This is a genomic window from Pseudomonas sp. NPDC087697 (assembly GCF_044743155.1).
GTDB lineage: Bacteria > Pseudomonadota > Gammaproteobacteria > Pseudomonadales > Pseudomonadaceae > Aquipseudomonas.
On record NZ_JBIUVW010000021.1, the window covers coordinates 1 to 54,116 of the forward strand.

General features: G+C 59.5%; 60 protein-coding genes (1 of these 60 running past the window's edge). 33 read left to right on the forward strand and 27 right to left on the reverse strand.

Going from position 1 to position 54,116, the window contains the following annotated elements:
* Positions 1-91 precede the first annotated feature (91 nt).
* The 3 genes from ACIPIN_RS15930 (at position 92) to ACIPIN_RS15940 (ending at position 1,949) form a co-directional block, all read left to right on the forward strand.
* Complete coding sequence (locus tag ACIPIN_RS15930; RefSeq protein WP_401120086.1) at positions 92-655, forward strand: DNA-3-methyladenine glycosylase I; 564 nt, start codon at positions 92-94, stop codon at positions 653-655.
* A 51-nt stretch (positions 656-706) separates the two neighbouring features.
* The gene (locus tag ACIPIN_RS15935; protein ID WP_401120088.1) at positions 707-1,594 is read left to right on the forward strand and encodes a lysophospholipid acyltransferase; all 888 of its coding nucleotides are present in this window, start codon (positions 707-709) and stop codon (positions 1,592-1,594) included.
* A 115-nt stretch (positions 1,595-1,709) separates the two neighbouring features.
* Positions 1,710-1,949, forward strand: coding sequence for a PilZ domain-containing protein (locus ACIPIN_RS15940; protein WP_054594888.1), 240 nt, complete (start codon positions 1,710-1,712; stop codon positions 1,947-1,949).
* Between the two features lie 16 nt (positions 1,950-1,965).
* Here the strand turns inward: ACIPIN_RS15940 and ACIPIN_RS15945 are convergent, their stop codons facing one another.
* The 5 genes from ACIPIN_RS15945 to def form a co-directional block, all read right to left on the reverse strand.
* Positions 1,966-2,280, reverse strand: coding sequence for a tetratricopeptide repeat protein (locus ACIPIN_RS15945; protein WP_401120090.1), 315 nt, complete (start codon positions 2,278-2,280; stop codon positions 1,966-1,968).
* A gap of 139 nt (positions 2,281-2,419) precedes the next feature.
* The gene (trkA, locus tag ACIPIN_RS15950) at positions 2,420-3,793 is read right to left on the reverse strand and encodes a Trk system potassium transporter TrkA (protein ID WP_401120091.1); all 1,374 of its coding nucleotides are present in this window, start codon (positions 3,791-3,793) and stop codon (positions 2,420-2,422) included.
* A 23-nt stretch (positions 3,794-3,816) separates the two neighbouring features.
* Positions 3,817-5,127 carry a 16S rRNA (cytosine(967)-C(5))-methyltransferase RsmB gene (rsmB, locus tag ACIPIN_RS15955; protein WP_401120092.1) on the reverse strand — a complete coding sequence of 437 codons (1,311 nt, stop codon included), beginning with the start codon at positions 5,125-5,127 and terminating at the stop codon, positions 3,817-3,819.
* Positions 5,124-6,083: a methionyl-tRNA formyltransferase gene (fmt, locus tag ACIPIN_RS15960; RefSeq protein ID WP_401120094.1), complete on the reverse strand. Its 960-nt coding sequence runs from the start codon at positions 6,081-6,083 to the stop codon at positions 5,124-5,126. The genes rsmB and fmt overlap by 4 nt, the downstream gene beginning before the upstream one ends.
* A 66-nt stretch (positions 6,084-6,149) precedes the next feature.
* Positions 6,150-6,656 carry a peptide deformylase gene (gene def / locus ACIPIN_RS15965; protein WP_401120096.1) on the reverse strand — a complete coding sequence of 169 codons (507 nt, stop codon included), beginning with the start codon at positions 6,654-6,656 and terminating at the stop codon, positions 6,150-6,152.
* A 171-nt stretch (positions 6,657-6,827) separates the two neighbouring features.
* Between def and ACIPIN_RS15970 the strand changes: the two genes are divergently transcribed.
* The 3 genes from ACIPIN_RS15970 to ACIPIN_RS15980 all read left to right on the forward strand — a co-directional run bounded on the left by ACIPIN_RS15970 (position 6,828) and on the right by ACIPIN_RS15980 (position 9,662).
* On the forward strand, positions 6,828-7,853 hold the full coding sequence (locus tag ACIPIN_RS15970) for a LysM peptidoglycan-binding domain-containing protein (RefSeq protein WP_401120097.1): 1,026 nt from the start codon (positions 6,828-6,830) through the stop codon (positions 7,851-7,853).
* Positions 7,854-7,933: 80 nt separating this feature from the next.
* The gene (gene dprA, locus ACIPIN_RS15975; protein ID WP_401120098.1) at positions 7,934-9,037 is read left to right on the forward strand and encodes a DNA-processing protein DprA; all 1,104 of its coding nucleotides are present in this window, start codon (positions 7,934-7,936) and stop codon (positions 9,035-9,037) included.
* A 67-nt stretch (positions 9,038-9,104) separates the two neighbouring features.
* A complete protein-coding gene (locus ACIPIN_RS15980; RefSeq protein WP_401120100.1) occupies positions 9,105-9,662 on the forward strand; it encodes an L-threonylcarbamoyladenylate synthase in 558 nt (185 codons plus the stop codon).
* Between the two features lie 112 nt (positions 9,663-9,774).
* Here the strand turns inward: ACIPIN_RS15980 and ACIPIN_RS15985 are convergent, their stop codons facing one another.
* The gene (locus ACIPIN_RS15985) at positions 9,775-10,752 is read right to left on the reverse strand and encodes an NADPH:quinone reductase (protein ID WP_401120101.1); all 978 of its coding nucleotides are present in this window, start codon (positions 10,750-10,752) and stop codon (positions 9,775-9,777) included.
* Between the two features lie 179 nt (positions 10,753-10,931).
* Here ACIPIN_RS15985 and hemF point away from each other — a divergent pair, with 179 nt between their 5' ends.
* Both hemF and aroE read left to right on the forward strand, forming a co-directional pair.
* Positions 10,932-11,840 (forward strand): oxygen-dependent coproporphyrinogen oxidase, encoded by a 909-nt coding sequence (gene hemF, locus ACIPIN_RS15990; RefSeq protein ID WP_123427047.1) that lies wholly within the window; start codon positions 10,932-10,934, stop codon positions 11,838-11,840.
* A gap of 104 nt (positions 11,841-11,944) precedes the next feature.
* A complete protein-coding gene (gene aroE, locus ACIPIN_RS15995) occupies positions 11,945-12,766 on the forward strand; it encodes a shikimate dehydrogenase (protein WP_401120102.1) in 822 nt (273 codons plus the stop codon).
* Between the two features lie 122 nt (positions 12,767-12,888).
* Here aroE and ACIPIN_RS16000 read toward each other — a convergent pair whose 3' ends face one another.
* From ACIPIN_RS16000 to betC, 3 genes are all read right to left on the reverse strand, one after another.
* Positions 12,889-14,457, reverse strand: coding sequence for a SulP family inorganic anion transporter (locus tag ACIPIN_RS16000; RefSeq protein WP_401120103.1), 1,569 nt, complete (start codon positions 14,455-14,457; stop codon positions 12,889-12,891).
* A gap of 144 nt (positions 14,458-14,601) precedes the next feature.
* The gene (choX, locus tag ACIPIN_RS16005) at positions 14,602-15,534 is read right to left on the reverse strand and encodes a choline ABC transporter substrate-binding protein (protein WP_401120104.1); all 933 of its coding nucleotides are present in this window, start codon (positions 15,532-15,534) and stop codon (positions 14,602-14,604) included.
* Between the two features lie 15 nt (positions 15,535-15,549).
* The gene (gene betC, locus ACIPIN_RS16010) at positions 15,550-17,064 is read right to left on the reverse strand and encodes a choline-sulfatase (protein WP_401120105.1); all 1,515 of its coding nucleotides are present in this window, start codon (positions 17,062-17,064) and stop codon (positions 15,550-15,552) included.
* A gap of 114 nt (positions 17,065-17,178) precedes the next feature.
* On the opposite strand from betC, the gene ACIPIN_RS16015 reads away from it, so the two are divergent.
* Positions 17,179-18,129 carry a choline sulfate utilization transcriptional regulator gene (locus ACIPIN_RS16015; protein WP_401120106.1) on the forward strand — a complete coding sequence of 317 codons (951 nt, stop codon included), beginning with the start codon at positions 17,179-17,181 and terminating at the stop codon, positions 18,127-18,129.
* 40 nt (positions 18,130-18,169) lie between these two features.
* Positions 18,170-18,496: a DOPA 4,5-dioxygenase family protein gene (locus ACIPIN_RS16020; protein WP_401120108.1), complete on the forward strand. Its 327-nt coding sequence runs from the start codon at positions 18,170-18,172 to the stop codon at positions 18,494-18,496.
* A 167-nt stretch (positions 18,497-18,663) separates the two neighbouring features.
* Here ACIPIN_RS16020 and ACIPIN_RS16025 read toward each other — a convergent pair whose 3' ends face one another.
* From ACIPIN_RS16025 to trpB, 3 genes are all read right to left on the reverse strand, one after another.
* Positions 18,664-19,101 carry an anti-virulence regulator CigR family protein gene (locus ACIPIN_RS16025; protein ID WP_401120109.1) on the reverse strand — a complete coding sequence of 146 codons (438 nt, stop codon included), beginning with the start codon at positions 19,099-19,101 and terminating at the stop codon, positions 18,664-18,666.
* A 123-nt stretch (positions 19,102-19,224) separates the two neighbouring features.
* A complete protein-coding gene (gene trpA / locus ACIPIN_RS16030) occupies positions 19,225-20,037 on the reverse strand; it encodes a tryptophan synthase subunit alpha (protein WP_401120110.1) in 813 nt (270 codons plus the stop codon).
* A complete protein-coding gene (trpB, locus tag ACIPIN_RS16035; RefSeq protein WP_401120111.1) occupies positions 20,037-21,272 on the reverse strand; it encodes a tryptophan synthase subunit beta in 1,236 nt (411 codons plus the stop codon). The genes trpA and trpB overlap by 1 nt, the downstream gene beginning before the upstream one ends.
* A 112-nt stretch (positions 21,273-21,384) precedes the next feature.
* Between trpB and ACIPIN_RS16040 the strand changes: the two genes are divergently transcribed.
* A complete protein-coding gene (locus tag ACIPIN_RS16040; RefSeq protein ID WP_401120113.1) occupies positions 21,385-22,278 on the forward strand; it encodes a LysR family transcriptional regulator in 894 nt (297 codons plus the stop codon).
* On the opposite strand, the gene ACIPIN_RS16045 is transcribed toward ACIPIN_RS16040, so the two are convergent.
* Positions 22,275-22,601, reverse strand: a complete 327-nt coding sequence (locus tag ACIPIN_RS16045) for a YqjD family protein (protein ID WP_401120114.1) — start codon at positions 22,599-22,601, stop codon at positions 22,275-22,277. The genes ACIPIN_RS16040 and ACIPIN_RS16045 overlap by 4 nt on opposite strands.
* 154 nt (positions 22,602-22,755) lie before the next feature.
* On the opposite strand from ACIPIN_RS16045, the gene ACIPIN_RS16050 reads away from it, so the two are divergent.
* The gene (locus tag ACIPIN_RS16050) at positions 22,756-22,971 is read left to right on the forward strand and encodes a dodecin (RefSeq protein ID WP_123427033.1); all 216 of its coding nucleotides are present in this window, start codon (positions 22,756-22,758) and stop codon (positions 22,969-22,971) included.
* A gap of 132 nt (positions 22,972-23,103) precedes the next feature.
* A complete protein-coding gene (locus ACIPIN_RS16055) occupies positions 23,104-23,325 on the forward strand; it encodes a DUF1161 domain-containing protein (protein WP_054594911.1) in 222 nt (73 codons plus the stop codon).
* A gap of 68 nt (positions 23,326-23,393) precedes the next feature.
* Here ACIPIN_RS16055 and ACIPIN_RS16060 read toward each other — a convergent pair whose 3' ends face one another.
* A complete protein-coding gene (locus tag ACIPIN_RS16060) occupies positions 23,394-24,395 on the reverse strand; it encodes an LLM class flavin-dependent oxidoreductase (RefSeq protein WP_401120116.1) in 1,002 nt (333 codons plus the stop codon).
* Between the two features lie 241 nt (positions 24,396-24,636).
* On the opposite strand from ACIPIN_RS16060, the gene ACIPIN_RS16065 reads away from it, so the two are divergent.
* Together ACIPIN_RS16065 and ACIPIN_RS16070 are read left to right on the forward strand one after the other, a co-directional pair.
* Complete coding sequence (locus ACIPIN_RS16065; protein ID WP_401120207.1) at positions 24,637-25,068, forward strand: OsmC family protein; 432 nt, start codon at positions 24,637-24,639, stop codon at positions 25,066-25,068.
* Positions 25,069-25,195: 127 nt separating this feature from the next.
* Positions 25,196-25,429: a DUF1161 domain-containing protein gene (locus ACIPIN_RS16070; protein ID WP_401120118.1), complete on the forward strand. Its 234-nt coding sequence runs from the start codon at positions 25,196-25,198 to the stop codon at positions 25,427-25,429.
* A 6-nt stretch (positions 25,430-25,435) separates the two neighbouring features.
* Here ACIPIN_RS16070 and ACIPIN_RS16075 read toward each other — a convergent pair whose 3' ends face one another.
* Positions 25,436-25,855, reverse strand: a complete 420-nt coding sequence (locus tag ACIPIN_RS16075; RefSeq protein ID WP_401120119.1) for a hypothetical protein — start codon at positions 25,853-25,855, stop codon at positions 25,436-25,438.
* Positions 25,856-25,895: 40 nt separating this feature from the next.
* A complete protein-coding gene (locus ACIPIN_RS16080; RefSeq protein ID WP_401120120.1) occupies positions 25,896-26,312 on the reverse strand; it encodes a hypothetical protein in 417 nt (138 codons plus the stop codon).
* A 59-nt stretch (positions 26,313-26,371) separates the two neighbouring features.
* Here ACIPIN_RS16080 and ACIPIN_RS16085 point away from each other — a divergent pair, with 59 nt between their 5' ends.
* A complete protein-coding gene (locus tag ACIPIN_RS16085) occupies positions 26,372-27,448 on the forward strand; it encodes an aminopeptidase (protein ID WP_401120121.1) in 1,077 nt (358 codons plus the stop codon).
* A 142-nt stretch (positions 27,449-27,590) separates the two neighbouring features.
* Here the strand turns inward: ACIPIN_RS16085 and ACIPIN_RS16090 are convergent, their stop codons facing one another.
* The 3 genes from ACIPIN_RS16090 to ACIPIN_RS16100 form a co-directional block, all read right to left on the reverse strand.
* Positions 27,591-28,049, reverse strand: a complete 459-nt coding sequence (locus ACIPIN_RS16090) for an REP-associated tyrosine transposase (protein ID WP_401120122.1) — start codon at positions 28,047-28,049, stop codon at positions 27,591-27,593.
* 198 nt (positions 28,050-28,247) lie between these two features.
* Positions 28,248-28,898 (reverse strand): HAD family hydrolase, encoded by a 651-nt coding sequence (locus ACIPIN_RS16095; protein WP_401120124.1) that lies wholly within the window; start codon positions 28,896-28,898, stop codon positions 28,248-28,250.
* A gap of 27 nt (positions 28,899-28,925) precedes the next feature.
* Positions 28,926-29,471 (reverse strand): gamma carbonic anhydrase family protein, encoded by a 546-nt coding sequence (locus ACIPIN_RS16100; RefSeq protein WP_401120125.1) that lies wholly within the window; start codon positions 29,469-29,471, stop codon positions 28,926-28,928.
* A 76-nt stretch (positions 29,472-29,547) separates the two neighbouring features.
* On the opposite strand from ACIPIN_RS16100, the gene prlC reads away from it, so the two are divergent.
* Positions 29,548-31,626: an oligopeptidase A gene (gene prlC, locus ACIPIN_RS16105; protein ID WP_401120126.1), complete on the forward strand. Its 2,079-nt coding sequence runs from the start codon at positions 29,548-29,550 to the stop codon at positions 31,624-31,626.
* Positions 31,623-31,913 (forward strand): YheV family putative zinc ribbon protein, encoded by a 291-nt coding sequence (locus ACIPIN_RS16110; protein WP_401120127.1) that lies wholly within the window; start codon positions 31,623-31,625, stop codon positions 31,911-31,913. The genes prlC and ACIPIN_RS16110 overlap by 4 nt, the downstream gene beginning before the upstream one ends.
* Before the next feature lie 133 nt (positions 31,914-32,046).
* Here ACIPIN_RS16110 and ACIPIN_RS16115 read toward each other — a convergent pair whose 3' ends face one another.
* Entirely contained in the window at positions 32,047-32,703 is a 657-nt protein-coding gene (locus tag ACIPIN_RS16115; protein ID WP_401120128.1) for a protein tyrosine phosphatase, read from the reverse strand.
* Between the two features lie 307 nt (positions 32,704-33,010).
* Between ACIPIN_RS16115 and ACIPIN_RS16120 the strand changes: the two genes are divergently transcribed.
* Genes ACIPIN_RS16120 through ACIPIN_RS16130 form a run of 3 tightly spaced genes read left to right on the forward strand, consistent with a single transcriptional unit; the run spans position 33,011 to position 36,858 of the window.
* Positions 33,011-33,751: a gluconate 2-dehydrogenase subunit 3 family protein gene (locus ACIPIN_RS16120; protein WP_401120130.1), complete on the forward strand. Its 741-nt coding sequence runs from the start codon at positions 33,011-33,013 to the stop codon at positions 33,749-33,751.
* A 2-nt stretch (positions 33,752-33,753) separates the two neighbouring features.
* The gene (locus ACIPIN_RS16125) at positions 33,754-35,538 is read left to right on the forward strand and encodes a GMC family oxidoreductase (protein WP_401120132.1); all 1,785 of its coding nucleotides are present in this window, start codon (positions 33,754-33,756) and stop codon (positions 35,536-35,538) included.
* A gap of 12 nt (positions 35,539-35,550) precedes the next feature.
* Positions 35,551-36,858 carry a c-type cytochrome gene (locus ACIPIN_RS16130; RefSeq protein ID WP_401120134.1) on the forward strand — a complete coding sequence of 436 codons (1,308 nt, stop codon included), beginning with the start codon at positions 35,551-35,553 and terminating at the stop codon, positions 36,856-36,858.
* A gap of 99 nt (positions 36,859-36,957) precedes the next feature.
* On the opposite strand, the gene ACIPIN_RS16135 is transcribed toward ACIPIN_RS16130, so the two are convergent.
* Positions 36,958-37,260: a hypothetical protein gene (locus ACIPIN_RS16135; RefSeq protein ID WP_401120135.1), complete on the reverse strand. Its 303-nt coding sequence runs from the start codon at positions 37,258-37,260 to the stop codon at positions 36,958-36,960.
* Positions 37,261-37,503: 243 nt separating this feature from the next.
* On the opposite strand from ACIPIN_RS16135, the gene ACIPIN_RS16140 reads away from it, so the two are divergent.
* The 3 genes from ACIPIN_RS16140 (at position 37,504) to ACIPIN_RS16150 (ending at position 41,169) form a co-directional block, all read left to right on the forward strand.
* Positions 37,504-38,562 carry a PA0069 family radical SAM protein gene (locus tag ACIPIN_RS16140; protein ID WP_401120136.1) on the forward strand — a complete coding sequence of 353 codons (1,059 nt, stop codon included), beginning with the start codon at positions 37,504-37,506 and terminating at the stop codon, positions 38,560-38,562.
* A gap of 244 nt (positions 38,563-38,806) precedes the next feature.
* On the forward strand, positions 38,807-39,538 hold the full coding sequence (locus tag ACIPIN_RS16145) for a carbonic anhydrase (protein WP_401120138.1): 732 nt from the start codon (positions 38,807-38,809) through the stop codon (positions 39,536-39,538).
* An 89-nt stretch (positions 39,539-39,627) separates the two neighbouring features.
* Positions 39,628-41,169, forward strand: coding sequence for a SulP family inorganic anion transporter (locus ACIPIN_RS16150; RefSeq protein WP_401120139.1), 1,542 nt, complete (start codon positions 39,628-39,630; stop codon positions 41,167-41,169).
* Between the two features lie 91 nt (positions 41,170-41,260).
* On the opposite strand, the gene ACIPIN_RS16155 is transcribed toward ACIPIN_RS16150, so the two are convergent.
* Complete coding sequence (locus ACIPIN_RS16155) at positions 41,261-41,911, reverse strand: hypothetical protein (RefSeq protein WP_401120141.1); 651 nt, start codon at positions 41,909-41,911, stop codon at positions 41,261-41,263.
* 373 nt (positions 41,912-42,284) lie between these two features.
* Between ACIPIN_RS16155 and coxB the strand changes: the two genes are divergently transcribed.
* The 4 genes from coxB (at position 42,285) to ACIPIN_RS16175 (ending at position 46,711) form a co-directional block, all read left to right on the forward strand.
* Positions 42,285-43,412: a cytochrome c oxidase subunit II gene (gene coxB, locus ACIPIN_RS16160; protein ID WP_401120143.1), complete on the forward strand. Its 1,128-nt coding sequence runs from the start codon at positions 42,285-42,287 to the stop codon at positions 43,410-43,412.
* An 82-nt stretch (positions 43,413-43,494) separates the two neighbouring features.
* Positions 43,495-45,090: a cytochrome c oxidase subunit I gene (gene ctaD / locus ACIPIN_RS16165; RefSeq protein ID WP_401120144.1), complete on the forward strand. Its 1,596-nt coding sequence runs from the start codon at positions 43,495-43,497 to the stop codon at positions 45,088-45,090.
* A gap of 141 nt (positions 45,091-45,231) precedes the next feature.
* Complete coding sequence (locus ACIPIN_RS16170; RefSeq protein WP_401120146.1) at positions 45,232-45,789, forward strand: cytochrome c oxidase assembly protein; 558 nt, start codon at positions 45,232-45,234, stop codon at positions 45,787-45,789.
* Positions 45,790-45,823: 34 nt separating this feature from the next.
* Positions 45,824-46,711 carry a cytochrome c oxidase subunit 3 gene (locus ACIPIN_RS16175; RefSeq protein WP_401120147.1) on the forward strand — a complete coding sequence of 296 codons (888 nt, stop codon included), beginning with the start codon at positions 45,824-45,826 and terminating at the stop codon, positions 46,709-46,711.
* 8 nt (positions 46,712-46,719) lie between these two features.
* On the opposite strand, the gene ACIPIN_RS16180 is transcribed toward ACIPIN_RS16175, so the two are convergent.
* Complete coding sequence (locus ACIPIN_RS16180; protein ID WP_262111511.1) at positions 46,720-46,923, reverse strand: twin transmembrane helix small protein; 204 nt, start codon at positions 46,921-46,923, stop codon at positions 46,720-46,722.
* Positions 46,924-46,993: 70 nt separating this feature from the next.
* On the opposite strand from ACIPIN_RS16180, the gene ACIPIN_RS16185 reads away from it, so the two are divergent.
* From ACIPIN_RS16185 to ACIPIN_RS16205, 5 genes are read left to right on the forward strand one after another with little or no spacing between them, the layout of a single operon-like run.
* Positions 46,994-47,740 carry an SURF1 family protein gene (locus tag ACIPIN_RS16185; RefSeq protein WP_401120148.1) on the forward strand — a complete coding sequence of 249 codons (747 nt, stop codon included), beginning with the start codon at positions 46,994-46,996 and terminating at the stop codon, positions 47,738-47,740.
* Positions 47,706-48,299: a hypothetical protein gene (locus ACIPIN_RS16190; protein WP_401120149.1), complete on the forward strand. Its 594-nt coding sequence runs from the start codon at positions 47,706-47,708 to the stop codon at positions 48,297-48,299. Before ACIPIN_RS16185 ends, ACIPIN_RS16190 begins: the two co-directional genes overlap by 35 nt.
* A gap of 10 nt (positions 48,300-48,309) precedes the next feature.
* A complete protein-coding gene (locus ACIPIN_RS16195) occupies positions 48,310-49,383 on the forward strand; it encodes a heme A synthase (RefSeq protein ID WP_401120151.1) in 1,074 nt (357 codons plus the stop codon).
* Positions 49,377-50,276, forward strand: a complete 900-nt coding sequence (cyoE, locus tag ACIPIN_RS16200; RefSeq protein ID WP_401120153.1) for a heme o synthase — start codon at positions 49,377-49,379, stop codon at positions 50,274-50,276. The genes ACIPIN_RS16195 and cyoE overlap by 7 nt, the downstream gene beginning before the upstream one ends.
* A complete protein-coding gene (locus ACIPIN_RS16205; RefSeq protein WP_401120154.1) occupies positions 50,273-50,908 on the forward strand; it encodes an SCO family protein in 636 nt (211 codons plus the stop codon). Before cyoE ends, ACIPIN_RS16205 begins: the two co-directional genes overlap by 4 nt.
* A 130-nt stretch (positions 50,909-51,038) precedes the next feature.
* Here the strand turns inward: ACIPIN_RS16205 and ACIPIN_RS16210 are convergent, their stop codons facing one another.
* The 4 genes from ACIPIN_RS16210 to ACIPIN_RS16225 form a co-directional block, all read right to left on the reverse strand.
* Positions 51,039-51,812, reverse strand: coding sequence for a MetQ/NlpA family ABC transporter substrate-binding protein (locus tag ACIPIN_RS16210; protein ID WP_401120156.1), 774 nt, complete (start codon positions 51,810-51,812; stop codon positions 51,039-51,041).
* Between the two features lie 58 nt (positions 51,813-51,870).
* Entirely contained in the window at positions 51,871-52,545 is a 675-nt protein-coding gene (locus ACIPIN_RS16215) for a methionine ABC transporter permease (RefSeq protein WP_401120157.1), read from the reverse strand.
* Positions 52,545-53,552, reverse strand: a complete 1,008-nt coding sequence (locus ACIPIN_RS16220) for a methionine ABC transporter ATP-binding protein (RefSeq protein WP_401120159.1) — start codon at positions 53,550-53,552, stop codon at positions 52,545-52,547. The genes ACIPIN_RS16215 and ACIPIN_RS16220 overlap by 1 nt, the downstream gene beginning before the upstream one ends.
* A 209-nt stretch (positions 53,553-53,761) precedes the next feature.
* Positions 53,762-54,116 carry the final stretch of a PA5502 family lipoprotein gene (locus ACIPIN_RS16225; protein WP_401120161.1) on the reverse strand. The gene runs 359 nt beyond the window's last position, so 355 of the gene's 714 nt are visible here — the last part of the coding sequence; its start codon lies off the right edge, out of view; the stop codon is at positions 53,762-53,764.

Sequence of the window (54,116 nt, forward strand, 5' to 3'; positions counted from 1 at the left end):
GCTGGCTCACGAAATTCACCTGTTTCTTGGGCTGCGATTTAAAGAGCGGGAGTATACCCGATTCGTTCGTCCGCACGCCCCCTGGAGCCTTATGCCACGCTGCTTTTGGTGTTCCGAAGATCCGCTGTACATGGCTTATCACGATCAAGAGTGGGGCGTACCGCTACGCGATGCGCAGCGTTTGTTCGAGTTGCTTTTGCTCGAAGGGTTCCAGGCCGGTCTGTCATGGATCACCGTGCTGAGGAAACGCGAACGCTACCGTGAGGTGCTGTTCGGCTTCGATGTGCAGCGCGTGGCACAGATGAGCGACGCCGAAATCGACGATTTGATGCTCGATCCGGGGATCATCCGCAACCGTCTCAAACTCAATGCCGCCCGGCGCAATGCCCAAGCCTGGATGGCGCTGGAGGACCCGGTGGCGCTGCTCTGGTCGTTTGTCGGCGGCGTCCCGAAGATCAATCATTTCAAGGATCGCAGCGAAGTGCCGGCCGTGACGCCGGTCGCCGTGGAAATGAGCAAAGCTCTGAAAAAAGCCGGCTTCACCTTTGTCGGCCCAACCATTTGCTATGCCCTGATGCAGGCCTCGGGGATGGTCATGGATCACACCACCGATTGCGATCGCTACGCCATCTTGCGCAGTGGGCGGTTAGAATAGCCGGCTCGTGATACGGATCATGACGTCGGATTAGAAGATCAGGAGTGACCTGTGGATAAGTTTAAAGGCGCCTTGCTGGTAGGCGCTCTGCGGTTGTTTGCCCTGCTTCCGTGGCGGGCGGTGCAAACCGTAGGCGCGGCGATTGGCTGGGTCATGTGGAAAACCCCCAACCGTTCCCGCGACGTGGTGCGCATCAACCTCGCCAAGTGTTTCCCGGAAATGGACGCCGCCGAGCGCGAGCGTTTAGTGGGACAGAGCCTGATGGACATCGGCAAATCATTGACCGAAAGCGCCTGCGCCTGGATCTGGCCGGCCCAGCGCTCCATCGATCTGGTGCGTGAAGTCGAAGGCCTCGATGTGCTCAAGGACGCCCTCGCCTCCGGCAAAGGCGTGGTCGGCATCACCAGTCACCTGGGCAACTGGGAAGTGTTGAACCACTTCTATTGCAGCCAGTGCAAACCGATCATTTTCTACCGTCCGCCCAAGCTCAAAGCCGTGGATGAACTGTTGCGCAAACAGCGGGTGCAATTGGGCAACCGCGTGGCAGCTTCTACCAAGGAAGGCATCCTCAGCGTCATCAAGGAAGTGCGCAAAGGTGGTGCAGTGGGTATTCCGGCTGACCCGGAACCGGCCGAATCCGCCGGGATCTTCGTGCCCTTCTTCGCTACCCAGGCACTGACCAGCAAGTTTGTGCCGAACATGCTCGCGGGCGGTAAAGCGGTCGGCGTCTTCCTGCACGCCCTGCGCCTGCCGGACGGTTCAGGCTACAAAGTGATCCTGGAAGCCGCGCCCGAGGCTATGTACAGCACCGATACCGAGACGTCCTGCGCGGCCATGAGCCAGATCGTCGAGAAGTACGTGCGGGCTTACCCGAGCCAATATATGTGGAGCATGAAGCGCTTCAAGAAACGCCCGCCAGGCGAAGAACGCTGGTATTGATTCACTTGGCATGATCTGTGGATAACCCTGCGTAGGAGCTGCCGTAGGCTGCGATCTTTTGATCCTGCCTTGGTTCGTAAAGTTATCCACAACCGTTCACGTAAGGACGCAGAAGATGTCCGAACACCGTAAGTCATTTCGAATCAAGATCCAGCACGAGAGCTTCGGCGAGTGCCTGGGCCAGACTCGCAACCTTTCCGCCAGCGGCGTCTACGTGAAGCATCCGACGCTCGCGGCGTTGGCCAAGGGCGCGGTGGTCTATGGTCAGGTGCAGGGTTTGCCGTGCGGTGCGCCGCGAGTACGCATGGAAGTGGTGCAGGTCGACGCTGAAGGTATTGGCCTGCGTTACCTTTGAATTGAGCGTTTTTTGATCAGTTACCCAACCGGTCAAGCTTCTTCAGAAACACCGTCATTTCCTTTTCAGCCTGCTTGTCGCCGTGCGCGCGGGCGGCTTCCAGGCCCTGCTCCCAGGCCTGGCGGGCGGCTGCATGGTCCGCCAGTGCCAAATGAGCCTTGCCCAACAGCTTCCAGGCCGCCGAATACTTCGGATCGAACGCCACGCACCGGCTGAAATGCTCGACCGCCTTGGCGTTTTCGCCCAGATCCAGGTAACCCTTGCCCAGACCGAAGCGCAGCAACGAGTTATCCACACCCTTGGCGAGCATTTTTTCGAGGGATTCGATCATGGGCGGCACCTTGAGTTGTGTGTGGTTATCGAGATCGCCATCGCGGGCAAGCCTTGCTCCTACAAGAGCAGAACGCACATCTTCTGTAGGAGCAAGGCTTGCCCGCGATGAGGCCAGTCTGGCCAACTCAGATCCAGGATCAGAAAAAGCTCAACCCCACGTGGAACAACTTCTCCACATCGCGAATATGCTTTTTATCCACAAGGAACAGAATCACATGGTCGCCGGCTTCGATCACCGTGTCGTCGTGGGCGATCAACACTTCTTCGTCGCGAATGATCGCACCAATGGTAGTCCCTGGCGGCAGGACGATGTTTTCGATGGCTTTGCCAATCACCTTGCTCGACTTCGCATCACCGTGGGCAATCGCCTCGATGGCTTCTGCCGCACCGCGGCGCAGTGAGTGCACGCTGACGATATCGCCCCGGCGCACGTGGGCCAGCAAGGTGCCGATGGTCGCCAGTTGCGGGCTGATGGCGATGTCGATGTCTCCGCCCTGGATCAGGTCGACGTAGGCCGGGTTGTTGATGATGGTCATCACTTTCTTGGCGCCCAGGCGTTTGGCCAACAGTGACGACATGATGTTGGCTTCGTCGTCGTTGGTCAGCGCCAGGAAGAGATCGGCGTCGGCGATGTTCTCTTCCAGCAGCAAATCGCGGTCCGAGGCGCTGCCCTGCAACACCACGGTGCTGTCGAGGGTGTCCGAGAGGTGGCGGCAGCGCGCGGGGTTCATCTCGATGATCTTCACCTGATAGCGGCTTTCGATAGCCTCGGCCAGCCGTTCGCCGATCTGCCCGCCGCCGGCGATGACAATGCGTTTGTAGCTTTCATCGAGCCGACGCATTTCGCTCATCACTGCGCGAATGTTCGCTTTGGCGGCGATGAAAAATACTTCGTCGTCGGCTTCGATCACCGTATCGCCTTGCGGCAGGATCGGTCGGTCACGACGGAAAATCGCCGCCACGCGGGTGTCGACGTTCGGCATGTGTTCGCGCAACTGACGCAGTTGCTGTCCCACCAGCGGCCCGCCGTAGTAAGCCTTGACCGCCACCAGTTGGGCTTTGCCCTCGGCGAAGTCGATGACCTGCAAGGCGCCGGGGTGTTCGATCAGGCGCTTGATGTAGTGGGTCACCACTTGTTCCGGGCTGATCAACACGTCGACCGGAATCGCGTCATTGTCGAACAGGCCGGCGCGGGTCAGGTACGCAGCTTCGCGGACCCGGGCGATTTTGGTCGGCGTGTGGAACAGGGTATGCGCGACCTGGCAGGCGACCATGTTGGTCTCGTCGCTGTTGGTCACCGCCACCAGCATGTCGGCGTCGTCGGCGCCGGCCTGGCGTAACACCGTCGGGAGCGAGCCGCGACCTTGCACGGTACGGATATCGAGGCGGTCACCGAGGTCACGCAGGCGTTCGCCGTCGGTGTCGACCACGGTGATGTCGTTCGCTTCGCTGGCCAAGTGTTCCGCCAGCGTACCGCCGACCTGCCCGGCGCCGAGGATGATGATCTTCATCCGGTCACTCCCTTGAAATCCGCTTAACCGCGCGCGGCGGCAATCTTGATCAGCTTGGCGTAATAGAACCCGTCGTGACCGCCCTCTTGCGCCAGCAACTGGCGGCCATGCGGTTGCTTGATACCGGCCTGGCTGGCGATGTCGAGTTCGCGAGCGCCCGATGTGCGAGCGAGAAAGGCTTCGATGACTTCGGTGTTTTCAGTCGGCAAGGTCGAGCAGGTGGCGTACAGCAGAATGCCGCCGACTTCGAGGGTCGGCCACATCGCGTCCAGCAACTCACCTTGAAGCACCGCGAGCGCAGCGATGTCATCCGGCTGGCGGGTCAATTTGATGTCCGGGTGCCGGCGAATTACGCCGGTCGCCGAGCACGGTGCGTCGAGCAGGATCCGCTGGAACGGCTTGCCGTCCCACCACGCCTGAGTGTCGCGGCCGTCGGCGGCGATCAACTCGGCGCTGAGGCCCAGCCGCTCAAGGTTTTCCCGCACGCGCACCAGGCGCTTGGCTTCCAGGTCCACGGCCACCACGCCGGCCAGTTTTGGCTCGACTTCGAGGATATGGCAGGTCTTGCCGCCTGGTGCGCAGCACGCGTCGAGCACCCGTTGGCCCGGCGCCAGGTCCAGCAGATCCGCCGCCAGTTGCGCGGCTTCGTCCTGCACGCTGATCCAGCCTTCGGCGAAACCTGGCAACTGGCGCACATCGCCCGGCGTGTCGAGCACGATGCCGTCCTGGCTAAATACACACGGCTTGGCCGCGACACCGGCATCGCTCAGCAAGGCGAGGTAGGCATCGCGGGAATGATGACGACGGTTGACCCGCAGGATCATCGGCGGGTGCGCGTTGTTCGCGGCGCAAATGGCTTCCCACTGCTCGGGCCAGAAGGCCTTGAGGGATTTTTGCAGCCAGCGTGGGTGGGAGGTGCGCACCACCGGATCGTGCTCAAGCTCGGCCAGCAGTGCTTCGCTTTCACGTTGGGCGCGGCGCAGCACGGCGTTGAGCAAGGCTTTGGCCCAAGGCTTTTTCAGTTTGTCGGCGCAACCCACGGTTTCACCGATGGCGGCGTGGGCCGGGACGCGGGTGTACAGCAACTGGTAAAGGCCGACCAACAACAGCGCTTCGACATCGGCATCAGCGGCTTTGAAGGGTTTTTGCAGCAGCTTGGCCGCCAGCGCCGACAAACGTGGCTGCCAGCGCGCAGTGCCGAAGGCCAGGTCCTGGGTGAAGCCGCGATCGCGGTCTTCGACCTTGTCCAGTTGCGTCGGCAGCGAACTGTTCAGCGAAGCCTTGCCGTTAAGGACGGCGGCAAGTGCCTTGGCGGCGGCCAGACGCGGGTTCATTGGGCGTCCACCGCAAGGCCCAAGACAGTGCCAACGGCAAATTTCTCACGACGGCTGTTGAACAAGTCGCTGAAGTTCAGTGCCTTGCCACCGGGCAATTGCAGACGCGTCAGGCACAGCGCCTGTTCACCGCAGGCGACGATCAAGCCGTCCTTGCTGGCGCTGAGGACTTCGCCCGGTGCGCCCTGGCCTTCGGCGAGGCTGGCAGCGAGGACTTTCAAGGCTTCGCCATTGAGCGTGCTGTGGCAGATCGGCCACGGATTGAACGCGCGAACCAGACGCTCCAACTCGACCGCTGGACGGTTCCAGTCGATGCGCGCTTCGTCTTTGTTCAATTTGTGAGCATAAGTAGCGAGGCTGTCGTCCTGCACTTCGCCCTCCAGCGTGCCGGCGGTCAGACCGGCAATCGCCTGAATCACTGCTGGCGGACCCATCTCGGCGAGACGGTCGTGCAGGCTGCCGCCGGTGTCATCGCAGCTGATTGGTGTGGTGACCTTGAGCAGCATCGGCCCGGTGTCGAGGCCTGCCTCCATGCGCATCACGGTCACGCCGCTTTCAGCGTCGCCCGCTTCAACAGCGCGCTGGATCGGCGCCGCACCGCGCCAGCGTGGCAGCAACGAAGCGTGGCTGTTGATGCAGCCCAGACGCGGAATATCCAGCACCACTTGCGGCAGAATCAGGCCATAGGCGACGACGACCATAAGGTCCGGCTTGAGCGCGGCCAGTTCAGCCTGGGCGTCGGCGTTGCGCAGGGTTGGCGGCTGCAACACCTGGATGTTGTGCTCCAGAGCCAACTGCTTGACCGGGCTCGGCATCAGCTTTTGCCCACGGCCCGCCGGACGGTCCGGTTGGGTGTAGACCGCAACGATCTCGTAAGGGCTGTCGAGCAGGGCCTTGAGGTGTTCGGCGGCAAATTCGGGGGTGCCGGCAAAGACGATGCGCAGTGGCTCAGTCATGGGAATTCTCGGTTGAAAACACGCGGAAAAGAAAAAGGCTTGCCGCAGCAAGCCTTTGGAGGGGCATCAAGCGTTCTGGCGATGGAGCTTTTCCAGTTTCTTCTTGATGCGGTCGCGTTTGAGCGTGGACAGGTAATCGACGAACAATTTGCCGTTGAGGTGGTCGCATTCGTGCTGAATGCACACCGCCAGCAGGTCTTCGGCGATCAGTTCAAATGGCTTGCCGTCACGGTCCAGGGCGTTGATCTTGACCTTTTGCGGGCGGTCGACGTTTTCGTAGAAGCCCGGTACCGAAAGGCAGCCTTCCTGGTACTGACCCATCTCGTCGGTCAGGACTTCGAACTCGGGGTTGATGAACACCCGGGGTTCGCTGCGGTCTTCGGAAAGGTCCATGACCACGATGCGTTTGTGCACGTTGACCTGGGTCGCCGCGAGGCCGATGCCGGGTGCTTCATACATTGTTTCAAACATGTCATCGACCAACTGCCGCACTTCGTCGTCCACTACGGCCACTGGTTTGGCGATAGTACGCAGGCGCGGGTCGGGAAATTCGAGGATGTTCAAAATAGCCATAAGCGTAATTGCTGCACGTGTGAAGTAAAGTCTGGGCCGATTGCCTGGCGGGTCCGAAGATGCAGGCTACCGTTGTAAAACGTAGCTCCCTTCTTTTCATTAGCAAGGGGGGAGCGAGCCACGAGGGCTCTGGCGTTCTACGCGAATGCACATAATAAAGGGATTCACCGCATGAGGAAATCACTACTCGCCTTGCTGCTTCTGGCCTCGGCCGGTTTCGCACACGGGCAAGTGCAACTCAAGGAAGGTTTTCCACAGCATTACACGGTGGTGGCGGGTGACACTCTTTGGGACATCTCTGGGAAATTCCTCCGCGAACCCTGGAAATGGCCCGAACTCTGGCAGGCCAACCCGCAAATCGAAAACCCCAACCTGATCTATCCCGGCGACTCGCTGTCGCTGGTCTATATCAACGGCCAACCGCGTCTGACCCTCAATCGCGGGGCTTCACGGGGCACCCTCAAGCTCTCGCCACAAGTGCGCAGCGCGCCGATGGCCGACGCCATTCCGAGTATTCCGCTGCGATCCATCAACAGCTTCCTGTTGAGCAACCGCATCATCGACAACGTCGAAGACTTCAACAAGGCGCCGTACATCGTTGCCGGCGACGCCGAACGGGTGCTCAGCGGCATGGGCGATCGCATCTACGCACGCGGCAGGTTCGACCCGGCGCAGTCGGTGTACGGCATCTTCCGCCAGGGCAAGGTCTACAGCGACCCGCAAAGCAAAGAGTTCCTGGGGATCAACGCCGATGACATCGGCGGCGGCGAGATCATCGCCACCGAAGGTGATGTCGCGACCCTCGCCTTGCAACGTACGACCCAGGAGGTTCGTCTCGGCGACCGCTTGTTCAGTGGCGAAGAACGGGCAATCAACTCGACCTTCATGCCCAGCGCACCAAAAACCGATATTCACGGCTTGATCATCGACGTGCCACGAGGCGTTACACAGATCGGCGTGCTCGACGTGGTGACCCTGAACAAGGGGCAGCGCGACGGTTTGGCCGAAGGCAACGTGCTGGTGGTGATGAAAACCGGTGAAACCGTGCGTGACCGGGTGACGGGCGAGCAAGTGAAAATCCCGGATGAGCGCGCCGGTTTGCTGATGATCTTCCGCACCTACGAAAAGCTCAGTTATGGCTTGGTGCTCAACGCTTCGCGCTCCCTGGCGGTGATGGATAAAGTGCGTAATCCGTAAAAGACTCAACAAGTTACCAACAGACTTATCCACAGCTTGTTCCTGATTCAACACGACCAATAACGATCAAGGATGATCTTATGCCACTGTTCGCACCTACGCAGGTTTCACCGGCGGAACTGGAAGCGCGTTTGCGTTTGCATCGTCTCCCGGAGCTCGGTCCACGACGTTTTCAAAAGCTCCTCGAAGCCTTTGGCTCGGCCTCAAAAGCCATCAGCGCACCGGCCAGTGCCTGGCGCGCGTTGGGGTTGCCGGCGACGTGTGCAGAAGCCCGACGCAGCCCCGAAATTCGCGATGGCGCCTACCATGCACTGGCCTGGCTTGAGCGTGAGGGCCAGTATTTACTGATGTTTGACCAACCGGGCTACCCGGCGCTGCTGGCAGAAATCAGTGATCCGCCGCCGCTGCTGTTTGTCGCGGGCGATCCGGGCATTCTGGAAAAACCGCAGCTGGCGATGGTCGGCAGCCGACGCGCATCGAGGCCGGGAATGGACACCGCAGCGGCATTTTCCCGCAGCCTTGCAGGTGCCGGTTTTGTCATCACCAGCGGCTTGGCGCTGGGCATCGATGCGGCGGCGCATCAGGCCGCGCTGGACGTGGGCGGGCAGACCGTCGGGGTGCTCGGCACTGGCCTGGAAAATTTTTATCCACAGCGCAATCGACGCATTGCCGACGCGATGATTGCCCAAGGCAGCGCGGTGGTTTCCGAGTTCCCGCTGGACGCCGGACCGCAGGCCAGCAACTTTCCGCGCCGCAACCGGATTATCAGTGGTTTGTCCCTCGGCGTGCTGGTGGTTGAGGCCAGCGTCGCCAGTGGCTCGTTGATCACCGCAAGGCTGGCGGCGGAACAAGGGCGTGAGGTGTATGCGATTCCCGGCTCCATCCATCATCCCGGCGCCCGTGGTTGTCACCAGTTGATCCGCGATGGCGCGGTGTTGGTGGAAACCATCGAACATATCCTCGAAGGTCTGCGCGGTTGGCAGAATCTGCCGTTATCCACAGAAGCTTCGGTGCCCATCGATCATCCGTTGCTGTGCCTGCTGTTTGCCGCTCCGCATACCAGCGAGGCGTTGGCAGACGCGGCTGGCTGGGCGTTGCCGAAGGTATTGGCAGCGCTCACGGAGCTTGAAATGGACGGCCGGGCGGTGTCTGAAGGCGGGCGCTGGTTTGCGCGCCTAAGCTAGGTTCATACGCTGGGTTTTATAAGGAAGATCGGTAAACTGCGCACAGCCTTATTTTGGAGAGTCGGTAATGGTCAACAGTTGGCGTGTGCAACAAGCCGCACGAGAAATTCGCGCAGGGGCGGTGATTGCCTATCCAACCGAAGCCGTCTGGGGCCTGGGTTGCGACCCGTGGGACGAAGAGGCGGTGTATCGCTTGCTGGCGATCAAGGGCCGTTCGGTGGAAAAGGGCTTGATCCTGATTGCCGACAACATTCGCCAGTTCGACTTCCTGTTCGAAGACTTCCCGGAACTGTGGATGGATCGCATGGCCAGCACCTGGCCGGGGCCGAACACCTGGCTGGTGCCCCATCAAAACATGCTGCCGCAATGGATCACCGGGGTGCACGAGACCGTGGCGCTGCGGGTCAGCGATCACCCGCTAGTGCGGGACTTGTGTACGTTGGTCGGGCCGTTGGTGTCGACTTCAGCCAACCCGCAAGGCCGGCCGGCGGCGCGCACACGGATTCGCGTCGAGCAGTATTTCCGTGGGCAAATCGACCTGGTGCTGGGCGGTAACCTGGGTGGGCGCAAAAATCCGAGTCTGATTCGCGATCTGGCGACCGGCAAGGTTGTGCGCCCGGCGTGAGACCGCGTCATCGTTCATCGCGGGCAAGCCTTGCTCCTACAGTTTGTATCGACCCGCGATGATGCGAACGACACATGACCTGTAGGAGCAAGGCTTGCCCGCGATGGCGATCTTAAGGCAATAACACCGTCGAGCCAGTGGTACGCCGTGCCGACAGCTCAATGTGTGCCTTCGCCGCTTCAGCCAGTGGATAACGCTGGCTGATGTCCACTTTGAGCTTGCCGCTGATGATCATCCCGAACAGCTCATCGGCCATGGTTTGCAGATTCTCGGCATTGTTGGCGTAAGTCCCCAGGGTTGGCCGGGTCACGTACAGCGAGCCCTTCGCGGCGAGAATCCCCAGGTTCACCCCGTCCACCGCCCCCGACGCGTTGCCAAAGCTCACCACCAGCCCGCGTGGCGCCACGCTGTCGAGCGAGGTCAGCCAGGTGTCTTTGCCGACGCCGTCATAGACCACCGAGCACTTTTTGCCGTCAGTCAGTTCCAGCACGCGCTGTGCGACGTTTTCCTTGCTGTAGTCGATGGTTGCCCAGGCGCCGAGGGATTTTGCCAGCGCGGCTTTCTCCGGCGAGCTGACAGTGCCGATCAACTTCACGCCCAAGGCTTTGGCCCACTGGCAGGCGAGCGAACCGACACCGCCGGCAGCGGCGTGGAACAGAATGGTTTCGCCACCCTTGAGTTCATAGGTCTGACGCAGCAGGTACTGCACGGTCAGGCCTTTGAGCATGACGCCCGCGGCCTGTTCGAAGCTGATGGCGTCCGGCAAATGCACCAGATTGTCTTGTGGCAACACATGCATCTCGCTGTAAGCACCCAGCGGGCCACTGCCGTAGGCCACGCGGTCACCGACCTTGAAACGCGTGACGCCGCTGCCCACGGCGTCGACCACGCCCGCGCCTTCCGAGCCCAGGCTTGATGGCAGGGCCGGCGGTGCGTAGAGGCCGCTGCGGAAATAGGTGTCGATGAAATTAAGACCGATGGCCTTGTTACTGACGCGCACCTGCTGAGGGCCAGGCTCGGCCGGTTGGAAGTCCACATACTCAAGCACTTCGGGGCCGCCATGGGCACGGAACTGGATACGTTTGGCCATCTGCACTCTCCTTGGGTGTGTTTGCCGTCAGTCTTTCGGCGAAGGTCCCTATCGGACTCCTAAGCTTGATCTTCGTCAACTGCGACGGTCACGAGTGCAGTGTTATGCTACGCGCCCATTTGCGCCGGCCGCCGTTCTGATCGAGCGCCGCGTAGCTTTGCCCGATTCAAGGTGATGCCATGACTACCCGCACCGAGGCCGTTAAAGCCTACCTGCTCGACCTGCAAGACCGTATTTGTGCCGCGCTGGAAGCCGAAGACGGTGGTACTCGCTTCGTCGAAGACGCCTGGACCCGGCCTGCCGGTGGTGGCGGTCGCACGCGGGTGATTGAAAACGGAGCGGTCATCGAGAAGGGTGGCGTGAACTTTTCCCACGTCTTTGGTAGCGGTCTTCCGCCATCCGCCAGCGCCCATCGGCCTGAACTGGCCGGGCGCGGCTTCGAAGCCCTCGGTGTGTCGCTGGTGATTCACCCGCACAATCCGCATGTGCCGACGTCCCACGCCAACGTGCGCTTTTTCATCGCTGAGAAAGAAGGCGAAGAGCCGGTCTGGTGGTTCGGCGGCGGCTTCGACCTGACCCCTTACTACGGCAATGAAGAAGACTGCGTGCACTGGCACCGTGTGGCCGCGCAGGCCTGCGCGCCGTTTGGGCCGGACGTTTACAGCCGTTACAAGGACTGGTGTGACAGCTATTTCCACATCAAGCATCGCAACGAGCCCCGGGGGATCGGTGGTCTGTTCTTCGATGACCTGAACGAGTGGGACTTCGACACCTGCTTCGCCTTCATGCGTGCTATCGGCGACGCTTACATCGACGCTTACCTGCCGATCGTCCAGCGTCGCAAGGCGCAAGCCTTCACCGCGAAGCAGCGCGAATTCCAGGAATTCCGCCGTGGGCGCTACGTCGAGTTCAACCTGGTTTACGACCGTGGCACGTTGTTCGGCCTGCAATCGGGCGGGCGTACCGAGTCGATCCTCATGTCGCTGCCACCGCAAGTGCGCTGGGGTTACGACTGGAAGGCCGAGCCTGGCAGCGAAGAAGCGCGCCTGACCGAGTACTTCCTGCAAGACCGCGATTGGTTGGCTTAACCCCTGTAGGAGCTGCCGAAGGCTGCGATCTTTTGATCTAAATCGATGCAACGCCTTGAACAGATCGCAGGCCGCGCCAGCTCCTACACGAACGAGGAATCCTGATGGACCGTTACGTCGTATTCGGTAACCCGATTGGCCACAGCAAATCACCGTTGATCCATCGCCTGTTTGCCAAGCAGACTGCTCAGCAACTGGACTACAGCACCTTGCTGGCGCCACTTGATGATTTTTCCGGTTGTGCCACGGAGTTTTTCCGCGAAGGCCGTGGCGCCAACGTCACCGTGCCGTTCAAGGAAGAAGCCTATCGTCTGGCCAACAGCCTGACGGAACGGGCCCAGCGGGCCGGTGCGGTCAACACCTTGAGCAAACTGGCGGATGGCAGCCTGTTGGGCGACAACACCGACGGCGCCGGGCTGGTGCGGGACCTGACGGTCAACGCCGGGTTCAACCTGCGCGGTAAACGCATTCTGCTGCTGGGTGCTGGTGGTGCGGTGCGTGGCGCGCTGGAGCCGTTGCTGGCCGAGCAACCGGCGTCGGTAATCATCGCCAATCGCACGGTGGAAAAGGCCGAATTGCTGGCCGAACTGTTCGCCGATCTCGGCCCGGTGTCCGCCAGTGGTTTCGACTGGCTGCGTGAGCCGGTGGACCTGATCATCAATGCGACGTCGGCCAGTCTGTCAGGCGATGTACCGCCGATTGCCAGCAGCCTGATCGAACCGGGCAAGACCGTTTGCTACGACATGATGTACAGCAAGGAACCCACCTCGTTCTGCCGCTGGGCCAGCGAACACGGCGCCGCGGTGTCGATGGATGGCCTGGGGATGCTGGCCGAACAGGCCGCCGAAGCGTTCTTCCTGTGGCGCGGCGTGCGCCCGGACACCGCACCGGTGCTGACCGAACTCCGCCGCCAACTGGCGGCGTAACCCCCCGTAGGAGCAAGGCTTGCCCGCGATGGGCGCGACGCGGTTAATCTGACAGACCGCGTTATCGTTCATCGCAGGCAAGCCTTGCTCCCACAGGACGGTGTTTCCCATGGGATGGTGGTTTAGTCCTCAAACCGGATCGGACATTTCTCCGGCCCTTCGAGCTTTATCAATTCCTCGACCACATGCCCCCGCGCCCGGCGCAGGATCAGGCTGCGGTCTTGCCTGAGCAGTCGTCGCGCTTCCTGGTGCAGCATCTCCACGCCGGAATAGTCGATGAAATTGATGTACTGCGCTTCGATCACCACTTTCAGACCTTGAGTGCGTTGCAGGCGCACTTGCAGGTAGTGGCTGGCGCCGAAGAAGATCGAGCCGCCGACCCGTAGAATCTCTTCATCGCCTTCGCTCCATTGCTGCACGCGGGGTTGCGAGGTGCGCTTGAGGTAGAAAAACAACGAGACCAGCACGCCGGCGTAGATCGCCGTCTGTAGCTCCAGCAGCAACGTGGCGACGCAGGTCAGCGCCATCACCACGAACTCGGCGCGGCTGACCCGGAACAACGCGCGAATGCCGCGATGGTCCACCAATCCCCAGCAAATCAGCAGAATGCTCCCGGCCATGGCCGGAATCGGGATATGCGCAATCAGCGCCGCCCCAGCCACCGCAAACAACGCCACCCAAAGGGCCGAGAACACCCCGGCCAGCGGTGAACAGGCGCCCGCTTCATAACTCAAACCCGAACGGGTAAAGGAACCAGCCGACAAGGAGCCTGAGAAAAAGCTGCCGACAATGTTCGAAAGCCCCTGCGCGCGGACTTCCTGATTCGCATCGAGCAACTGCTGCGAACGCGCCGACAACGAGCGGGCAATCGACAGGCTGGTGACCAGCCCGAGCATGCCGACCGCCACCGCGCTGGGCAGCAGGCGCAATACCAGGTCCAGATCCAGCGGCAACGGGCGCAATGGCGGTAGCCGGCCCACGAACGAGCTGACCAACTTCACATGACCAAACATCGATGGCCACAACCACACCAGCAGGCCGCTGAAGATCAGGCTGATCAGCAGGCTCGGCCAGCGCGGCACCAGCAGTTTCAGCGCAACGCCCACCGCCAGCGTGCCGAGGCCCAGCGCCAGCGACGGTTTATCCAGCGCGCCGATGTCGCCGATCAATGACACCAGACTGTTCAGCGCCGTGGCCTGATTCGGCAGATCCAGCCCCAACAGGTTCGGCAACTGCCCGAGGGCGATCACCACCGCCGCACCGAGGGTGAAACCCAGCACCACCGAGTGCGAAACAAAGTTCACCAAGGCACCGAAGCGCAACATGCCCAGTAGCCACTGGAAAATACCGGCGAGGAAGGTCAGCAGCAGGATCAGCGTGACGTAGTCCTGGGAACCGGGCACAGCCAAGGGACTGACGCTGGCGTAAAGAACGATGGAGATTGCCGCCGTCGGGCCGCAGATCAAATGCCAGGAGGAACCCCAGAGGCAGGCGATCAACACCGGAATGATGGCGGCGTACAAGCCGTATTCGGCGGGTAACCCGGCGATCAATGCGTAAGCAATGGATTGAGGCAACGCAAGAATCGCCCCGCTGAGGCCGACGACAAGGTCGCGGCCGACGCTGGCACGGGTTTGCCGGGGCAGCCAGCTGAGAAAGGGGAAGAGTTTATGGCGGTTGGGGATTGCCATGGTGCCTCTTGGTTGGGGTTTTGGCGATGGAGTATCAGGCTCGGACTTGTGGGAGCGGGCTTGCTCGCGAAAGCAGTGTGTCAGTCGACATGCCCATTGGCTATCTCACCGCCTTCGCGAGCAAGCCCGCTCCCACAGGAGGTACTACAACTTGGCCTTTACGGCTGGCAACGCGTCTTTCCCGTCCGCCGTTTTCACGCCATCAAGCCATTTATCGAGGATAGCCGGATTAGCCTTGATCCACGCCTTCGCCGCGTCGGCGTTGCTGACTTTCTTGTTCACCACCTCGGCCATGATGCTGTTCTCCATCTCCTGGGTGAAGCTCAGGTTGGTCAGCAGCTTGCCGACGTTCGGGCAGGCCTGTGCATAACCCTTGCGAGTCAGGGTGTGGACGCTGCCGGTGTCGCCGAAGTATTTCTCGCCGCCCTTCAGGTAATGCATTTTCAGCTGCACGTTCATTGGGTGCGGGGTCCAGCCGAGGAAGGTCACGAACTTCTGCTTTTTCACTGCGCGGGACACTTCGGCGAGCATCGCCTGTTCGCTGGACTCGACCAGCTTCCACTGGCCGAGGTTGAAATCATTCTTCTTGATGATCTCTTGCAGCGAGATGTTCGCCGGGGCACCGGAGCCGATGCCGTAGATCTTTTTATCAACTTCTTTTGGGTGTAGCTCGGCGTACTTGTTCAGGTCCGCAAAGTCATGCACACCAGCGTCCCACACGTAGTCCGGCACGGCCAGGGTGAACTCGGTGCCGTCGAGGTTCTTCGACAGCTGGGTGACATCGCCATTGGCCACGAACTTGTCGTAGAAGCCCTGCTGCGCCGGCATCCAGTTACCCAGGAACACGTCGACCTGGCCGTCCTTGAGCCCGCCAAAGGTGATTGGTACCGCCAGGGTGTCGACCTTGGCCTTGTAACCCATGCCCTCAAGCAGGAAACCGGTAATGGCGTTGGTCGCGGCGATGTCGCTCCAGCCCGGGTCCGCCATCTTCACCGTGTCGCAGCTTTGCTCGGCGTAGGCCGACACACTGCTCAAGGCCAGCAGCCCCGCCGTCAGTACTGTGGATAACCTTTGCATGTTCTTCCCCTTACGTTATTGGTTTTGGCAGGGTTGTGGATAACGTGCTTTGCGCTCCAGATCATCGAGGTCGATGTGGTTGCGCATGTACTGCTGACTGGCGTCGACCAGCGGCTGGTGGTCCCAGCTCTTCAGCTTGCCGAGGGTCAGCGCCTGAGTGACAAAACGTCGTCGACGCTGGCTGGCGAGTACCTGTTGGTGGATCGCCGGGATGTTCCATTTGGCCCGCGCCTCGGCGAGAAAATCCTCGAACACCTGACGATGTTGCGCGGATTGGCTGAGTTCTTCCTGTTCGTGCGGATCGTTGTGCACGTCGAAGAGCAGGCACGGGTCGTCTTCGCTGTAGATGAATTTGTACGCGCCACGGCGGATCATCATCAGCGGGCTGATCGTGCCTTCGGCCATGTATTCGCCAAACACTTCGTCGTGCCCGGCCTGCCCCTGCAAGTGCGGCACCAGCGAGCGACCGTCCAGTGGTAAACCGGCTTCCAGGCTGCCGCCGGCCAGTTCCACCAGGGTTGGCAACAGGTCGGCGGTGGACACAGCGGCACTGACTCGCCCAGCCGCGAACTGCCCTGGTGCGCTGACCAGCAGCGGCACGCGGGCGGCCATTTCAAACCAATGCATTTTGTACCAGAGCCCTCGCTCGCCGAGCATGTCGCCGTGGTCGCCAGAGAAGACGATGACGGTGTCGTCGATCAGCCCCGTATCCTCTAGGGTTTGCAGAAGTTTGCCGACGTTGCTGTCGATATAGCTGCACGCACCGAAATAGGCGCGGCGCGCATCGCGAATTTTATCCACAGGCAGTGGCTTGTCCCACAGGTCGTAAACCTTGAGCAGGCGCTGGGAATGCGGATCGAGCTCGTTCTGCGCCGGGGTTTCCGGCAGCGGGATGTCTTTGTCGTCGTACAAATCCCAAAAGGCCTTGGGAATGGTGTACGGATCGTGTGGGTGAGTCATCGACACAGTCAGGCAGAACGGCTGATCGCCGTCTTCGCGGATGTGATCGAACAGGTACTGCTGGGCTTTGAACACCACCTCTTCGTCGAAATCCAGCTGGTTGGTGCGCACGCATGGCCCGGCCTGCAACACCGAGGACATATTGTGATACCAGCTCGGGCGTACGTCCGGTTCATCCCAGTTAACTGCCCAGCCGTAGTCGGCCGGGTAGATGTCGCTGGTCAGGCGCTCTTCGTAGCCATGCAACTGATCCGGACCACAGAAGTGCATCTTGCCGGACAGCGCGGTGCGGTAGCCGAGGCGCCGCAGGTAGTGGGCATAGGTCGGCACGTCCGCAGGAAAATCCGCCGCGTTGTCGTAGGCGCCGATCTTGCTCGGCAACTGGCCGCTGACCAGGGTGAAACGCGAAGGTGCGCACAACGGGCTGTTGCAATACGCGGCGTCGAACACCACGCCTTGCGCAGCGAGGCGGCTCAGGTTGGGCAGCTTGATTGGCGATGAACCGTAGAACGGCAACAGGGGCGCGGCCATTTGATCGGCCATGATGAAAAGAATGTTCTTGCGCTTCATGTGATCGCGGCATTCCATAGTGAGCAGTTATGCGAAAGTGCTGTGATCGATGATGTAGCCCACACACTTGGCGGTAAAGCCCATGCACGGCAATGACTAGGATAAGCACAGCTTATGTATGACGCCCTTGGTGATTTGTCCCTGGACCTGTTCCGCGCTTTCGAAGCTGCCGCGCGTCATCGCAGCTTCACGGCAGCGGCAGTAGAGCTCGGCACCACGCAGCCGGCTGTCAGCCAGCAGATCAAACGGTTGGAGGAGCAACTCGGCACGCGGCTGTTCGACCGCATCTACCGAGGCATCGAGCTGACCGAAGCCGGGGCGATTCTGTTCGAACAGGTACAGGCCGGTTTGCAGAGCATCGATGCCGGGCTGAATGCGATCAGCGCCCAGCATCAGCACGAGGTGTTGCAGGTGGCCACCGACTTCGCCTTCGCCGCGTATTGGCTGATGCCGCGCCTGCACCGTTTTCATGAGGCTAATCCACACGTAGACGTCAGCCTGGTTACCAGCGAACGCAGCCACAACATGCTGCGCACCGACATCGACGTGGCCGTGCTGTTTGGCGATGGGCGTTTCAAACAAGGCGAAAGCCATTGGCTGTTCAGCGAAGAAGTGTTCCCGGTGTGCAGTCCGCTGCTGCTCAAGGAGCGCACCGTGCCCCTGCCCGCCCACGCCTTGCAGGAATTGCCGCTGCTGCATCTACGTGGCGAAAACAGCAGCCACTGGTTCGACTGGAGCGGCGTATTCCGCGTGTTGGGCATTGCCACACCACCCGCGCCGGGGCAGCTGCGCTTCGATAACTACACGTTGTTGATTCAAGCGGCGATTGGCGGCCAGGGCGTGGCCATCGGTTGGCGGCACCTTGTGGATAACTTGCTGGCGCAAGGCTTGTTGTGCCGACCGATTGCCGAGACGGCGATGTCGAGCTTCGGCTATTACGTGGTCCTGCCCCAGCGCAAACGCCGCAGCGCGCTGATTCAGCAGTTCGTCGACTGGCTGATGACCGAACAGGCCAGCAGTGCTGAATCACTGACTGGCTTGGCCCTGCCGTCGATTGCGGTGTAGCGTTGCGGGTGGGGAATGAATCCCGAGACACGAGAACACTATGCAGCGGATCAAGGGCTACCACGCCCACGTTTACTTCGACGCGAGCACCATCGATCAGGCGCGAGCCCTGTGTGAGCAGGCTGCGCAGCTGTTTCCGTTGAAGATGGGTCGGGTGCACGAACGGCCGGTCGGCCCGCACCCGGACTGGAGTTGCCAACTGGCCTTTGCGCCGGAGCAACTGGGTGAAGTGCTGCCATGGCTGACACTCAATCGCAAAGGCCTGGTGGTGTTTTTGCACCCGGACACGGGCGACGACCTGGCCGACCACACCGACCATGCGATCTGGATGGGTGCGATCCGGCCATTGGATTTGTCGATTTTTTGAGCATTTGTTGAGCACAGTACAAACCTGTGGCGAGGGAGCTTGCTCCCGCTCGACTGCGTAGCAGTCGCAATCCAGCAACCTCGTTTTACCTGATGTAACCAGGTTGTTGAAGTTGGGGCCGCTTCGCGGCCCAGCGGGAGCAAGCTCCCTCGCCACGGGCGTGCTACTTAGTACAAAACGCCTTCCAGCACTTCATAAACCACCCCGCTGCCCATGGCGATCAGCACGATGTCACCCCCCATGCGTCGCCATTCATAACCTGGGTAGTACGGCAAGCGCGAGAGGGCGCGGTCGTCCAGGCGTTCGCCGTAGTAGCCGCGCGGCAAGGGCTGGCCTCTGACCCAACGAATGCCCGGCGGCGGTGGTGCGCCGCGTACGAAATACCCGTGGTTGACGCGGATCACTTCGCGCACCGGGCCGAAGTCATGCGGTGGCCGTCTGTATTCCGGGCCATGCTCACGGTGTTCCTCGCCGCGATGCTCGTACTGTGGACCGCCACGATCATGCTCGTGATCGTCGCGTTCATCAGCGCTTGCGTGGAGCAAGGGGGTGGCGCTGAGCATCAATACACCCAGGCTGGCGATCAGGCGTTTGGGCATTTTCATTTGGGTCTTCCTCACAGCATCCACAGCAAAAAAAGGGGCTCAGAACTCGGTTCTGAACCCCTGGGTCTTGCTATTTAGTCTGTGGCGCCGGGCGCTAATTCCTCTGTATCAGGAACTTTACTTTCAGCTGACGCGGGCTTTACGCACGCCTTCGGACAACGCCGAGCACAAGCTCAGTACACCGTCGATCGCCTGCTCAGGTGTCGTCGCATTGGCGATGTGGTCGATCAGCGCCGAACCCACCACCACGCCGTCTGCCAGGCGGGCGATGGACGCCGCTTGCTCCGGTGTACGGATGCCGAAACCGATGCTGATTGGCAGGTCGGTGTGGCGACGCAAACGGGCCATGGCTTCCTCGACGTGTTCCAAGGTCGCTGCGCCAGCGCCCGTCACACCGGCCACCGACACGTAGTACACGAAACCGGAACTGCCATTGAGCACAGTCGGTAGACGCACATCGTCGGTGGTCGGAGTGGTCAGGCGGATGAAGTCGATGCCTGCCGCTTGCGCCGGGTCGCACAGCTCGGCGTTATGCTCGGGCGGCATGTCGACCACGATCAGACCGTCGACACCGGCTTCTTTGGCATCGCTGATGAAGCGCGGTACGCCGTAGTAGTGGATTGGGTTGAAGTAACCCATCAGCACCAGCGGAGTGTCGTTGTTGTCTTTGCGGAACTCGCGAACCATTTGCAGGGTTTTCGCCAGGTTTTGCTTGGCGCCCAGGGCACGGATGTTGGCGAGCTGGATCGCCGGGCCGTCGGCCATCGGGTCGGTGAAGGGCATGCCCAACTCGATCACGTCGGCGCCGGCCGCCGGCAGACCTTTGAGGATCGCCAGCGAGGTGTCATAGCTCGGGTCACCAGCGGTGACGAACGTCACCAGGGCGGCGCGGTTCTGTTCTTTGAGTTCGGCGAAGCGCGTTTGCAGGCGGCTCATCAGTGTTTCTCCTGCTGGGACTGCTCTTGTTGGGAGTGTTCCATGTGGTGCATCACGGTTTGCATGTCTTTGTCGCCACGGCCGGACAGGTTGACCACCATCAGGTGATCTTTCGGCAAGGTCGGTGCGCGTTTGAACACTTCGGCCAGGGCGTGGGCGCTTTCCAGTGCAGGAATGATCCCTTCCAGGCGGCAGCACTTGTGGAAGGCGTCGAGGGCTTCGTGGTCAGTTACGGAGGTGTACTGGACGCGGCCAATGTCATGCAACCAGGCGTGTTCCGGGCCGATACCCGGATAGTCGAGGCCGGCGGAGATCGAGTGAGCGTCGATGATCTGGCCATCGTCGTCCTGCAACAGGAAGGTCCGGTTGCCGTGCAGCACGCCCGGTACGCCGCCGTTCAGGCTGGCCGCATGTTTGCCGGTTTCGATGCCATGACCTGCCGCTTCAACGCCGATGATTTCGACGCTTTTGTCATCGAGGAACGGGTGGAACAGGCCCATGGCGTTGGAACCGCCGCCGATGCACGCCACCAGGCTGTCCGGCAGACGGCCTTCCTGTGCTTGCAGTTGTTCGCGGGTTTCCTTGCCGATCACCGCCTGGAAGTCGCGGACCATCGCCGGATAAGGGTGCGGGCCGGCCACGGTGCCGATCAGGTAGAAGGTGCTGTCGACGTTGGTCACCCAGTCACGCAGGGCTTCGTTCATCGCGTCTTTCAGGGTGCCGGTGCCGGCAACCACGGGGATCACTTCGGCGCCCAGCAGTTTCATGCGGAACACGTTGGCCTGTTGGCGCTCGATGTCGGTGGTGCCCATGTAGATCACGCAGTCCAGACCAAAACGTGCGGCCACGGTGGCGGTCGCCACGCCATGCATGCCGGCGCCGGTCTCGGCGATGATGCGTTTTTTGCCCATGCGCCGCGCCAGCAGGATCTGGCCGATGCAGTTGTTGATCTTGTGCGCGCCGGTGTGGTTCAGCTCTTCACGCTTGAGGTAAATCTTGGCGCCGCCGCAGAACTCCGTCAGGCGTTCGGCGAAATACAGTGGGCTCGGGCGACCGACGTAGTCGCGCTGGAAGTAGGCCAATTCTTCTTTGAATGCTGGATCTTCCTTGGCCGCTTCGTATTCGCGGGCCAGGTCGAGGATCAACGGCATCAGGGTTTCGGCAACGTAGCGGCCGCCGAACGCGCCAAACAGGCCGTTGGCATCAGGGCCGTTGCGCAGATTAGTCTGGGTCATGGGGCGCTCCAGGTGAATGCGTGAGATGACAATGGCGTTCACTCTACCCCTGACATCCACAGCTGAAAACCGATAAGATCGCCGTAACCTGTCAGGAAAACTCACAGATCCAATGAGCCACGACCTTCCCCCGCTGAACGCTCTGCGCGCCTTCGAGGCCACTGCCCGCTTGAACAGCGTCAGTCAGGCTGCGGAGCAACTGCACGTGACCCACGGTGCGGTCAGTCGACAGCTGAAAGTGCTGGAGGAGCATCTGGGGGTGAGCCTGTTCGTCAAGGATGGACGCGGCCTGAAACTCACAGATGCCGGCGTGCGGTTGCGCGATGCCAGCAGCGAGGCCTTCGAGCGTTTGCGCACCGTTTGCGGTGAGCTGACGCAAGGCCACGCCGACGCGCCGTTCGTACTCGGCTGCTCCGGTAGCTTGCTGGCGCGCTGGTTCATTCCACGTCTGGGCCGGTTGAATGCCGATCTGCCGGACTTGCGCTTGCACCTGTCGGCGGGTGAAGGCGATCTCGATCCAAGGCGGCCGGGGCTCGATGCCTTGCTGGTGTTTGCCGAGCCGCCGTGGCCTGCGGACATGCAGGTTTATGAGTTGGCCAGCGAGCGTATCGGCCCGGTGTTGAGCCCTCGCTTTACCGGTTACGACAGCTTGCGCCAGGCGCCGGCTGCTGCGCTGCTCAACGAACCCTTGTTGCACACCACTTCACGCCCGCAAGCCTGGCCCAGTTGGGCGCAGCGCAACGGCCTCGACGCCAAAGCGTTGAAGTTCGGACAGGGTTTCGAGCATTTGTATTATTTGCTGGAGGCGGCGGTGGCGGGGTTGGGCGTGGCGATCGCCCCTGAGCCGCTAGTGGCCGAAGATTTGAAGGCCGGTCGCCTGGTTGCGCCGTGGGGGTTTAGCGAAACCCCGGCGCAACTGGCGTTGTGGCTACCCAAGCGCGCCGCGGACGGGCGCGCTCGGCAGTTGGCGCAGTGGCTGAAAAACGAGCTGCGCCAAACCCTTTAATTACCGCGTTTGTACAGCAGATACGCCGCCAGCAAACCCAAGGCACCGACCGCGACGCTGGCGGTGGTCCACGGGTGCTCCTGGGCGTAATCGCGGGTGGCGATCCCGGTTTCGCGGGTTTTGACTTTGACTTCTTCGTACGCATCGCTGAGCAGGTGGCGCGAATGCTTCAGCGCGCTCTCGGCGTTGCTTTTGAGGGCCTTGAGGGTTTTCAGCGACTCGTCCGATGCATCGCTCTTCAGGCTTTCCAACGACTTGAGCAGACTCTCGATCTCGGCTTCCATGCTTTGCAATGAGGCTTTACGCAACGAGGTGTTGGCCATGATGACTCTCCTGCATTGATTGAGTGGCGTGTGTTGGTTGGGACTCCAGCGGTTCGGGAAAGTGCAGTAAATCTGAACCTGCACTTAGGAATGGCAGCCACAAGAAATACGGAAAATCGCTGCTAGGCTCTAATCACTAATCAAGGAGAACGCCATGACTGACCATCACACCTACAAGAAAGTCGAACTGGTTGGCTCGTCCCCTACCAGCATTGAAGAGGCCATCAACAACGCCTTGGCCGAGGCCAGCAAAAGTATCAAGCACATGGAATGGTTCGAGGTCACCGAAACCCGTGGGCACATCAAGGACGGCCAGGCGGCGCACTTTCAGGTGACGCTCAAAGTCGGGTTCCGGATTGCCAATAGCTGAGGTTGAGCTAGGCTTCTGAACTTGTGCGCTGGCCGATTGCCATAGGGTATGGCAGAGCGCTACTTCGTCTTGGGCAATAGACGCTCAAGTGTTAACGCTTACCCCTTTTGATCCGACCAGGGAATGTGACCGATGAAGAAATTTATTTTGGCGGTAGGTTTGTTGAGCATTGCGGGAACAACCTTCGCGGCGGGCAAACCGTGTGAAGAGTTGAAAAGCGAAATTGCGGCAAAAATCGACGCCAAGGGCTCCAAAAACTATTCGCTGGAAATCGTTGATAAAGGCGCGGCTGCGGGCGGCAAAGTGGTCGGCAAGTGCGAGGCAGGCAAGAAGGTCATCGTCTACAAGAAGTAGATTGAGTCCGTTGTTTATGTAAAAGCCGACGCCATGGCGTCGGCTTTTTTCTGGGCGCTGTTCGGGGCTTAGCCCTTCATCACTTGCGCCAGCAGTTCGTAGGAATGCAGGCGATCGGCGTGTTCGTACAGGTCGCTGGTGAAGATCAACTCGTCGGCCTGAGTCTGCTCGATCAGCACTTCAAGTTTGCCGCGAATTTTCGCCGGGCTGCCGATCATGGCCAGACCCAGGAAATCACCGACGGCTTCTTTCTCATGAGGCAACCACAGGCCGTCCATGGTTTTCACCGGTGGACGCTGAACCAGGCTTTGGCCGCGCATCAGCGCCAGGATTCGTTGGTAGACTGAGGTCGCCAGGTAATCGGCTTGTTCGTCGGTGTCGGCGGCAACCAGCGGTACGCCGAGCATCACGTAGGGTTTATCCAGTACGGCTGAAGGTTTGAAGTGATTGCGGTAAACCCGAATCGCTTCATGCATATATCGCGGTGCGAAATGCGAGGCAAAGGCGTAAGGCAAACCGCGTTCGCCGGCCAGTTGCGCGCTGAACAGGCTGGAGCCCAGTAGCCAGACCGGCACATTGGTGCCGGTGCCGGGCATCGCGATAATGCGCTGATCCGGTGTGCGTGGGCCCAGGTAGCGCACCAGTTCGGCCACGTCTTCCGGGAAATCGTCGGCGCTGCCGGAGCGTTCACGGCGCAAGGCGCGGGCGGTCATCTGGTCGGAGCCCGGAGCGCGGCCCAGACCGAGGTCGATTCGCCCCGGATAGAGGCTTTCGAGGGTGCCGAACTGCTCGGCGATCACCAGCGGCGCATGGTTGGGCAGCATCACGCCACCGGAACCGACACGAATGCTCGACGTGCCGCCGGCCAGATAGCCAAGCAGCACTGACGTTGCGGAGCTGGCGATGCCATCCATGTTGTGGTGTTCGGCGACCCAGAAACGGTTGTAGCCCCACTTCTCGACGTGTTGCGCCAGGTCCAGCGAGTTGCGCAGCGATTGCGCGGGGCTGCCGTTCTCGCGGACGGGCACCAGGTCCAGCGTCGAGAACTTGATATCGGACAGTTGTTTCATAAGCCGGCTTCTCCAATGAGGGTACGCAGGCTTTTCTCACCAACGAAAACCTGCCGAATGCATGAGCGTGCTCTATGCAATGTGGGCATATACCCGAGTTTCAATAGCAGACATGAATTTGCCGACCAGATAAGTGGTTCGATCCGACAAGGTGAACTTTGCCCAGTCTTCTATCCTCAGAACCCTGGCAACCGAAAACCATGAAGGCGCGACCCTCGCGCCGGATTTTGAGGAGGCAGAGATGAGTATCAAAAAGAAAGCATCGGCGCATTGGGTCGGTGATCTGAAAACCGGCCTTGGTTCTATCTCGACCGAAACCGGAGTCCTTAAAAATGCACCTTATGGCTTCAAGGCACGCTTTGAAGGTGGCCCGGGCACCAATCCGGAAGAGCTGATCGGCGCAGCTCATGCAGGTTGTTTCTCCATGGCATTTTCGATGATTCTCGGTGAGGCTGGCCTCAAGGCCGACACAATTGACACCAATGCCGAGGTGACACTGGATCAGGTCGATGGTGGTTTTGCGATCACCGCTGTGCACCTGACGCTCAAAGCGAAAATCCCTGGTGCCAGCCAGCAGCAATTCGAAGAACTGAGCAAAAAGGCCAAAGAAGGCTGCCCGGTGTCCAAGGTGTTGAATGCCAAAATCACACTCGATGCGACACTCGTAAGCTGACCGCTCCCCCGAAGCAGCTGGCACTCCAGCTGCTTCAAATCAGAACTCGCGTGGTAAAACTGTGGTCGAATAAGTGACAGCAGCTTCAGCGCATGACTGTGCGCGCTGCCTAAAGGGAGCTTCAACCATGAAACGTTTTGCCTTGGCGGTTATCTGCAGCGTGCTGGCCACATCGGCCCTGGCGGTCCCCAAATCGTGTGAAGAACTCAAGGCCGAAATTGAAGCGAAGATCCAGGCCAACAACGTGTCGTCCTACACGCTGGAGATTGTCAGCAATGATGAAGTGCATGACCAGAACATGGTGGTCGGCACCTGCGAAAACGGCACCAAGAAGATCATCTACCAGAAGAACGATAGATAATTCGCCTTACTGCACACAAAAAGTCTCGCTACCTTCGGCGAGGAGTTCGCGCTTGGCGTTATACAGCCGGGCGCTGGGCGTGAAGGCCAGCGAGCGGGCTTCGAGCAGGTAACGTTGGCCGGCTTCGAAATGATCGTAACGCACGGTCAGGTAGCACAGTCGGTCTGGCGTGTCGAAGTCCATGCCAAAGCCTCCGGAAAGCACCTCGAAGTCAAAGCGAACCTTCAGTTCATGGCTGCCTGGCGTGACCTGGAAGAATCGCCCGTCATCCAGGGTCTTTTTGTCCAGGCTCTCGGCCATGAGGACTTTGCCCCCGGGCGTCGGCATGGCGAAGTCGACCCAGGCCATGTTCGGGTTCGCGGCTGGCAACGGGGTCATACAGCCGGCCAGCGAGCTGATGGTGAGAAAAAGCAGAATCCTGCGCATGATCAATTTCCGGGTGGTCAGAGATTAATCATAGCGCCGATCAGGTGTGCCGGCAGCCTGCCGGATGCGCTTGGCCAACGACTTTTCGCTGCTGATCGTAGAGCTTGGCCCACGGCTGGAAACCGATATTCCCTGCTTGCAGCTGATATCGCTGGCCGGCGCTGAAGTCGTTGAATTTCACACTCAACTGGCAATCACGCCACAACGGTTCGGCGTCGGGGCCGATATTCGTCGGTGCTACCGCGAATTGATAACGCACTTTCAGCTCATGGCTACCCGGTGGAACTTCGAAGTAGCGTTTATCGGCAGACGCCTTGGCATCGACTTCCAGCGCTTGCAGCACGGTGTCGTGTTGATGGGGGCCGAGGTCGATCCAGGCTTGCGTCGGGTCGGGTTTGGGCAGTCCAGCACAGCCGGCCAACATCAGCAGGTTTGCAGTCAGCATTAACGCGCGCATAGCGAAGCTCCAGTCAGGCGAGATAGTCTTGCGGGCAGACTCCCCAAGGATGATTCGATGTGATCAAGCCGCTTCCAAGCCATCGGTTACTTGATCGCGTTTTGCGCGTTTTGTTTCCGGCTACGCTGCTTTTACTGCTCAACGGTTGCACGAGCGTCAGTTACTACAGCCAGTTGGCCAGCGGCCAGTGGAGTTTGTTGCGGGCGCGAGAGCCGGTGAGCGAGGTAATTGCCGACCCTGCGCGTGACGCGAAACTGCGCGCGCACCTGGCTCAGTCGCAAAAGGCCCGCGAGTTCGCCAGCCAGCGGTTGCACCTGCCCGACAACAAAAGTTATCGCCTCTATGCCGACATCGGCCGTCCGTTCGTGGTGTGGAATGTGTTCGCCACGCCGGAGTTTTCCCTCAAGCCGCAGAACCATTGCTTTCCGATTGCCGGGTGCGTGGCCTACCGCGGGTACTACAGCCAGAGCGCCGCGCGAGGCGACGCGGCGCTGCAGCGTCTGCAAGGCATGGACGTGTCGATCAGTGGCGTTGAAGCCTATTCGACCCTGGGCTGGTTCAACGACCCGATCATCAGTTCGATGATGAGCTGGGGCGACGAGCGACTGGCGACGCTGATTTTCCATGAGTTGGCGCATCAGCGGTTTTACGTGAAGGACGACACCGAGTTCAACGAGTCTTACGCCACCTTCGTCGAACAGGAAGGCACTCGCCAATGGCGCGCGGCGCGAGGTTTGCCGCCGGCCAGTAAGGCCCAGGAACAGCCACGCGATCAATTTACCCAGCTGGTTCTGGATACCCGTGCGCGGCTCGAAAAACTCTATGCGTTGCCTCTGGCGACCGAACAGATGCGCCAGCGTAAAGCGGCCGAGTTCGAGCGCTTGCGCAGCGAGTACCGAACCCTGCGCGACAGCCAATGGGCCGGCGAAAAGCGCTTTGATGCCTGGATCAATTCCCCGATGAACAACGCCAAGTTGCTGCCATTTGGACTGTATGACCAATGGGTGCCGGCGTTTTCCGTGGTGTTCAAACAATCGGGTGGGGATTGGCTGAAGTTCTATACGGCGGTCGAAAAGTTGGGTGCGTTGCCGGTAGAACAACGCAAGGCTGCGTTGAAGGCGTTGGCAGCCCTTTGAGATTTGCGTTGGATGAACTGACGCCATCGCGAGCAAGTCTTGCTCCTACGGGATGATGCCGGGCATCAATATGGGAACGACGCCATACCGTAGGAGCAAGGCTTGCCCGCGATGAGGCCGGTGAATGTTCGCCACGTTCAGCTCATAACCACACCGCATCCCATAGCGGATAGTCTCCGACTCTCTTGACCAGCCCTGCCCTCAAGGGATTGGCGACGATGTATCGGGCCACGGCCTGCAAGTCCTCTTCCTTGCGAATTGCCCGGTCGTGGTAACCCGGTTGCCATAGTGGACCTTGGCGTTTCATCGAGCGATTCAGCGTCACTGTAATTCGTGATTTGGTGCGCGCCACTAATGCCGATAGCTGGATGTTCTGCAGCTCAATCAGCCAGTGAAAATGATCTGGCATGACAACCCAGGCCAAGGTGTCAGCGAATTGCTCTTGTTGAGCCTTCTTGAGTGCATCGACCACGAGTCGACCCTGCTGAAAGTCGGCAAACACCTTCTGTCGATTCCGGACAACCACTGTCAGCAAGTAGATTTGTCCTGACTCTGAATGGCGCCCGGTACGCAGGCGATGTGCATGATGCGACGCTGGCATTGATGATCCTCCTTGATCGTGGCCTCAGCATCTGAGGCTAGGACGATAAAAGAGGATTGGGTCTGCAACTGTTGCTCAGGATGTGTCTGCTAGTACGCCATCGCGGGCAAGCCTTGCTCCTACGGGGCATGGCGAGACCAAAAAATATGGGGTGACACAAAACCGTAGGAGCAAGGCTTGCTCGCGATGGCGGTGCAACTAGCGCTGCAAAAAGGCCTGATGCAACTCGGCCAGCGTCTCGAAGTGATACGCCGGCTGTTCTGCGCTCAATTCTTCGTGGCTGCCGAAGCCATAACCCACTGCTGCCGCGTCCAGCCCATTACGTTTGGCACCGATCAAGTCGTGTTTGCGGTCGCCGATCATCAGCGTGGTGCCTGGATCGAGTCCTTCTTCAGCCATCAAATGCGCAATCAGCTCGACCTTGTCGGTGCGGGTGCCGTCGAGTTCGCTGCCGTAGATCACTTTGAAGTGCCGATCAAAACCGAAGTGCCGGGCGATTTCCCGGGCGAAAATCCACGGCTTCGACGTCGCGATGTACAGCTGCCGCCCTTGCCCGTTAAGGGTTTCCAGCAGTGGCGTGACGCCGTCGAACACCCGGTTCTCATACAAGCCGGTGACCTTGAAGCGCTCGCGATAGAAATTCACCGCTTCCCAGGCCTTGGGCTCGTCGAAGTCGTAGAACTGCATGAAGGCTTGCAGCAACGGCGGGCCGATGAAGTGTTCGAGTTTGGTCAGGTCAGGCTCGTCGATCCCCAGTTTGCTCAAGGCGAACTGGATCGAGCGGGTGATGCCCTCGCGCGGATCGGTCAGAGTGCCATCGAGGTCGAATAAAACGGTTTGGTAATGCATGAACATTCCTGAGTGAGTCTGCCGGTGTCAGAGCTGGTCGTAGCCTTCGGCCAGATGCAGGTCTTTGAGCTTCACGTAATTCGCCGCGCTGTAGGTGAAAAACGCCCGTTCCTTGTCAGTCAACGCGCGGATCTGTTTCACCGGGCTGCCGACATAGAGGAAACCGCTTTCCAGGCGTTTGCCCGGCGGCACCAGGCTGCCAGCGCCAATGATCACCTCGTCTTCGACCACGGCACCGTCCATGACGATGCTGCCCATGCCGATCAGGATCCGGTTGCCGACAGAGCAGCCGTGCAGCATGACTTTGTGGGCGATGGTCACGTCGTCACCGATCAGCAGCGGGAAGCCGTCGGGGTTGAAGGGGCCAGCGTGGGTGATGTGCAGCACGCAGCCATCCTGCACGCTGGTGCGCTGGCCAATGCGGATGCGGTGCATGTCGCCGCGGATCACGGTCAGCGGCCAGACCGAGCTGTCTTCGCCTATTTCGACGTCGCCGATCACCACCGCCGAGCCGTCGACAAATACGCCTTTGCCAAGAACGGGGGTGTGGTTCTGGTACTTGCGAAGGGACACGATAGGCTCTCTCTCTTTTGCTGATAGCTGCGGTGGGCGTCGATTGTAATTAAGATGGGGCAATGTTTCTTCCAGCATGTTTCTACCAGCCAAGGTGCCAACCGTGAGCGTGAACAACCCTCTTCTGCAGTCCTACGACCTGCCGCCGTTCTCGGCGATCCGCGCCGAGCACGTACAACCGGCCATCGAACAGATCCTCGCGGACAACCGCGTCGCCATCGCCGAGATCCTCAAAACCCAGGGTAAACAGCCGACCTGGGCCGGTCTGGTACTGGCGATGGACGAACTGAACGATCGTCTGGGCGCGGCCTGGAGCCCGGTCAGTCACCTGAATGCCGTGTGCAACAGCGCCGAACTGCGTGAGGCTTACGAGTCCTGCCTGCCGGCACTGAGCGCCTACGCCACCGAGTTGGGCCAGAACCGTGAACTGTTCCAGGCGTACGAAGCCTTGGTCAGCAGCCCGGAAGCGGCCGGTTTCGACGTCGCGCAAAAAACCATTCTCGAACACGCGCTGCGTGACTTCCGTCTGTCGGGTATCGACCTGCCAGAGGCTGAGCAAAAGCGTTATGCCGAGGTGCAGAGCAAACTGTCCGAGCTGGGCAGCCATTTCTCCAACCAATTGCTCGATGCCACCCAAGCCTGGACCAAACACATTACCGATGAAGCCGCTCTCGCCGGCCTGACCGATTCAGCCAAGGCGCAGATGGCTGCCGCCGCCCAGGCCAAAGATCTGGATGGCTGGCTGATCAGCCTGGAATTCCCGAGCTACTTCGCGGTGATGACCTACGCCCATGACCGCGCGCTGCGCGAAGAAGTCTACGCCGCCTACTGTACCCGTGCGTCGGACCAAGGCCCGAACGCCGGTCAGAACGATAACAGCCCGGTGATGGAAGAAATCCTCGACCTGCGTCAGGAGCTTGCAAAACTATTGGGCTTCGCCAGTTTCTCGGAGCTGAGCCTGGCGACCAAAATGGCCGAATCCAGCGATCAGGTACTGAGCTTCCTGCGCGATCTGGCCAAACGCAGCAAACCGTTTGCCGCGCAGGATCTGGAACAGCTCAAGGCTTATGCCGCCGAACAGGGCTGCCCGGATCTGCAAAGCTGGGACAGCGGTTTCTACGGCGAAAAACTTCGTGAACAGCGTTACAGCGTTGCCCAGGAAACGCTGCGTGCGTACTTCCCGATCGATAAAGTACTGAGTGGCCTGTTCGCCATCGTCCAGCGTCTGTATGGCATCGAAATCGCCGAGCTGAAAGGCTTCGACACCTGGCACCCGGACGTTCGCCTGTTCGAAATCAAGGAAAACGGCCAGCACGTCGGGCGCTTCTTCTTCGACCTGTATGCCCGCGCCAACAAGCGTGGCGGTGCCTGGATGGACGGCGCGCGCGACCGTCGTCGCACCGCTGAAGGCGTATTGCAAAGCCCGGTGGCGAATCTGGTGTGCAATTTCACTCCGGCTGACAGCGGCAGGCCTGCCCTGCTGACTCACGATGAAGTCACCACGCTGTTCCACGAATTCGGTCACGGCCTGCATCACCTGCTGACCCGCGTCGAATATTCCGGTGTGTCCGGTATCAACGGCGTGGCCTGGGACGCGGTCGAGTTGCCAAGTCAGTTCATGGAAAACTGGTGCTGGGAGCCGGAAGGCCTGGCGTTGATCTCCGGTCATTACGAAACCGGTGAGCCACTGCCGCAGGACCTGCTGCAAAAAATGCTCGCGGCGAAGAACTTCCAGTCCGGACTGATGATGGTGCGTCAGCTGGAGTTCTCGATGTTCGACTTCGAACTGCACGCCACTCATGGCGACGGCCGTAGCGTGCTGCAAGTGCTCGAAGGCGTGCGCGACGAGGTTTCGGTGATGCGTCCGCCGGCCTACAACCGTTTCCCCAACAGTTTCGCGCACATCTTCGCCGGCGGTTACGCGGCGGGTTACTACAGCTACAAATGGGCTGAAGTACTGTCGGCCGATGCCTTCTCGAAGTTTGAGGAAGAAGGCGTGCTCAACGCGGCCACCGGTCGTGCGTTCCGCGAGGCGATCCTGGCCCGTGGTGGTTCTCAGGAGCCGATGGTGCTGTTCGTCGATTTCCGCGGACGTGCGCCGTCGATTGACGCACTCTTGCGCCACAGCGGCCTCAACGAGGGCGCGGCAGCATGAGTGACGGGCCTGTGAGCAAAACCAAGAAGCGCTTTATCGCCGGAGCAGTCTGTCCGGCGTGCAGTGAGCCGGACAAATTGATGATGTGGAGCGAAGACGATGTGCCGCACCGCGAATGCGTGGCCTGCGGTTATTCCGACACGCTGAACGAGCAAGGTCTGTCAGTGCCCAAGGAATTGGGAACGCGGGTCAACACCACCGCGTTGAAGGTCCCGGACGCCAAGGTTCAGGCTGTGCAGTTCTTCCCCAATCCAAAGCTGAAGAAAAAGCCCGACGATCATTCCTGATCATTCCGCGCGTTGAAATCCGCCTTTGAGCCTGAGTGCTCAAGGGCGGTATTTATCCAGCACTACCATTCCCTATTGCAGGTCCACAACCCGCCTTACCTGATTGGGTAAGGGGCTTGTTGTGGCGCGCCCCTTAAATCTTCGGTTCTTCGCTGTTGACCGTTTTGAGCCAGCTTTTCATCGAACAGGTGGCAAACACGCTAGTGCTGCAATCGCCGTTAGCCAACGCGGTACGCAGTTTGTCGACATCTGCCTGCATCATGTAGCGAATGCCGTTCTTGAAGTGGGTAGTGTCGTCGAAACCGCCTTGGGTCATTTCGCTCAGGGCGTCTTCTTTGCTCCAGCCTTGCACCACCACGCGGTACATCGCGGTTATCAGGGCGGTACGGTCCGATCCACGTTTGCAATGTATCAACACCGGACCTTTGCTTTGACCGGTTTGAATGGCCCGCAACGCGCTCAATACCTCGCTGTCATCGACATGACTGGTTTTGTACGGCAATTGCACCAGGTTGACCCCGGGTATCGAGAGCCAGCTGGAATCGGATTCGGGCAGAAAATTGATCACCGTCTCGACCTGGAGTTTTTCCAGCAGCGGCAGCGCCCCGCGATCCGGGAGTGCGCTGCGGTAGAGGGTCGGTGACATCTGGTAAAGACCGTACTGCGCTTCGACGGGCTGGGCCCACTCGCCGGGACGGATGGATTGGGTTTGCTCGGCCTGAACCTGATCGAACGCAAATAACGCCATGAACGACAGGCACAGTGCGAGCAAGAGCTGGTTTTTCGACATGAGTCAGGGGGCCGTGGATGAAGGAATGGTTCACTTAATCCCAGCCTGAACCCCGATCAGTCAAAGCTCTGTGAGGTGCTTGTCAAAGAATCGTTAAGCCTGAAGGCGCCCTCGATGCTTCAGAAATAATCTGTGGTTTTTATACTGAAACGATTCACTCATATGCTTAGCCTGCTACCATTTGTAACTAAAATTTGCAGATATGTTCTTTCTTTCGGGCCCTGATCGGCTCGCATCGCTACCAAAACGACAAGCTGCTCCATGAAGTGGCTGATCAATCCGTAAATGCCTGATGAGGTGCACCCCTATGTCTGATCAAGATCGAGACAACCCGCGGCGTGAATTTTTACGCAAATCCCTGACCTTGATCCCGGTGGTCACTGTTGCCAGTACCGGTTTTGGCAGTTCGGTCCTTATGGCCGCCCCTGAAGCGGCACCGACCAACCCTGGCAAAGCCCCGGTCAGCAGCGGTGTTTATGAGCCGAGCTACTTCACCGCCGAAGAGTGGGCATTCATCCAGGCTGCGGTTGCTCGCTTGATTCCTGCCGATGAACAGGGACCGGGTGCGCTCGAAGCGGGTGTACCGGAATACATCGACCGGCAAATGAATACCCCGTACGCGGCGGGTGCACTTTGGTACATGCAAGGCCCGTTCAATGCGGACGCTGCGCCAGAAATGGGCTGGCAGAGCAAACTGGTTCCCAAGGAAATCTACCGTTTGGGCATCGCCGCGACGGACGCCTGGTCGAAGGCGTTCAACGGCAAAGTTTTTGCTGCGCAAGACAGCGCTACCCGAGACGATTTGCTCAAGCAATTGGAGGCTGGTACGCCGGCATTCGACAGCGTCCCACCGAAGATTTTTTTCAACCTTTTGCTGCAAAACACCAAGGAAGGGTTCTTCTGCGACCCGATCCACGGTGGCAATAAAGGTATGGTCGGCTGGACCATGATCGGCTTCCCCGGCGCCCGCGCCGATTTCATGGATTGGGTTGAACGCAACGAGCAATACCCCTTCCCGGCAGTTTCGATTCGCGGCGAGAGGGCGTGAGCATGACAACCACCATGAAGAAGGTCGACGCAGTGATCGTCGGGTTTGGCTGGACCGGCGCGATCATGGCCAAGGAGCTGACAGAGGCTGGCCTCAATGTGCTGGCGCTGGAGCGCGGGCCGATGCAGGACACCTACCCCGACGGCAACTATCCGCAGGTGATCGACGAACTCACCTATAGCGTGCGCAAGAAACTCTTTCAGGACATCTCCAAAGAGACAGTGACCATTCGCCATAGCGTGAATGACATTGCGCTGCCCAACCGCCAGCTCGGGGCTTTCCTGCCGGGTAATGGTGTCGGCGGGGCTGGCTTGCACTGGTCGGGTGTGCACTTTCGGGTCGATCCGATCGAGTTGCGCATGCGCAGTCACTATGAGGAACGCTACGGCAAACACTTCATCCCCAAGGACATGACCATTCAGGACTTTGGCGTCAGCTATGAAGAGCTGGAGCCGTTTTTCGATTACGCCGAGAAAGTCTTCGGCACCTCGGGTCAGGCCTGGACCGTGAACGGTCAAGTGGTCGGCGAAGGCAAGGGCGGTAACCCCTATGCGCCGGACCGCTCGAACCACTTCCCGTTGGCGTCGCAAAAGAACACCTACTCTGCGCAGTTGTTCCAGAATGCCGCCAACGCTGTCGGTTACAAACCCTACAACCTGCCTTCCGCCAATACCTCCGGGCCTTACACCAATCCCTATGGTGCGCAGATGGGACCGTGCAACTTCTGCGGTTTTTGCAGTGGTTACGTGTGCTACATGTACTCCAAAGCTTCGCCGAACGTGAATATTCTGCCGGCGCTCAAGCCATTGCCAAACTTCGAGTTGCGGCCCAATTCCCATGTGTTGCGGGTCAATCTCGACAGCACCAAGCGCAAGGCGACCGGTGTGACCTACATCGATGGTCAGGGCCGGGAAATCGAACAGCCGGCGGACCTGGTGATCCTCGGTGCGTTCCAGTTCCACAACGTGCGGTTGATGCTGTTGTCCGGGATTGGCAAACCGTACGACCCGATCAGCGGTGAAGGGGTGGTCGGCAAGAACTTCGCCTATCAGAACCTGGCGACGATCAAGGCCTACTTCGACAAAGACGTGCACACCAATAATTTCATTGGCGCGGGTGGCAACGGTGTGGCGGTGGATGACTTCAACGCCGACAACTTCGACCACGGCCCGCACGGCTTCGTCGGAGGTTCACCGATGTGGGTGAACCAGGCCGGCAGCCGGCCGATTGCCGGGACTTCGAATCCGCCGGGAACACCCGCCTGGGGCAGTGCCTGGAAACGTGCGACCGCCGATTACTACACCCATCAGGTGTCGATGGACGCTCACGGTGCGCATCAGTCCTACCGAGGCAACTACCTGGATCTCGATCCGGTTTACCGCGATGCCTACGGCCAGCCGCTGCTGCGGATGACCTTCGACTGGCAGGAAAACGACATCAAGATGAACCGCTTCATGGTCGGCAAGATGAGCAAGATCGCGGAAGCGATGAACCCCAAGTCCATTGCCTGGCTCGGCAAAAAGGTCGGTGAGCACTTCAACACGGCCTCCTACCAGACCACCCACCTCAATGGTGGCGCGATCATGGGCACCAACCCGAAAACCAGTGCGCTGAACCGCTACTTGCAGAGCTGGGACGTGCATAACGTGTTCGTGCCAGGTGCTTCTGCGTTCCCACAAGGTTTGGGTTACAACCCTACCGGTCTGGTAGCGGCACTGACCTACTGGTCGGCGCGGGCGATTCGCGAGCAGTACCTGAAGAACCCCGGCCCGCTGGTTCAGGCTTAAGGAGCGATGACCATGAAGACACTCGTTATCGCCACCCTGGCCCTGCTCGGCAGTTGCTCGATCAGCGCGGCAGAGGATGCATCGCAAGCTTTGATCAAACAGGGCGAATACCTCGCCCGCGCGGGTGACTGTGTGGCCTGTCACACCGCTAAGGGCGGTAAGCCGTTTGCGGGCGGACTGCCGATGGAAACCCCGATCGGTACGATCTATTCCACCAACATCACCCCGGACAAAACCGGCCTGGGCGACTACAGCTTTGACGATTTCGACAAAGCCGTGCGCCATGGCGTTGCCAAAAACGGTAGTACGCTTTACCCGGCGATGCCGTATCCGTCCTATGCCCGCGTCAGCGATGCAGACATGAAAGCCCTGTATGCCTACTTCATGAAAGGCGTGGCGCCGGTCACTCAGGAGAACAAGGGCAGCGATATTCCCTGGCCCTTGAGCATGCGCTGGCCGCTGACCGGCTGGCGCTGGATGTTTGCGCCGAGTGTCGTGGCGTATCAGCCGGCCGACGGTGAAGAGGCGGTAATTAGCCGTGGGGCGTATCTGGTGGAAGGTCTCGGACATTGCGGCGCTTGCCATACGCCGCGAGCCCTGACCATGCAGGAAAAAGCCTTGAGTGCCCATGAAGGCAACGCGTTTCTGTCAGGCAGTGCGCCGCTGGAAGGCTGGATCGCAAAAAGCTTGCGGGGCGATCACAAGGACGGTCTCGGCAGTTGGAGCGAAGAGCAACTGGTGCAATTCCTCAAGACTGGCCGCAGTGACCGCAGCGCGGTGTTCGGCGGCATGAGTGATGTGGTGGAACACAGCATGCAGTACATGAGCGATGACGACCTGACGGCGATCGCCCGATACCTCAAGTCCTTGCCGGCGAATGATCCGAACGATCAGCCGCACCCATACGACAAGCAAGTGGCGCAGGCTCTGTGGAAAGGTGACGACAGCAAGCCTGGTGCCTCGGTGTACATCGACAACTGTGCCGCCTGCCACCGTACCGACGGGCATGGCTACACCCGGGTATTCCCGGCACTGGCCGGCAACCCGGTGCTGCAATCGGACGATCCGACCTCGCTGATCAATATCGTGCTCAAGGGCGGCACCTTGCCGGCGACCCACACGGCGCCATCGACGTTCACCATGCCGGCATTCGCCTGGCGCTTGTCGGATCAGGAAGTGGCGGACGTGGTGAACTTCATTCGCACAAGTTGGGGGAACAAGGGGGGGCAGATTAAACCAGCTGACGTCGCTGATTTACGTAAGGATGATATGAAATCAACGTCGGCTGATAAGTCTGGGCAACTAACAAAGTCTTATTGAAGCTCGTTAAGTTGCTATAAACAACGCCTGCGAAACTATGTTCGCAGGCGTTGGTTTTTCAGCCGTAAAGCGTATTAGCCACTACGCGATCAAGTGCAATTATGGATTGACAATACTTGCGTAAGCTTTGGCCAATGCCAGCAGTTTGGCTTTGTCGTCGGCATCAATATCGCCATCACGGTCCACATCCTTGAGCACGGTCCCGAGAGTGAAGGAGTGCCCGCCGTCGCTGGAAACTGCGGTCATGAAGATCGAATCCACCAGGGCTTCGGTTTGAACTTCGTTTTCTGGGTCCCAACCCAGTTCCTTACGGGCAAGTTGCATCGAAACGAGAGTGTTTGGCTCCGAAGGGCCAGGTTTCATTAGTTGCAGGAAAATACCGCGTTGATTAAAGAAAGACATTGTTAAATCCTTTTAATGGTTATCCAGTATGGTGTTGCGTGTGCCAAGGATAATACGGCTGATCTTTATCGGATGACCAATGGTTATATGTTTCTCGTTCTTACACTTATTGGTTGTTTAACAAGTAGTTGTATAAAACTGATAGGGCTTTAACCTGGAGTCATTGCTGAAGGTGCCGAACGGCACTGGCCTGACGGAGAATCTTCCGATACTGTACGTACATACAGTTATGGGGTTTTTCCAATGTTCACGCCCTTGCCACCTCGCGGCCGCGGGACCGCCACCAATCCGCACAATCGCTTTGCGCCGAACCGCTCGGTGGCTGAGGACGATGGCTGGTATCAGGAAGCACCGCTGACCCAGGGTACCGAGGTGCGCATCGAAACGGCGAAAACCATCATCACCCGCAATAATTCTCCCGACCTGCCCTTCGACCGATCGATCAACCCCTATCGAGGTTGCGAACACGGCTGCATCTACTGCTATGCGCGGCCCAGCCATGCCTATTGGGACCTGTCGCCGGGCCTGGATTTCGAGACGAAGCTGATTGCCAAAAGCAACGCCGCCGACGTCCTGGAGCAGCAGCTTTCCAGGCGCGGTTATCAGTGCGCGCCGATCAACCTGGGTTCCAATACCGATCCCTATCAGCCGATCGAGCGCGAACACAAAATCACCCGACGAATTCTCCAGGTGCTGCTGCGTTACCGGCATCCGGTGACCATTATCACCAAGGGCTCGCTGATTCTTCGCGATCTGGATCTGCTCAGTGAGTTGGCCGAGCAGCGGCTGGTGGCAGTGATGATCAGCCTGACCAGCCTCGACGACGAGCTCAAACGCATCCTTGAGCCGCGAGCGGCCGCTCCGAAGGCTCGGTTGCGGGCGATTCGGGTCATGCGCGAGGCCGGGATTCCGGTGGGCGTCTTGTGTTCGCCGATGATTCCGATGATCAACGACAGTGAGCTGGAAAGCCTGCTTACCGAAGCACACGCGGCCGGTGCGCAGAGTGCAGCGTACATGATGCTGCGCCTGCCGCTGGAAGTGGCGCCGCTGTTCGAGGAATGGCTGGCGGCTCACTATCCACAACGCGCAGCCCACGTGTTGAGTTTGATCCGCCAAAGCCGCGGTGGTGAACTGTATGACAGCCGCTTTGGCGCCCGCATGCGCGGTGAAGGGCCGTTCGCCGACCTGCTGGCGCAACGCTTCGCCAAAACGATAAAACGTCTTGGACTCAATCAACGTGAAGGTTTCAATCTGGACTGCGAAGCCTTTTGTCCGCCTGGTGCTCAGATGTCGTTGCTTTAGCAACATCTGGCCTATGGTTGAGTAGTGAAAAACACTGGGAGTTTTTACCCCGGTCACGTTTTTTGTAACCTGGAACGCACGTTCTAGAGCGGTTGATTCAGTTTGAGTTAAGTTTCGCTGGTTATCTTGTTCATCAAGTGACTGGATGGTCACTGGTCGGCGATCTGAACGTTTTCTAACCAGTCGCTGGCTTTATCCCAGGTAAAACGGGAATATTTCCCTACTCCGTCAAAGAGGATGAATTATGAGTGACAAGGATAAACAGCCGTTGGCTGCGTCGACTTCCGCCCTGCCCGAGGCCGAAAGCGCCGATGCAGCGCTGCAGCACATCGTTGACGGCTTTTTACACTTCCACCACGAGGTCTTCCCGCAACAGGAAGAACTCTTCAAGAAACTCGCTACGGCTCAGCGACCCAGAGCGATGTTCATTGCTTGCGCGGACTCTCGCATCGTTCCCGAATTGATTACCCAAAGCGCTCCTGGTGATCTGTTCGTCACCCGCAACGTTGGCAACGTAGTGCCGCCCTATGGCCAGATGAATGGCGGGGTTTCCACGGCCATCGAATATGCGGTGCTAGCCCTTGGCGTGCAGCACATCATCATTTGCGGACACTCCGATTGCGGCGCCATGCGTGCGGTACTCAATCCGCAAAGCCTGGAAAAAATGCCCACGGTCAAAGCCTGGCTGCGTCACGCCGAAGTGGCAAAAACCATGGTCCAGGAAAACTGCCATTGCGCTGACGAAAACGAAAGCATGCAGGTGCTCACTGAAGAAAACGTCATCGCCCAGTTGCAGCATTTGCGCACTCACCCTTCAGTGGCCTCGCGCATGGCCAATGGTCACCTGTTTATCCATGGCTGGGTCTACAGCATCGAAACCAGCGAAATCAAAGCCTACGACGCGGATCAGGGCTGCTTCCTGCCTCTGGATGGCAGTCATCCGATTCCCGTGGCGACGCCAAAAGCGCGCTTCTAAATCCTCCTAAACCCCTTGTCTGGTCTAGCCGAGACTGCTGAAAAAGCGGTCGGGCTTTGCCACGCCTGAAGAATCTCAGGAGAACGCTAATGCGTGCTGCGCAATTGAAAGCTGTTTTGCCACGGGAGCTGCTGGCTTCGGTAGTGGTGTTTTTGGTCGCCCTGCCCTTGTGCATGGGTATTGCAATCGCTTCCGGCATGCCGCCGGCCAAAGGCCTGATCACCGGAGTTATCGGTGGCCTGGTGGTCGGTTGGCTGGCCGGTTCGCCACTGCAAGTCAGCGGTCCGGCTGCGGGGCTGGCGGTATTGGTCTTTGAGCTGGTGCGCCAGCATGGCTTGGCGATGCTCGGGCCGATTTTGCTACTGGCCGGGTTTCTGCAACTGCTGGCCGGGCGTTTGCGGCTGGGCTGCTGGTTCCGCGTGACGGCGCCGGCGGTGGTCTACGGCATGCTGGCGGGCATCGGAGTGCTGATCGTGCTGTCGCAGATGCATGTGATGCTCGACGGTGTCCCTAAACCCTCCGGCCTGGATAACCTCAGCGGGTTTCCAGCGGCTGTTGCCCAAGCCGTGCCAACACTGGGTGGCGGGCTGGGTTGGCAGGCCGGCCTGCTTGGGCTGTCGACGATTCTGGTGATGGGCTTGTGGGAGAAGTTTCGTCCGCAATCGCTGCGCTTCATTCCTGGCGCCTTGCTCGGCGTTGGTCTGGCGACCCTTGCCAGTCTGGCTCTGGCGTTGAACGTCAAACGCGTCGAAGTTCCGGCTAACCTGACCGAGGCGATCGACTGGCTGAAACCGGCCGATCTGTTGAATCTGGCCGACCCCAATCTGCTGATCGCCGCCTTCGCCGTGGCCTTCATCGCCAGCGCTGAAACCCTGCTCTCGGCCGCCGCGGTGGATCGGATGCACAGCGGCCAGCGTTCGGATTTCGATCGCGAACTGTCCGCCCAAGGTGTGGGCAACATGCTCTGCGGTCTGGTCGGTGCGCTGCCGATGACGGGCGTGATCGTGCGCAGTTCAGCCAACGTACAGGCCGGGGCCAAAACGCGATTGTCGGCGATACTCCACGGTGTCTGGCTGCTGGCGTTTGTGATGCTGCTGTCCAGTGTGCTGCAAAGCATTCCGGTGGCCAGCCTGGCCGGCGTGCTGGTGTATACCGGGGTGAAACTGGTGGATCTGAAGGCGTTTCGCGGACTGGGACGGTATGGCCGGATGCCAATGTTTACCTATGCGGTGACCGCGTTGGCGATCATCTTCAGCGACCTGCTGACCGGGGTGCTGATCGGTTTTGGCCTGACCCTGGCGAAGCTGGCCTGGAAGGCTTCGCGGCTGAAGCTCAGCCTGATCGACCTTCCGGCTGAAGGTGAAATGGAGCTGCGGCTGGTGGGGGCTGCGACTTTTCTCAAGGTGCCGGCGTTAACCCGGGTACTGGGGGCTATTCCGGCCGGTACGACGGTACATGTGCCGCTGAATAACCTGAGTTACATCGACCACTCATGTCTGGAGTTGCTTGAGGAATGGGGACGGGCCAATGCCAGCAAAGGCTCGAAACTGCTGATCGAAGCGCGTGGGTTGAAGCGCAGGTTGGAGGGGCGATTGCGGATGACCGTGGGGGTAGGTTCCGCCAGGGCTTAAGGCAAAAGATCGCAGCCTCCGGCAGCTCCTACAGGGAATTACATACACCCGTAGGAGCTGCCGAAGGCTGCGATCTTTTAGACGCTGCGGATCAAGCCGCTGGCTGATCCAGTTCCAGGCCTACGCCCAGCTGGCGCGACAGACACGGCCAGCGCTTCCAGGCGGCGCCGGTGTCCGGGCTGTTGAGCTTTTCCCGGTAGGCTTCGACGGATTCCAGCGCGAAGCTTTCTTCATTCAGCATCTCGTCGACGGCATGATGTACAGCCTCATCCAGTTGATTGGCGAAGTCCTCGCCGATCAGTTGGTGGGCAATCAGGTTGGCAACAGTCATGTCCAATGGGATCAGTGGCTGGCCGAAATGTTTGATGTAGAGGTCGTTAACCTCTTCTACCAGGCGATGTGCCAGGTAGGCTTCGTCCAGCAGGCTATCCAGGCCAACGTGACCGGCAATGATCGCCGGTGGCTGGAGGAAGAACTGCTCGGCGATTTTCAGCACCGGTTTGATCTGCGACTCGATACCCGCTTCGCGAGCTACATCGTTGGCGGCATCGAGCAGGTCCGGCACTTGTTCTATATAAGCGGCAACAAAACGGGTCATCACGCCGTTGGCGTCGATGTCCGGCAATTGGATGGCTGAATGCAGGTGCGGCAATTGGACTTCCAGCTGACGAGTCAGCTGACCGGTTTCGGCTTCATGTTGTTGGGCACGTTGAATCTGCTCGCGCAATGCGGCGGTGTTCATGAAAACTCCAGGAAACGAAGGCAAGGAAATAGGGGAAGACATAAGTTAGCCTGCTTATGAAAGTGGCTAAGACGTATTTGTCATAATTATTTCACCTTTGATGCCACTGCGTTATATCGATTTGCCATCACCGATCCCACATCCTTCTCCATCCGTGGCCTGCGGCGCAAGTACAAGGTGTTTCAGTTGATTTACGCCATCGCGTTGCGAGGTTGCACTCGCTGTCTATACTCGGACCTGAATGGAGTTAGCTGATGACGCCCGACTGCATAGGCAGCAAGGCTCGGCGATTCAAGTTCGTAGTCTGAAAAAGCCGCTCCCTTGCCGCCGGTGTTAGCCGGCGGGATAACAAGAACGATAAGGGGAACCCGCAATGATGCGACATCCACACGTCTGGATGGGCCTCCTGTTGTGGTCAATTTTCAGCCAGGCGCAAGCCGCCTGGACTGTGAATATGGCGCCTGGAGCGACTGAAATCAGTCACGCAGTATTCGACCTGCACATGGCCATCTTCTGGGTCTGTGTGGTGATCGGCATCATCGTTTTCGGCGCCATGTTCTGGTCGATGATCGTCCATCGGCGTTCCACCGGGCAGGTGGCCGCCAAATTCCATGAAAGTACGACGGTCGAGATCCTCTGGACCATAGTGCCTTTCATCATTCTGGTGGCAATGGCCATTCCAGCGACCGCGACCATGATCAAGATGTACGACACCAGTGAGTCGGATATCGACATCCAGATCACCGGTTATCAGTGGAAGTGGCATTACAAATATCTGGGCCAGGACGTCGAGTTCTTCAGCAACCTGTCCACACCGCAAGAACAGATCCATAACCAGGCCGTGAAAGGCGAAAACTACCTGCTGGAAGTCGATCAGCCGCTGGTGCTGCCGGTCGGTGCCAAGGTGCGCTTTCTGGTGACCGCCGCTGACGTGATCCACTCCTGGTGGGTGCCGGCGTTCTCGGTCAAGCGCGATGCGATACCCGGGTTCGTCAACGAAGCCTGGACCCGTATCGACAAGCCCGGTATCTACCGTGGACAGTGTTCCGAGCTGTGTGGCAAGGACCATGGCTTCATGCCGATCGTGGTCGATGTCAGAACCAAGGCTGATTACGACACCTGGCTGTCCGATCGCAAAGCCGACGCCGCCAAGCTCAAAGAGCTGACAAGCAAAGAGTGGACCCTCGACGAGCTGAAGGAGCGTGGCGACAAGATCTACCACACCACTTGCGTGGCCTGTCACCAGGCCGAAGGTCAGGGCTTGCCACCCATGTTCCCGGCACTCAAAGGTTCGCCAATCGCCACGGGCCCTATAGAGGGACATCTGAATCGGGTCTTCTTCGGCAAGCCCGGCACTGCTATGGCCGCTTTCGGCAAACAGTTGTCGGAGGTCGACATCGCCGCGGTTGTGACCTACGAGCGTAATGCCTGGGGCAACAACAAAGGTGACATGGTCACCCCTAAAGACGTACTGGCCCTCAAACAGGCGGCAAGCAAATGACCCGGTCTATTGCGTGTTCCCGTGAACGCTTGGGGCTTGGTGCCCCGAGCCGCCCAGCCCACCCGTTTGCAGGAGACAGGACATGAATGCTGTGAGCGATGAACAAGGCCATGCAATCGTCGACCACCACGTCCATGGCCCCGCCAAGGGCCTGATGCGCTGGGTTCTGACCACCAACCACAAAGACATCGGCACCCTGTACCTGTGGTTCAGCTTTACGATGTTCCTGCTCGGTGGCTCGTTCGCCATGGTGATCCGTGCCGAACTGTTCCAGCCAGGACTGCACATCGTCCAGCCAGAGTTCTTCAACCAGATGACCACCATGCATGGTCTGGTCATGGTCTTCGGTGCAGTGATGCCAGCATTCGTCGGCCTCGCCAACTGGATGATCCCGCTGATGATCGGCGCGCCGGACATGGCCCTGCCGCGAATGAACAACTTCAGCTTCTGGTTGTTGCCGGCAGCGTTTTTGCTGCTGGTGTCGACCCTGTTCATGCCGGGCGGCGGGCCCAACTTCGGCTGGACCTTCTATGCGCCGTTATCGACGACCTACGGGCCAGCAAGCGCGACCTTCTTTATCTTCGCCATCCACTTGATGGGCATCAGTTCGATCATGGGTTCGATCAACGTGATCTCGACCATCCTCAACCTGCGTGCTCCGGGCATGACCCTGATGAAAATGCCGTTGTTCGTCTGGACATGGCTGATCACGGCGTTCCTGCTGATCGCGGTGATGCCGGTGCTGGCGGGGTGCGTGACCATGATGTTGATGGACATCCACTTCGGCACCAGCTTCTTCAGTGCTGCCGGTGGTGGTGACCCGGTACTGTTCCAGCACGTGTTCTGGTTCTTCGGCCACCCCGAGGTGTACATCATGATCCTGCCGGCTTTCGGCGCGGTCAGTTCGATCATCCCGGCGTTTTCTCGCAAGCCGTTGTTCGGTTACACCTCAATGGTTTACGCCACGGCCAGTATTGCCTTCCTGTCGTTCATCGTCTGGGGGCACCACATGTTCGTGGTCGGGATTCCATTGGTCGGTGAGCTGTTCTACATGTACGCGACCCTGCTGATCGCAGTGCCGACAGGCGTGAAGGTGTTCAACTGGGTCAGCACCATGTGGCAAGGCTCGCTGACCTTCGAGACGCCGATGCTGTTCGCGGTGGCCTTCGTCATTCTGTTCACCATTGGTGGTTTCTCCGGATTGATGCTGGCCATGGCGCCTGCGGACTTCCAGTACCACGGCACCTATTTTGTGGTGGCGCATTTCCACTATGTGCTGGTGCCTGGCGCGATCTTCGGGATTTTCGCTTCCACGTATTACTGGCTGCCGAAGTGGACCGGGCACATGTATGACGAGACCTTGGGCAAACTGCACTTCTGGTTGTCGTTTGTCGGCATGAACCTGACCTTCTTCCCGATGCACTTTGTCGGGTTGGCGGGGATGCCGCGGCGGGTGCCGGACTACAACCTGCAGTTCGCCGACTTCAACATGGTCTCCTCGATTGGTGCCTTCATGTTTGGCACAACGCAGCTGCTCTTCCTGTTCATCGTCATTAAGTGCATCCGCGGCGGGCCACAGGCACCGGCCAAACCGTGGGATGGCGCCGAAGGCCTGGAGTGGAGCATCCCGTCGCCAGCGCCGTATCACACCTTCACCACGCCGCCGGAAGTGAAATGAATACCCTCGGGTTTGTGGGAGAGGGCCGGGCGGCGCTCCGTTTGCTCGCGAAGAACGATAACGCGGTGTTTCTGATAAACCGCAGCGCCTGCTTCGCGAGCAAGCCCGCTCCCACAGGGTTCAATGTGGAAGTCCGTGCCCATGGCTGACTCTATTTCCTTGAGAAAACTGGTCACCCGTTTGCTGTTGTTGGTGGCAGCCATGTTCGCCTTCGGCTTTGCCCTGGTGCCGATCTACGACGTGATGTGCAAGGCGTTCGGCATCAATGGCAAAACCGCGGGGCAGTACGAGGGCGAACAGGTGGTCGACATGTCGCGACAGATTCGCGTGCAGTTCCTGTCGACCAACGCGGTGGACATGGTCTGGGAGTTCTACCCCAAGGCCGACGACATGGTGGTCAACCCCGGTGCAGTGAACGAGATGATTTTTGTCGCCCGTAACCCGACCGATCACCCGATGAGTGCCCAGGCTATACCGAGCATTTCTCCTGGCACTGCGGCGGTGTATTTCCACAAGACCGAATGTTTCTGTTTCACCCAGCAGGTGTTGCGGCCCGGTGAGCGAATCGAGATGCCCGTACGTTTCATCGTTGACCGTGAGATTTCCAAGGATGTGAAACACCTGACACTGGCTTACACGCTGTTCGATATCACCGCACGTCATCCGCCGGTCGTGGCAAGCACCAATGCCGGTCCTTGAGACGTTCAAGCGTGCCCGATAAGGAGAACAATAAATGGCAACTCATGAGCACTATTACGTTCCCGCCCAGAGCAAATGGCCGATCATTGCCACGGTCGGCATGTTCATCACCATGTTCGGCCTGGGTACCTGGTTCAACGACCTCAAGGCTGCCCGACCCGAATCCCACGGCCCGCTGATTTTCTTCGTCGGCGGCCTGGTGTTGGCCTATATGCTCTTCGGCTGGTTCGGCACGGTGATCAAGGAGAGCCGATCCGGATTGTATAGCGCCCAAATGGATCGCTCGTTTCGCTGGGGCATGAGCTGGTTCATCTTCTCCGAAGTGATGTTCTTTATCGCTTTCTTCGGTGCGCTGTTCTACGTGCGCAACCTGTCCGGGCCCTGGCTCGGCGGCGAGGGCGATAAGGGCATCGCGCACATGCTCTGGCCTAACTTCCAGTTCGCCTGGCCGTTGCTGAACACTCCTGACCCGACACTCTTCCCGCCGCCCAAGGAAGTCATCAGCCCTTGGGGCTTGCCGCTGCTGAACACGGTGTTGCTGGTCAGTTCCAGCGTCACGGTGACCGTCGCCCACCATTCCTTGAAAAAGGGCCATCGCGGCGCATTGAAACTCTGGCTGGCGCTGACGGTGCTGCTGGGTTGTGGGTTTCTCGGCTTCCAGGCCAAGGAATACATCCACGCCTATCACGAACTCGGGTTGACCCTGGGTTCAGGCGTCTACGGTGCGACCTTCTTCATGCTCACCGGTTTCCACGGAGCCCACGTGACCATCGGCACGATCATCCTGTTCGTGATGCTGATGCGAATCATGCGTGGGCACTTCGACGCCGATCACCAGTTCGGCTTCGAGGCGGCCAGTTGGTATTGGCACTTCGTCGATGTGGTGTGGATTGGCTTGTTTGTCTTCGTTTACGTGCTTTGACGCGCCGCTTACCAGGGCGCGGTAGACACCAGTTGGCCGCTGAAAAAGCCCCAGGCAATCAAGCCGACGGTGATGGCGGCCAGACTGACACGAACACTCAGGGCGATGACCAGGCGGTTTGAGCTGCTGTCGTCCTTGACCAGAAAAAACAGGCCGCTGAACAGGCTGACAACCGTGGCAATCAGCATCAGGACGATGGCTGCTTTGAGCATGGTGAGACTCCGGGGGAAAGGCGATGCACTTGAGTATAGCTATCCCGACTACAGACTTTTTGGCGATGCCATGAAGCGTTTTCGGCCGGGCATCGCGCCGACCCTGGCGGTAGTCGTGCTGCTGCCACTGTTGGTCTTCCTTGGCTTCTGGCAGTTGAGCCGGGGTGAGCAGAAACGCGTGATGCTCGATAGTTACGCCGAGCGCCGGGCTGCCGAGCCGATGGCCAGCGTGGAGCTGCAAGGCATCGCCGATCCGGCGTTTCGCAGGGTTCGTCTGCACGGGCAGTTCGATTCCGAGCACAGCTATCTGCTGGATAACCGCTTTCGTGGCGACAAGGTCGGGGTCGAGCTGCTGCAACCCTTTCTCGACCAGGACAGCGGGCGTTGGCTGCTGCTCAATCGTGGCTGGCTGCCGTGGCCTGACCGGCGTATCCCGCCGGTTTTCACCACACCGCAACAAGTCGTGAGCCTCGATGCCTGGGTCTATGTCACCCCGGGAACGACTTTCCAATTGCAGGCCGACCCGACAAACGCGAAGTGGCCTCGGCTGGTGACAGTGGTCGATCCTGACAAGCTTTGGGTAGAGCTGGGTCGTACGGGCTTCACCTACGAACTGCGTGAAGACGCAGGCCCCGGAGCTTATGAGGCTGGCTGGCCGATCGTGGCAACGGGCATGGGGCCGGAAAAACACGTCGCCTATGCCGTGCAGTGGTTCGCGATGGCGCTGGCCCTGCTCGGCCTTTATCTATACTTCGGATGGCATAACGCAAGGGAGAAAAACCATGGGAGCGGCCATGAATCCACCCAACACAGCTGAAGTACCGAGCCGCAAACCCGGATGGCACGGGCGGTTGCAGTTGATCCTGATTCTGCTGGTGGTCGTCGGGCCGATGATCCTCGCCACCGGCATGTACAAGCTGCAGTTCTGGGTGCCAGAGAGCCGTAGCTATCACGGTGAACTGATCGGCAATGGGCAGAGCCGTAGCGAGCTGGGGGTGCAAGCAGACGAGCAACGTTGGCAGATGCTGGTCACGGCTCCTCAAGAGTGCTCGGTGGACTGTCAGCAACTGGTTTATCTGGCGCGGCAGATCCAGGTTGGCCTGGGGCGCGAGGCGTCCCGCGCCAGTCATGCCCTGGCGACTGCGCAGCCGGTGAGTGCCGACTACGACGCCAAGCTGCAACGTGAGTATCCGCAGTTGCGGCGCTATCCACTGGATCTGCCGACGTATACCAAGGCGACCCAGGGAAATGGCGCGGCGCAACTCTGGATCATCGACCCCCACGGCAATCTGGTGCTGCGTTACGACGCCAAGGTCAAGGGCAAAGACCTTCTCAACGACCTGAACCTGCTGCTGAAACTGTCGAACATCGGATAAGGGCATCGTCATGGCCAAACCTGGATTTCGTCTCGCGCTGTTTGCCACCTTGCTGGCACTGATTGTCGTATTGCTGGGCGCCTATACCCGGCTGACCCACGCCGGCCTTGGTTGCCCGGACTGGCCGGGTTGCTACGGTTTTATCAGCGTGCCGAAGAGCGAAGCCCAACTGGCCCATGCCGAGTTGCATTTTCCGGACACTCCGGTGGTTGCCCACAAGGGCTGGAACGAGATGATTCACCGCTATTTCGCCGGCACGCTGGGCTTGCTGATTGTGTTGCTGGCGGCGCGTGCCTGGACCCATCGTCATCATCTGGACCAACCCTTGAAGCTGCCATTGTTCTTGCTGGCGGTGGTGTTCGCCCAAGCAGCGTTCGGCATGTGGACGGTCACCCTCAAGCTCTGGCCGCAGGTGGTGACGGGGCATTTGCTCGGTGGCTTTGCGACCTTGAGCCTGCTGTTTTTGCTGACCTTGCGTTTGTCTGGCGTATTGCCGGCGCTGATCGTGCCCCGACGTTTGCAGTACTGGGCGACGGCCGGGTTGCTGCTGGTGATCGGGCAAATCGCCCTCGGTGGCTGGGTCAGCTCCAACTATGCGGCGGTGGCTTGTATCGACTTCCCCACCTGTCACGGTCAATGGTTGCCGCCCGCGGACTTCGCCAACGGCTTTCACCTGACCCAACACATTGGCCCCAATTACCTGGGCGGGCAGCTCGATAGCGATGCACGCACAGCGATTCACCTCACTCACCGCATTGGCGCTTTGCTGGTCACACTCGTGCTGCTGGGGCTGGCCTGGCAGTTGAAGGTCGTCGGCATGACCCGGCTTGCCGGACTGGTGCTGCTGGCCTTGGCGGCGCAGATCACTTTGGGCATCAGCAATGTGCTGTTTCACCTGCCGTTGCCGGTGGCCGTCGCCCATAACGCGGGTGGCGCGGCGCTGTTGCTGACGATGGTGCTGGTCAACTATCACGCACGAACCAGCCTGGTTCGAGTCAGGCAGCAGGCACCCGGGCGCTGGCGCTTCAGCCCGCGTAAACACACGGCCGGGCCCATAACAATAAAAGGAGAAATGCCATGGTGACTCTGATCGGCGAACGTCAACGCCAAGCGATCTGGCGTGACTATCTGGAGCTGACCAAACCGAAAGTCGTGGTGTTGATGCTGATTACCTCGCTGGTTGGCATGTTCCTCGCCACCCGTGCCGGGGTGCCGTGGACGGTGCTGGTGTTTGGCAACCTGGGGATTGGCCTTTGCGCGGGCGGCGCGGCGGCGGTCAACCATGTGGTGGACCGGCGGATCGACGCGGTAATGGCGCGCACGCATAAGCGGCCACTGGCCGAAGGCCGGGTTTCACCCGCTGCCGCACTGACCTTCGCGCTGTTGCTGGCGGTGGCCGGGCAAGCCCTGCTGCTGGCCTTCACCAACCCGCTGACCGCCTGGCTGACCCTCGCCTCGTTGCTTGGCTATGCGGTGGTCTACACCGGCTTTCTCAAGCGGGCGACGCCGCAGAACATCGTTATCGGCGGGCTGGCCGGCGCCGCTCCTCCGCTGTTGGGTTGGGTCGCCGCCACCGGGCATGTCAGTGCCGAACCGTTGCTGCTGGTGCTGATCATCTTTGCCTGGACCCCGCCGCACTTCTGGGCGCTGGCGATTCACCGCAAGGAGGAGTACGCCAAGGCCGATATTCCAATGCTGCCGGTGACTCACGGCGAGCATTACACCAAGATCCATATCCTGCTTTACACCTTCGCCCTGCTGGCTGTGAGCTTGATGCCCTTCGTCATCCACATGAGCGGCCTGCTGTACTTGATCTGCGCCCTGGGTCTTGGCGCGAGGTTTCTGCAATGGGCCGTGGTGCTGTACCGTGGCACTCAGCCGCACGCGGCGATCAACACCTTCAAGTACTCTATTTACTACTTGTTCCTGCTGTTTATCGCCCTGCTCGTAGACCACTACTTATTGTTGAACCTATGACTCGAACCCAGAAAACCGTCTTCATTCTTGTTGCCCTGATCGCGCTGGTCCTGGGGCTGACCGTCAACAAAGTACTGTCCGGCAAAGGCCAGGGCGATTCGACTGCACTGATCGACGCCGGGATCATCCTGTTGCCGCAAAGCCGCAACCTGCCGGATGTGCAGATGACTAATCAGGACGGCCAACCGGTCACGGTCAACGCGTTGAAAGGCAAGTGGAGTCTGCTGTTCTTTGGTTATACCTTCTGCCCGGACATCTGCCCGACCACCCTGGCGCAACTGCGGCAGATCAAGAGCGAGCTGCCAGCGGACGCGGTCGACAAGCTGCAGATCATTCTGGTCAGCGTCGACCCGAACCGCGACACTCCCAAGCAGCTCAAGCAGTACCTGGGCTACTTCGATCCGCAGTTTGTCGGCCTGACGCCGGCGTCGGTCGAAGACCTGCAGAAAGTCGCCAATGCGGTGAGCATTCCGTTCATCCCGGCGGATACCAGCAAACCCAACTACACCGTCGACCACAGCGGCAACCTGGCAGTGATCGGGCCGGACGGCACGCAGCGCGGGTTCATTCGCGCACCGCTGAACAATCAGAAACTGGTGGCCCAACTGCCGGTGATGCTCAAGCGCCCGTAGGAGCGCAGCTTGCTGGCGATGGCGTCTGAAAAATCGCCATCGCCGGCAAGCCGTGCTCCTACAGGGTCGGTGTTCGAGGCATAAAAAATGGGGCGCAATGATTGCGCCCCATTTTTGTTACAGCGTCAGATCAGAACGCCGGCAATACCGCGCCTTTGTACTTCTCCAGAATGAACGCCTTCACTTCCGGGCTGTGCAGGGCAGCAACCAGTTTCTTCATCGCGTCGCTGTCCTTGTCGTCCGGGCGGGCGACCAGGATGTTCACGTAAGGCGAGTCGTTGCCTTCGATAACCAGCGCGTCCTTGGATGGGTCAAGCTTGGCTTCCAGCGCGTAGTTGGTGTTGATCAGCGCCAGGTCGACCTGGGTCAGCACGCGCGGAATGGTCGCGGCTTCCAGTTCGCGGAATTTCAGGTCTTTGGTGTTCTCGGTGATGTCTTTGACGGTCGACAGGATGTTTTTCGAATCCTTCAACTTGATCAGACCGGCCTTCTCCAGCAGCAACAGCGCGCGGCCGCCGTTGGTGGCGTCGTTCGGAATCACCACGTTGGCGCCGCCTGGCAGTTCAGCGAGGGTCTTGTACTTGCTGGAGTAAGCGCCCAGCGGCTCCAGGTGCACACCGGCAACGCTCACCAGGTTTGTGCCCTTGGCCTTGTTGAACTCATCGAGGTACGGCTGGTGCTGGAAGAAGTTGGCGTCCAGGCGTTTCTCGGCAACCTGTACGTTTGGCTGCACGTAGTCGGTGAAGACCTTGACCTTGAGGTCGACGCCTTCTTTAGCCAGTACCGGTTTCACGAACTCGAGGATTTCCGCGTGCGGAACCGGGGTAGCAGCGACGGTCAGGGTTTCAGCGGCCTGAGCGGAGAACGCTGCAACGGCAGCGAACGCGACGAGTAGTTTTTTCATCTAATGGTTCCTTGAGTACTTCTGGCAGACGTTATCGGTATCAACGCTGACGTTACTATTATTTGTGGGAAACACGGATAACCAGTCGATCGCCAACGCTTTGCAGCAGATGGACCAAGACTAAAAGTAGAATTACCGTGACAAACATCACATCGTTCTGGAAACGCTGATAACCGTAACGGATTGCCAGGTCTCCCAGACCTCCAGCACCCACCACCCCTGCGATTGCTGAATACGAAACTAGTGCGATCGAAGTGACGGTAATGGCTGCAATGATGCCGGGTTTTGCTTCCGGTAACAGAGCATTGGTAACGATTTGTCGAGTCGTTGCACCCATGGCTTGCGTGGCTTCAATGATGCCTCGATCTACTTCTCGCAAGGCCGTCTCAACCAACCGAGCAAAGAAGGGCGCAGCGCCCGCTACCAGCGGCGGGATTGTGCCAGCGACACCTAGAGACGTTCCGGTAATCAGCTTAGTCAGAGGAATCATCACGATTAACAGAATGATGAATGGCAATGCACGCAGCAGGTTGACCACCAATGCGACAGATGAATACACCTGTTTCTGTTCTAGCAATTGACGCGGTGAGGTGAGAAATAGCAGTACACCCAGCGGCAAACCAAACAGTACCGTGAAGAATAGTGAGGCACCGAGCATCACCAGGGTATCGCCGGTTGCTTGCCAGATTTCAAACCAATCAACGTTTGAGAAAAGAGCTGTTAGGGCTTCCATTAACGCAGCACCTCCATGTGGACGTCGGCTGCGGTGAAGCGGGCGAAGGCCGCTTCCATGTCACCGCCGGTGACCGCCAGGGTCAATTGCCCGTAGGGGGTGTTTTTGATGCGATCGATACGACCGGCGAGGATGCTGTAGTCCACACCCGTTTCGCGTGCAACGGTGCCCAGCAACGGCGCGTAGGTGGCGTCGCCCTGGAAGGTCAGACGCACGATACGGCCCGGCACGTGAGCGAAGTCGTCGCGCTGCTCGCTTTCGTCGATCTGCTCGTCTTCCTGAACGAAGCGTTTGGTGGTCGGGTGTTTCGGGTGCAGGAACACTTCGGCCACCGGCCCCTGCTCGACAATCACGCCAGCGTCCATCACCGCGACCTGGTCGCAGACCCGGCGAATCACGTCCATTTCATGGGTGATCAGCACGATGGTCAGGTTCAGCTCACGGTTGATCTCGGCCAAGAGTTGCAGAACCGACGCCGTGGTTTGTGGGTCGAGGGCGCTGGTGGCTTCGTCACAGAGCAGGATTTTCGGCTTGGTCGCCAGGGCGCGGGCGATGCCAACGCGCTGCTTCTGGCCACCGGACAGCTGCGCCGGGTACTTCTTTGCGTGGTCGGACAGGCCGACGCGAGCCAGCAACTCGGCCACGCGTTGGTCGATCTCGCTGCGCGACAATTCACCGGCCAGGGTCAGCGGCAGCGCGACGTTGTCGGCAACCGTCTTGGAGGCCAGCAGGTTGAAGTGCTGGAAGATCATCCCGACTTGCTGACGGAAGCGGCGCAGAGCATTGGCGTCCAGCGCGGTGACTTCCTCGCCATCGACGATGATCTTGCCGCCACTGGAGTCTTCCAGGCGGTTGATCAGACGCAACAGGGTACTTTTTCCCGCACCGGAATGACCGATCAGGCCGAACACCTGACCGTTCTCAATCGACAGATTGGTGGGGTGCAGCGCGGGAATATCCTTACCGGCAACGCGGTAAGTTTTATGGACGTTTTGAAACTTGATCACGTAGCGAACCTTGTGGGGCGCGTTAGAAAAGGATCAGCGGTTAGCCGGGCGGGCATTTTAGCCTGTCCGTATAGAGGTTCTTAGCATTTATTTCGCATTCATCCAGTCATTTGGAAATAATGCGATAATCCAGGAAGAACAAAAGATCGCAGCCTGCGGCAGCTCCTACAAAACGGTGTAGGAGCTGCCGCAGGCTGCGATCTTGTCTTTTAGGGCTTACGCGGCGTCAGAACCATTTGTGCCGGAATATTGCGCAGAATCTGCCGCTCGATCTTCAGGTCGAAGTCGGCATCAAGCTTCTTCACCCGCTTGGTCAGCAATGTGGCCAGCCACGGGTAATCCTCGGTGCGCGGCGCCTGGATGCTGACGTCGCACTGGTAATTCACCACATCGCTGGCAATCGCATCGAGTTGCCGACGCAGTTGCTTGCTATCGGTGATGTTCAGCGCAACGGTGGTGCTTTCAGCGGCGGGGTCGATCACCTTGGCGACAGGCTTGGCTTCGGCGGCTTTGAGGGCAGCTTCGGCCTGGTCCAGTTCAGCTTTGCGCGCATGGGTGATGGCG

Coding starts and splice junctions, on each gene's coding strand:
- ACIPIN_RS15930 (WP_401120086.1), top strand. CDS start 92: ATGCCACGCTGCTTTTGGTGTTCCGAAGATCCGCTGTACATGGCTTAT.
- ACIPIN_RS15940 (WP_054594888.1), top strand. CDS start 1,710: ATGTCCGAACACCGTAAGTCATTTCGAATCAAGATCCAGCACGAGAGC.
- ACIPIN_RS15945 (WP_401120090.1), bottom strand. CDS start 2,280: ATGATCGAATCCCTCGAAAAAATGCTCGCCAAGGGTGTGGATAACTCG.
- trkA (WP_401120091.1), bottom strand. CDS start 3,793: ATGAAGATCATCATCCTCGGCGCCGGGCAGGTCGGCGGTACGCTGGCG.
- rsmB (WP_401120092.1), bottom strand. CDS start 5,127: ATGAACCCGCGTCTGGCCGCCGCCAAGGCACTTGCCGCCGTCCTTAAC.
- fmt (WP_401120094.1), bottom strand. CDS start 6,083: ATGACTGAGCCACTGCGCATCGTCTTTGCCGGCACCCCCGAATTTGCC.
- def (WP_401120096.1), bottom strand. CDS start 6,656: ATGGCTATTTTGAACATCCTCGAATTTCCCGACCCGCGCCTGCGTACT.
- ACIPIN_RS15970 (WP_401120097.1), top strand. CDS start 6,828: ATGAGGAAATCACTACTCGCCTTGCTGCTTCTGGCCTCGGCCGGTTTC.
- dprA (WP_401120098.1), top strand. CDS start 7,934: ATGCCACTGTTCGCACCTACGCAGGTTTCACCGGCGGAACTGGAAGCG.
- ACIPIN_RS15980 (WP_401120100.1), top strand. CDS start 9,105: ATGGTCAACAGTTGGCGTGTGCAACAAGCCGCACGAGAAATTCGCGCA.
- ACIPIN_RS15985 (WP_401120101.1), bottom strand. CDS start 10,752: ATGGCCAAACGTATCCAGTTCCGTGCCCATGGCGGCCCCGAAGTGCTT.
- hemF (WP_123427047.1), top strand. CDS start 10,932: ATGACTACCCGCACCGAGGCCGTTAAAGCCTACCTGCTCGACCTGCAA.
- aroE (WP_401120102.1), top strand. CDS start 11,945: ATGGACCGTTACGTCGTATTCGGTAACCCGATTGGCCACAGCAAATCA.
- ACIPIN_RS16000 (WP_401120103.1), bottom strand. CDS start 14,457: ATGGCAATCCCCAACCGCCATAAACTCTTCCCCTTTCTCAGCTGGCTG.
- choX (WP_401120104.1), bottom strand. CDS start 15,534: ATGCAAAGGTTATCCACAGTACTGACGGCGGGGCTGCTGGCCTTGAGC.
- betC (WP_401120105.1), bottom strand. CDS start 17,064: ATGAAGCGCAAGAACATTCTTTTCATCATGGCCGATCAAATGGCCGCG.
- ACIPIN_RS16015 (WP_401120106.1), top strand. CDS start 17,179: ATGTATGACGCCCTTGGTGATTTGTCCCTGGACCTGTTCCGCGCTTTC.
- ACIPIN_RS16020 (WP_401120108.1), top strand. CDS start 18,170: ATGCAGCGGATCAAGGGCTACCACGCCCACGTTTACTTCGACGCGAGC.
- ACIPIN_RS16025 (WP_401120109.1), bottom strand. CDS start 19,101: ATGAAAATGCCCAAACGCCTGATCGCCAGCCTGGGTGTATTGATGCTC.
- trpA (WP_401120110.1), bottom strand. CDS start 20,037: ATGAGCCGCCTGCAAACGCGCTTCGCCGAACTCAAAGAACAGAACCGC.
- trpB (WP_401120111.1), bottom strand. CDS start 21,272: ATGACCCAGACTAATCTGCGCAACGGCCCTGATGCCAACGGCCTGTTT.
- ACIPIN_RS16040 (WP_401120113.1), top strand. CDS start 21,385: ATGAGCCACGACCTTCCCCCGCTGAACGCTCTGCGCGCCTTCGAGGCC.
- ACIPIN_RS16045 (WP_401120114.1), bottom strand. CDS start 22,601: ATGGCCAACACCTCGTTGCGTAAAGCCTCATTGCAAAGCATGGAAGCC.
- ACIPIN_RS16050 (WP_123427033.1), top strand. CDS start 22,756: ATGACTGACCATCACACCTACAAGAAAGTCGAACTGGTTGGCTCGTCC.
- ACIPIN_RS16055 (WP_054594911.1), top strand. CDS start 23,104: ATGAAGAAATTTATTTTGGCGGTAGGTTTGTTGAGCATTGCGGGAACA.
- ACIPIN_RS16060 (WP_401120116.1), bottom strand. CDS start 24,395: ATGAAACAACTGTCCGATATCAAGTTCTCGACGCTGGACCTGGTGCCC.
- ACIPIN_RS16065 (WP_401120207.1), top strand. CDS start 24,637: ATGAGTATCAAAAAGAAAGCATCGGCGCATTGGGTCGGTGATCTGAAA.
- ACIPIN_RS16070 (WP_401120118.1), top strand. CDS start 25,196: ATGAAACGTTTTGCCTTGGCGGTTATCTGCAGCGTGCTGGCCACATCG.
- ACIPIN_RS16075 (WP_401120119.1), bottom strand. CDS start 25,855: ATGCGCAGGATTCTGCTTTTTCTCACCATCAGCTCGCTGGCCGGCTGT.
- ACIPIN_RS16080 (WP_401120120.1), bottom strand. CDS start 26,312: ATGCGCGCGTTAATGCTGACTGCAAACCTGCTGATGTTGGCCGGCTGT.
- ACIPIN_RS16090 (WP_401120122.1), bottom strand. CDS start 28,049: ATGCCAGCGTCGCATCATGCACATCGCCTGCGTACCGGGCGCCATTCA.
- ACIPIN_RS16095 (WP_401120124.1), bottom strand. CDS start 28,898: ATGCATTACCAAACCGTTTTATTCGACCTCGATGGCACTCTGACCGAT.
- prlC (WP_401120126.1), top strand. CDS start 29,548: ATGTTTCTACCAGCCAAGGTGCCAACCGTGAGCGTGAACAACCCTCTT.
- ACIPIN_RS16110 (WP_401120127.1), top strand. CDS start 31,623: ATGAGTGACGGGCCTGTGAGCAAAACCAAGAAGCGCTTTATCGCCGGA.
- ACIPIN_RS16115 (WP_401120128.1), bottom strand. CDS start 32,703: ATGTCGAAAAACCAGCTCTTGCTCGCACTGTGCCTGTCGTTCATGGCG.
- ACIPIN_RS16120 (WP_401120130.1), top strand. CDS start 33,011: ATGTCTGATCAAGATCGAGACAACCCGCGGCGTGAATTTTTACGCAAA.
- ACIPIN_RS16125 (WP_401120132.1), top strand. CDS start 33,754: ATGACAACCACCATGAAGAAGGTCGACGCAGTGATCGTCGGGTTTGGC.
- ACIPIN_RS16130 (WP_401120134.1), top strand. CDS start 35,551: ATGAAGACACTCGTTATCGCCACCCTGGCCCTGCTCGGCAGTTGCTCG.
- ACIPIN_RS16135 (WP_401120135.1), bottom strand. CDS start 37,260: ATGTCTTTCTTTAATCAACGCGGTATTTTCCTGCAACTAATGAAACCT.
- ACIPIN_RS16140 (WP_401120136.1), top strand. CDS start 37,504: ATGTTCACGCCCTTGCCACCTCGCGGCCGCGGGACCGCCACCAATCCG.
- ACIPIN_RS16145 (WP_401120138.1), top strand. CDS start 38,807: ATGAGTGACAAGGATAAACAGCCGTTGGCTGCGTCGACTTCCGCCCTG.
- ACIPIN_RS16150 (WP_401120139.1), top strand. CDS start 39,628: ATGCGTGCTGCGCAATTGAAAGCTGTTTTGCCACGGGAGCTGCTGGCT.
- ACIPIN_RS16155 (WP_401120141.1), bottom strand. CDS start 41,911: ATGAACACCGCCGCATTGCGCGAGCAGATTCAACGTGCCCAACAACAT.
- coxB (WP_401120143.1), top strand. CDS start 42,285: ATGATGCGACATCCACACGTCTGGATGGGCCTCCTGTTGTGGTCAATT.
- ctaD (WP_401120144.1), top strand. CDS start 43,495: ATGAATGCTGTGAGCGATGAACAAGGCCATGCAATCGTCGACCACCAC.
- ACIPIN_RS16170 (WP_401120146.1), top strand. CDS start 45,232: ATGGCTGACTCTATTTCCTTGAGAAAACTGGTCACCCGTTTGCTGTTG.
- ACIPIN_RS16175 (WP_401120147.1), top strand. CDS start 45,824: ATGGCAACTCATGAGCACTATTACGTTCCCGCCCAGAGCAAATGGCCG.
- ACIPIN_RS16180 (WP_262111511.1), bottom strand. CDS start 46,923: ATGCTCAAAGCAGCCATCGTCCTGATGCTGATTGCCACGGTTGTCAGC.
- ACIPIN_RS16185 (WP_401120148.1), top strand. CDS start 46,994: ATGAAGCGTTTTCGGCCGGGCATCGCGCCGACCCTGGCGGTAGTCGTG.
- ACIPIN_RS16190 (WP_401120149.1), top strand. CDS start 47,706: ATGGGAGCGGCCATGAATCCACCCAACACAGCTGAAGTACCGAGCCGC.
- ACIPIN_RS16195 (WP_401120151.1), top strand. CDS start 48,310: ATGGCCAAACCTGGATTTCGTCTCGCGCTGTTTGCCACCTTGCTGGCA.
- cyoE (WP_401120153.1), top strand. CDS start 49,377: ATGGTGACTCTGATCGGCGAACGTCAACGCCAAGCGATCTGGCGTGAC.
- ACIPIN_RS16205 (WP_401120154.1), top strand. CDS start 50,273: ATGACTCGAACCCAGAAAACCGTCTTCATTCTTGTTGCCCTGATCGCG.
- ACIPIN_RS16210 (WP_401120156.1), bottom strand. CDS start 51,812: ATGAAAAAACTACTCGTCGCGTTCGCTGCCGTTGCAGCGTTCTCCGCT.
- ACIPIN_RS16215 (WP_401120157.1), bottom strand. CDS start 52,545: ATGGAAGCCCTAACAGCTCTTTTCTCAAACGTTGATTGGTTTGAAATC.